Annotated in this window: 46 protein-coding genes, 1 pseudogene and 1 riboswitch; of the genes and pseudogenes, 35 read left to right on the forward strand and 12 right to left on the reverse strand. The window is 36.6% G+C overall.

The window, feature by feature from the left end:
- The coding region (locus I7822_RS23655; RefSeq protein ID WP_207981230.1) for an IS3 family transposase at positions 1–86 on the forward strand (86 nt) is incomplete at its 5' end.
- Between the two features lie 213 nt (positions 87–299).
- On the opposite strand, the gene I7822_RS23660 is transcribed toward I7822_RS23655, so the two are convergent.
- Both I7822_RS23660 and I7822_RS23665 read right to left on the reverse strand, forming a co-directional pair.
- Positions 300–1,274 (reverse strand): ketoacyl-ACP synthase III, encoded by a 975-nt coding sequence (locus I7822_RS23660; RefSeq protein WP_243459651.1) that lies wholly within the window; start codon positions 1,272–1,274, stop codon positions 300–302.
- Positions 1,275–1,582: 308 nt separating this feature from the next.
- Entirely contained in the window at positions 1,583–1,735 is a 153-nt protein-coding gene (locus tag I7822_RS23665) for a YycC family protein (protein ID WP_207981537.1), read from the reverse strand.
- A 51-nt stretch (positions 1,736–1,786) separates the two neighbouring features.
- Here I7822_RS23665 and I7822_RS23670 point away from each other — a divergent pair, with 51 nt between their 5' ends.
- Positions 1,787–2,518, forward strand: coding sequence for a glycerophosphodiester phosphodiesterase (locus I7822_RS23670; protein WP_207981538.1), 732 nt, complete (start codon positions 1,787–1,789; stop codon positions 2,516–2,518).
- A 320-nt stretch (positions 2,519–2,838) separates the two neighbouring features.
- Here I7822_RS23670 and I7822_RS23675 read toward each other — a convergent pair whose 3' ends face one another.
- Positions 2,839–3,075: a DUF2627 domain-containing protein gene (locus I7822_RS23675; RefSeq protein ID WP_207981539.1), complete on the reverse strand. Its 237-nt coding sequence runs from the start codon at positions 3,073–3,075 to the stop codon at positions 2,839–2,841.
- Between the two features lie 346 nt (positions 3,076–3,421).
- On the opposite strand from I7822_RS23675, the gene I7822_RS23680 reads away from it, so the two are divergent.
- The 17 genes from I7822_RS23680 to I7822_RS23760 all read left to right on the forward strand — a co-directional run bounded on the left by I7822_RS23680 (position 3,422) and on the right by I7822_RS23760 (position 24,500).
- Positions 3,422–5,494: a sigma-54 interaction domain-containing protein gene (locus I7822_RS23680; RefSeq protein ID WP_207981540.1), complete on the forward strand. Its 2,073-nt coding sequence runs from the start codon at positions 3,422–3,424 to the stop codon at positions 5,492–5,494.
- A 290-nt stretch (positions 5,495–5,784) separates the two neighbouring features.
- Positions 5,785–6,690 (forward strand): phosphate butyryltransferase, encoded by a 906-nt coding sequence (gene yqiS, locus I7822_RS23685; RefSeq protein WP_207981541.1) that lies wholly within the window; start codon positions 5,785–5,787, stop codon positions 6,688–6,690.
- Positions 6,691–6,704: 14 nt separating this feature from the next.
- Positions 6,705–7,802, forward strand: a complete 1,098-nt coding sequence (gene bcd / locus I7822_RS23690) for a branched-chain amino acid dehydrogenase (protein WP_207981542.1) — start codon at positions 6,705–6,707, stop codon at positions 7,800–7,802.
- A 277-nt stretch (positions 7,803–8,079) separates the two neighbouring features.
- Positions 8,080–9,192, forward strand: coding sequence for a butyrate kinase (gene buk, locus I7822_RS23695; RefSeq protein WP_207981543.1), 1,113 nt, complete (start codon positions 8,080–8,082; stop codon positions 9,190–9,192).
- A gap of 52 nt (positions 9,193–9,244) precedes the next feature.
- Positions 9,245–10,672, forward strand: a complete 1,428-nt coding sequence (gene lpdA / locus I7822_RS23700; RefSeq protein ID WP_207981544.1) for a dihydrolipoyl dehydrogenase — start codon at positions 9,245–9,247, stop codon at positions 10,670–10,672.
- Positions 10,673–10,814: 142 nt separating this feature from the next.
- On the forward strand, positions 10,815–11,807 hold the full coding sequence (locus tag I7822_RS23705; protein ID WP_207981545.1) for a thiamine pyrophosphate-dependent dehydrogenase E1 component subunit alpha: 993 nt from the start codon (positions 10,815–10,817) through the stop codon (positions 11,805–11,807).
- Between the two features lie 12 nt (positions 11,808–11,819).
- Positions 11,820–12,803, forward strand: coding sequence for an alpha-ketoacid dehydrogenase subunit beta (locus tag I7822_RS23710; RefSeq protein WP_207981546.1), 984 nt, complete (start codon positions 11,820–11,822; stop codon positions 12,801–12,803).
- Between the two features lie 158 nt (positions 12,804–12,961).
- Positions 12,962–14,251 (forward strand): dihydrolipoamide acetyltransferase family protein, encoded by a 1,290-nt coding sequence (locus I7822_RS23715; RefSeq protein ID WP_207981547.1) that lies wholly within the window; start codon positions 12,962–12,964, stop codon positions 14,249–14,251.
- 419 nt (positions 14,252–14,670) lie between these two features.
- Positions 14,671–16,563 (forward strand): methylmalonyl-CoA mutase family protein, encoded by a 1,893-nt coding sequence (locus tag I7822_RS23720; protein WP_207981548.1) that lies wholly within the window; start codon positions 14,671–14,673, stop codon positions 16,561–16,563.
- Positions 16,563–18,710, forward strand: coding sequence for a methylmalonyl-CoA mutase (scpA, locus tag I7822_RS23725; protein WP_207981549.1), 2,148 nt, complete (start codon positions 16,563–16,565; stop codon positions 18,708–18,710). Before I7822_RS23720 ends, scpA begins: the two co-directional genes overlap by 1 nt.
- Complete coding sequence (gene meaB / locus I7822_RS23730) at positions 18,707–19,717, forward strand: methylmalonyl Co-A mutase-associated GTPase MeaB (RefSeq protein ID WP_207981550.1); 1,011 nt, start codon at positions 18,707–18,709, stop codon at positions 19,715–19,717. Before scpA ends, meaB begins: the two co-directional genes overlap by 4 nt.
- Before the next feature lie 71 nt (positions 19,718–19,788).
- Positions 19,789–20,226 carry a BrxA/BrxB family bacilliredoxin gene (locus I7822_RS23735; protein ID WP_207981551.1) on the forward strand — a complete coding sequence of 146 codons (438 nt, stop codon included), beginning with the start codon at positions 19,789–19,791 and terminating at the stop codon, positions 20,224–20,226.
- A gap of 354 nt (positions 20,227–20,580) precedes the next feature.
- The gene (locus tag I7822_RS23740; RefSeq protein ID WP_207981552.1) at positions 20,581–21,378 is read left to right on the forward strand and encodes a transporter substrate-binding domain-containing protein; all 798 of its coding nucleotides are present in this window, start codon (positions 20,581–20,583) and stop codon (positions 21,376–21,378) included.
- Between the two features lie 112 nt (positions 21,379–21,490).
- Positions 21,491–22,150 (forward strand): amino acid ABC transporter permease, encoded by a 660-nt coding sequence (locus I7822_RS23745; protein WP_207981553.1) that lies wholly within the window; start codon positions 21,491–21,493, stop codon positions 22,148–22,150.
- Complete coding sequence (locus I7822_RS23750) at positions 22,143–22,865, forward strand: amino acid ABC transporter ATP-binding protein (RefSeq protein ID WP_207981554.1); 723 nt, start codon at positions 22,143–22,145, stop codon at positions 22,863–22,865. The genes I7822_RS23745 and I7822_RS23750 overlap by 8 nt, the downstream gene beginning before the upstream one ends.
- 120 nt (positions 22,866–22,985) lie before the next feature.
- Complete coding sequence (locus tag I7822_RS23755; RefSeq protein WP_207981555.1) at positions 22,986–23,939, forward strand: aromatic acid exporter family protein; 954 nt, start codon at positions 22,986–22,988, stop codon at positions 23,937–23,939.
- 51 nt (positions 23,940–23,990) lie between these two features.
- Complete coding sequence (locus tag I7822_RS23760) at positions 23,991–24,500, forward strand: L,D-transpeptidase (protein ID WP_207981556.1); 510 nt, start codon at positions 23,991–23,993, stop codon at positions 24,498–24,500.
- Positions 24,501–24,630: 130 nt separating this feature from the next.
- Here the strand turns inward: I7822_RS23760 and prli42 are convergent, their stop codons facing one another.
- Entirely contained in the window at positions 24,631–24,723 is a 93-nt protein-coding gene (gene prli42, locus I7822_RS23765; RefSeq protein WP_157094347.1) for a stressosome-associated protein Prli42, read from the reverse strand.
- A 170-nt stretch (positions 24,724–24,893) separates the two neighbouring features.
- Here prli42 and mce point away from each other — a divergent pair, with 170 nt between their 5' ends.
- From mce to I7822_RS23800, 7 genes are all read left to right on the forward strand, one after another.
- Positions 24,894–25,313, forward strand: coding sequence for a methylmalonyl-CoA epimerase (gene mce / locus I7822_RS23770; protein ID WP_207981557.1), 420 nt, complete (start codon positions 24,894–24,896; stop codon positions 25,311–25,313).
- Positions 25,309–26,856: an acyl-CoA carboxylase subunit beta gene (locus I7822_RS23775; protein WP_207981630.1), complete on the forward strand. Its 1,548-nt coding sequence runs from the start codon at positions 25,309–25,311 to the stop codon at positions 26,854–26,856. Before mce ends, I7822_RS23775 begins: the two co-directional genes overlap by 5 nt.
- Positions 26,857–26,875: 19 nt before the next feature.
- Positions 26,876–27,994, forward strand: a complete 1,119-nt coding sequence (locus I7822_RS23780; RefSeq protein ID WP_207981558.1) for a tripeptidase T — start codon at positions 26,876–26,878, stop codon at positions 27,992–27,994.
- A 226-nt stretch (positions 27,995–28,220) separates the two neighbouring features.
- Entirely contained in the window at positions 28,221–29,273 is a 1,053-nt protein-coding gene (locus I7822_RS23785) for a CAP domain-containing protein (RefSeq protein ID WP_243459652.1), read from the forward strand.
- Positions 29,274–29,601: 328 nt separating this feature from the next.
- Positions 29,602–30,765 carry an FtsW/RodA/SpoVE family cell cycle protein gene (locus I7822_RS23790; RefSeq protein WP_207981559.1) on the forward strand — a complete coding sequence of 388 codons (1,164 nt, stop codon included), beginning with the start codon at positions 29,602–29,604 and terminating at the stop codon, positions 30,763–30,765.
- A gap of 21 nt (positions 30,766–30,786) precedes the next feature.
- A complete protein-coding gene (locus tag I7822_RS23795; RefSeq protein WP_207981560.1) occupies positions 30,787–31,395 on the forward strand; it encodes a transglutaminase-like domain-containing protein in 609 nt (202 codons plus the stop codon).
- A gap of 23 nt (positions 31,396–31,418) precedes the next feature.
- On the forward strand, positions 31,419–31,901 hold the full coding sequence (locus I7822_RS23800) for a GyrI-like domain-containing protein (RefSeq protein WP_207981561.1): 483 nt from the start codon (positions 31,419–31,421) through the stop codon (positions 31,899–31,901).
- A gap of 97 nt (positions 31,902–31,998) precedes the next feature.
- Here the strand turns inward: I7822_RS23800 and I7822_RS23805 are convergent, their stop codons facing one another.
- The gene (locus tag I7822_RS23805; protein ID WP_207981562.1) at positions 31,999–33,678 is read right to left on the reverse strand and encodes an ECF transporter S component family protein; all 1,680 of its coding nucleotides are present in this window, start codon (positions 33,676–33,678) and stop codon (positions 31,999–32,001) included.
- Positions 33,679–33,892: 214 nt separating this feature from the next.
- A pseudogene (locus I7822_RS23810) lies at positions 33,893–35,173 on the reverse strand (NCS2 family permease); the annotation flags it as partial.
- A gap of 102 nt (positions 35,174–35,275) precedes the next feature.
- A riboswitch (purine riboswitch) is annotated at positions 35,276–35,376 on the reverse strand.
- 194 nt (positions 35,377–35,570) lie between these two features.
- Here I7822_RS23810 and I7822_RS23815 point away from each other — a divergent pair.
- The 3 genes from I7822_RS23815 to gnd all read left to right on the forward strand — a co-directional run bounded on the left by I7822_RS23815 (position 35,571) and on the right by gnd (position 39,318).
- Complete coding sequence (locus I7822_RS23815) at positions 35,571–36,035, forward strand: chemotaxis protein CheW (protein WP_207981563.1); 465 nt, start codon at positions 35,571–35,573, stop codon at positions 36,033–36,035.
- A gap of 460 nt (positions 36,036–36,495) precedes the next feature.
- Positions 36,496–37,731: a DNA polymerase IV gene (locus tag I7822_RS23820; RefSeq protein WP_207981564.1), complete on the forward strand. Its 1,236-nt coding sequence runs from the start codon at positions 36,496–36,498 to the stop codon at positions 37,729–37,731.
- 174 nt (positions 37,732–37,905) lie between these two features.
- Complete coding sequence (gnd, locus tag I7822_RS23825) at positions 37,906–39,318, forward strand: NADP-dependent phosphogluconate dehydrogenase (RefSeq protein ID WP_207981565.1); 1,413 nt, start codon at positions 37,906–37,908, stop codon at positions 39,316–39,318.
- 1,680 nt (positions 39,319–40,998) lie between these two features.
- Here gnd and zwf read toward each other — a convergent pair.
- Positions 40,999–42,474 (reverse strand): glucose-6-phosphate dehydrogenase, encoded by a 1,476-nt coding sequence (zwf, locus tag I7822_RS23830; RefSeq protein ID WP_207981633.1) that lies wholly within the window; start codon positions 42,472–42,474, stop codon positions 40,999–41,001.
- Positions 42,475–42,940: 466 nt separating this feature from the next.
- Between zwf and rnz the strand changes: the two genes are divergently transcribed.
- Positions 42,941–43,873 carry a ribonuclease Z gene (gene rnz, locus I7822_RS23835; RefSeq protein WP_207981566.1) on the forward strand — a complete coding sequence of 311 codons (933 nt, stop codon included), beginning with the start codon at positions 42,941–42,943 and terminating at the stop codon, positions 43,871–43,873.
- A gap of 85 nt (positions 43,874–43,958) precedes the next feature.
- On the opposite strand, the gene namA is transcribed toward rnz, so the two are convergent.
- The gene (gene namA, locus I7822_RS23840; protein ID WP_207981634.1) at positions 43,959–44,975 is read right to left on the reverse strand and encodes an NADPH dehydrogenase NamA; all 1,017 of its coding nucleotides are present in this window, start codon (positions 44,973–44,975) and stop codon (positions 43,959–43,961) included.
- Positions 44,976–45,130: 155 nt separating this feature from the next.
- On the opposite strand from namA, the gene I7822_RS23845 reads away from it, so the two are divergent.
- On the forward strand, positions 45,131–46,753 hold the full coding sequence (locus I7822_RS23845) for a M20/M25/M40 family metallo-hydrolase (RefSeq protein ID WP_207981567.1): 1,623 nt from the start codon (positions 45,131–45,133) through the stop codon (positions 46,751–46,753).
- Between the two features lie 115 nt (positions 46,754–46,868).
- Here I7822_RS23845 and I7822_RS23850 read toward each other — a convergent pair whose 3' ends face one another.
- Positions 46,869–47,144 carry a hypothetical protein gene (locus I7822_RS23850; protein WP_207981568.1) on the reverse strand — a complete coding sequence of 92 codons (276 nt, stop codon included), beginning with the start codon at positions 47,142–47,144 and terminating at the stop codon, positions 46,869–46,871.
- A 32-nt stretch (positions 47,145–47,176) separates the two neighbouring features.
- Positions 47,177–47,596 (reverse strand): 3-hydroxyacyl-ACP dehydratase FabZ family protein, encoded by a 420-nt coding sequence (locus tag I7822_RS23855; protein WP_207981569.1) that lies wholly within the window; start codon positions 47,594–47,596, stop codon positions 47,177–47,179.
- Positions 47,597–47,753: 157 nt separating this feature from the next.
- On the opposite strand from I7822_RS23855, the gene I7822_RS23860 reads away from it, so the two are divergent.
- The gene (locus I7822_RS23860; RefSeq protein WP_243459653.1) at positions 47,754–49,133 is read left to right on the forward strand and encodes a PAS domain S-box protein; all 1,380 of its coding nucleotides are present in this window, start codon (positions 47,754–47,756) and stop codon (positions 49,131–49,133) included.
- Between the two features lie 412 nt (positions 49,134–49,545).
- Here I7822_RS23860 and proC read toward each other — a convergent pair whose 3' ends face one another.
- Positions 49,546–50,406 (reverse strand): pyrroline-5-carboxylate reductase, encoded by an 861-nt coding sequence (proC, locus tag I7822_RS23865; protein WP_307847865.1) that lies wholly within the window; start codon positions 50,404–50,406, stop codon positions 49,546–49,548.
- Positions 50,407–50,830: 424 nt separating this feature from the next.
- Here proC and I7822_RS23870 point away from each other — a divergent pair, with 424 nt between their 5' ends.
- The 3 genes from I7822_RS23870 (at position 50,831) to I7822_RS23880 (ending at position 57,313) form a co-directional block, all read left to right on the forward strand.
- Complete coding sequence (locus tag I7822_RS23870; protein ID WP_207981570.1) at positions 50,831–51,808, forward strand: MBL fold metallo-hydrolase; 978 nt, start codon at positions 50,831–50,833, stop codon at positions 51,806–51,808.
- An 11-nt stretch (positions 51,809–51,819) separates the two neighbouring features.
- Positions 51,820–52,614, forward strand: a complete 795-nt coding sequence (locus I7822_RS23875) for an SDR family NAD(P)-dependent oxidoreductase (protein ID WP_207981571.1) — start codon at positions 51,820–51,822, stop codon at positions 52,612–52,614.
- Between the two features lie 472 nt (positions 52,615–53,086).
- Positions 53,087–57,313, forward strand: a complete 4,227-nt coding sequence (locus tag I7822_RS23880) for a tetratricopeptide repeat protein (RefSeq protein WP_207981572.1) — start codon at positions 53,087–53,089, stop codon at positions 57,311–57,313.
- Positions 57,314–57,431: 118 nt separating this feature from the next.
- On the opposite strand, the gene I7822_RS23885 is transcribed toward I7822_RS23880, so the two are convergent.
- Positions 57,432–57,626 carry a YqzH family protein gene (locus tag I7822_RS23885; RefSeq protein WP_207981573.1) on the reverse strand — a complete coding sequence of 65 codons (195 nt, stop codon included), beginning with the start codon at positions 57,624–57,626 and terminating at the stop codon, positions 57,432–57,434.
- Positions 57,627–57,671: the final 45 nt, after the last annotated feature.

Below are 57,671 nucleotides of genomic sequence, written 5' to 3' on the forward strand. Positions count from 1 at the left end.
TGGTTTACTATAACAATTACCGTTATCAATGGAATTTAAAAAAGATGACCCCTAACCAATATAGGAATCATCTTCTAGTTGCGTGACTCTTTTTTTCTTGTGTCCTTGACACGGGTGCCAGTTTACACTGAGCCCCTCTCTTAAAAACGTTCAAATGATTACGAGATGCAGTACCTAGTTTATGAAAAGAGAAAGAATTTCTTCAGGAAACAACATCAATAGAAGTTAATTTATCATACATCGCAATCGTGTCAATTCCACTATTTAAAAAAAGATAAGGAAGGGGAGTGAAAAACCTCCTATCCCCATCGAACAAGTTGACCTGATTGGGATAGACCTCCTCCAAATCCATAAAGTAATAGGTGATCTCCTTCTTTCACTCTTCCGTCTTTAATTCCATTATCTAGTGCTAAAGGGATTGATGCAGCAGATGTATTACCAAAATGGACTAGGCTTGTCAGTGTCTTCTCAATACAAAAATGGCTTTTCTCACAGATCGATTCGATCATTCTTAGGTTAGCGCTGTGCGGAATAAACCAATCTACATCCTGCAAAGAAAAATTAGCTTTTTCTACAACAGTTTTCATGCCGTTAGGAACAGTTGTAACAGCCCATTTGTATACTTCACGCCCATTTTGTACGAGCTGTTGTTTATTCTGTAGCTCCGTTCCAAACATTTTGTCGGATAAATAGGTTCCATATAAACTTCGTGCCTTTTCACCTTCTGAAACTACGTGTGACGAGAGAAAGCTTCCTTTATCGTCATACTCGACAAGAACAGCTCCAGCACCGTCTCCGAATAAAATACAAGTTGTACGGTCAGTAAAATCAGTTATTTTTGATAAAGTTTCAGCGCCTACCACGAGGATTTTTTTATGGAGTTCAGCTGTTATAAGTCCATTTGCTAAATGTAAGCCATACGTAAACCCTGCGCATGCAGCATTTATATCAATGGCTCCAGCTTGTTTTAGCCCCAATCTTCCTTGAATATAAGAGGCTACACTAGGGGTTTGGTAGTCAGGAGATAGTGTGCACACAATAATCATATCGACGTCGCTTATATCTTTTTGGTAGCGTTCCACCAAGTTTTCGATTGCCTTAATACTTACATCACTTGTATATTCAGTTTCTGCAGCAAATCTTCTTTCCTTTATTCCAGTTCGCCTCAAAATCCATTCATCATTTGTATCGACCATTTTTTCAAGATCACTGTTTGTTACGATTAAATCCGGTACATATGAACCAATGGCAGTAATACGAGCTTTTGAAATCATTTATTAGTCACCTCTTAGTTTTTATTCCATACTTAATGGGCAGTAGAACCCCATCTAAAGTTCACGAGTAGCGAATTAGATAGATAGTAGGGGGAGCTTCAGTAAATAACTTTATAACCTAATAATAACACCTAAAATTAATACCTGGTACCAATTTTATATAAAAATGATTAAAAATTATGTGAAACAAAGGAAAGGCATCGAAAGGAATAGAATATAAGATGAATAATTAAATTATTTGAAATACCGGTGACCACCAAGGAGAACTATGCGAAAACAGCCAAAAACTAAAAAAGAAAGACTAGTAATCAGTCTTTCTTGTCTGAATCTTCTTTGCTATTTAGTTCAGCAAGCTTAGCGATCAGTATATGTTGTGGCATGTGCATAATTTGCTCAATTGGAACATTTAGTGATTTAGCAAGTTTCTGTGCTGTATCAGCTGATATTTGTAATGGTCTCATAAAGTATTCCCTCCTACTAACTATTTTACACGAAATGAAGGTGCAAACAAGATGACATTAATTTTTGGCCATAGAGGTGCTGCAGGTCATTATCCTGAAAATACAATGCTATCATTCGAAGCTGCAAAGGCAGCAAATGCAGATGGGATTGAATTGGATGTTCAAATGACAAGAGATGGTGAATTAGTCGTGATCCATGATGAAACAGTTGATCGAACGACAAATGGCATGGGTTTTGTAAAAGACTTTAACTTCGAGGAGATTTCTCGATTAGATGCGAGCTATAAGTTTTCTCAATATAAAGGTAGCTCATTTATTCCAACGCTTAACGAAGTGCTAGAATGGGCTAAGCGACAAAGAGGGTTTATTGTAAATATTGAATTGAAAAATGGTATCATTGATTACCCAAAAATAGAAGAAAAAACAATTAAGCTTATTTACAAACATAGCCTTCAAAAACAAGTAATTATCTCATCTTTTAATCATTATAGTTTAGTAACCTGCAAGGAGATATCATCTGAAATCGAAACAGCCATCCTTTATATGGAAGGATTATATTTGCCTTGGAAGTATGCGGAGAGTATCGGTGCGAAAGGGTTGCACCCCCATTATCATGCAGCCAAAGGCGAGATAATTTCGCAATCTCAAGGTCATGGAATTAGCGTAAGACCATTTACGATTAATGATAAGCAAATGATGCAGCGATTGATAAATGAAAAATGTGCAGGGTTTTTTACTGATTTTCCAGAAACTGCTGTAGATCTAAAACGAAAAGGTAATTGAATCCTACACAATTATTCTGAGAAAAAGAGTGTGCCATTGCAATTGCTAACTCTTTTTCATCATAATTTAAGGCTCTCTTCTAAGAGATTGTTGCTTTAAAACAAAAACAAATTCAAGTTGATTGGAACGGATTGCGAGACTCCTGCGGGAGTAGCGGGACAGGTGAGACTCATGCGGGCGTTTACACCGAGGAGGCTCACCGCCCGCCCTGCGGAAAGCGTGCATCTCTCGCTGCAATCAACCACACCGAATTACTTGGTAAATAGCAACGAAGTTTGCGAAAACAGCCTAATTTAAAGATTTATAATAAAATCTCTTCCCTACCTCTTAGCGAATCTCTTCTGTACCTTATTTCGTTTTCGATCTCTATAAAAGATAAAGCCTGCCACAAAGCTAAGTCCACCTAAAAATAAGAAAAGTCCTAATAAAAACTGCAACCATAAATATGGAATAGGAGGTTGAAGGATTCCAAACGTCATGTCACGCATGAGCTTAATACCTAATGCGGCTAAAATTCCTGGAATGACCATAATGACAAGTGCAAGTATTCTAATCATAAACGATATAGTCCTTTCGTATTCTTTGAATTAATCCCATTCTAAACGGGCAGTAAAATCTAAGTCTCAGGTTCAAGTGAAGCAATGTAAAAAGGTGCAGATAACTGCCCGTAAAGATCTGATAAGTCTCGCTTTATTGTCTGTTGCTCACGGTTGTTTGTCAAGTGTTATCCTTTGCGCTATGATATAAGTGTGCAATTTTTTGCAAGCTTTATAAAAAGGATTTATTTAGTGGTTTTACTCTTATTTAAACGATGAAAAAGACCATGTCTTAAAACATAGTTTTTTGTTAGCCTGACCAAAGCGCTTCCGCTTTTCTTAATAGTGACATAAAGGGGATAGGTTTATGCAACGAGTTATGATAGTTGGGGCTGGTAAGGATGGAACAGCTCTATTGAAAAGAATTGTCGAAACGAACATTGTGGAAGTTGCGGCAATTATTGATAAAAATGAACATGCTCCAGGGATGGAACTAGCTAGAAGTCTTGGTATCGAAACAAGCAGGCATTGGAAGACTGTTATGCAAAAAAATATTAACATTGTTATTGAAGCAACAGGTAACGTTAAGGTTATGGAGCTTTTAAGGCAGGAAAAGCATCCAGATATGATTATTATTCCAGGTACAGTAGCACATCTTATTTCTGAACTAGTTGAAGAAAAAGAAGTGTTAATCGCAAGACTTAAAGAGGAGACCTATAAACAGCAAACTATCTTTAATTCTACAAATGATGGAATGATTGTGATTGATATAGATGAAAAAATTATCTTATTTAATAAAACTGCGGAGGAAATAACAGGTTTTCCTCGTAAAAAGGCACTGGGTCTCAAGGTGAATGAGGTAATTCCTTCGAGTAAGTTGGCAAGGACGCTTAAAACTCGCGAGGTCGAAACGAACCAAGAGCAAGTTCTTGATAATGGACTTAAAATCATTACGACTAGGATTCCTATGATCGATGAAGCGGGGAATCTACTAGGGGCACTAGCGCTTTTTAAAGATATTACAGAAATTGTTAATTTGGCAGAAGAGGTTACGAACTTAAAGGAGATCCAAGTGATGCTTGAAGCAATCATTCAATCATCAGAGGAAGCAATTTCAGTAGTAGATGAAGAAGGTCATGGAATTCTCATTAATCGGGCATATACTAAAATGACAGGGTTATCTGAGGAGCAAGTGCTAGGAAAGCCGGCAACAGCAGATATCTCTGAAGGTGAAAGCATGCATATGAAGGTACTACAAACAAGACGTGCAGTTCGCGGCGTCAGAATGAAGGTTGGTCCTGCAAAAAGAGACGTCATTGTAAATGTTGCGCCTGTCATCGTTAATGGGAAGCTAAAAGGTAGTGTTGGGGTTATTCAAGATATGTCTGAAATTCAAAAGCTGACTACCGAGTTAAGTCGAGCAAGACAAATTATTCGAACGCTAGAAGCGAAATATTCGTTTGAGGACATAATTGGTATAAGTGAAGAAATGAAAATGGCGATTGAACAGGCAAAACTTGGTGCGAAAACTCCTGCAACTGTGCTCTTGCGGGGTGAATCTGGAACCGGCAAGGAGCTATTTGCACATGCGATACATAATGCAAGTGATCGAAAATATAACAAATTTATTCGGGTGAATTGTGCAGCTATTGCTGAAAGTCTCCTTGAAAGTGAACTTTTCGGATATGAAGAAGGGGCTTTTTCAGGTGCGAAACGTGGAGGGAAAAGAGGTTTCTTTGAGGAAGCAAATAATGGCAGTATTTTTTTAGATGAAATAGGAGAATTATCAGCCAATATGCAAGCAAAGCTTCTTCGTGTATTACAGGAAAATGAAATCGTCAAGGTTGGTGGAACAAAACCTATACCAGTAAATGTAAGGGTTATTGCTGCAACGAATTTAAATATTGAAAAAGCAATGTCAGAAGGCGTTTTTCGGGAGGATTTATATTACCGCCTAAATCGTTATCCAATTTCTATACCACCACTAAGAGATCGAAAGGAAGATATCCCTGCTTTATGCCAAAGGTTAATTGGTAAATTAAATCAGGATTACGGTAGGAATATCGTTACTATTACAGGTCAAGCAATTGATATTCTAACCCAACATGATTGGCCTGGTAATGTACGAGAACTTGAAAATGTATTAGGAAGAACAATCATTTTCATGGAGCACCACGAAATTGAGATTGAAGGGAAACATATTCCGATGCTTCAGTTACCGACAAAGGAAAGTAAAGCACAAGAAAATAGCGCTTTTGTCCATAATAATGAAGAGACATTAGCTGATGCTGTTGAGCGTGTTGAAGCAGATGTTATCAAACACTCATTAGAAGTCCATGAGTATAATCGTACAAAAACAGCAAAAGCTTTAGGGATATCGTTAAGAAGCTTATATTATAAAATGGAAAAATATAACCTTGCAAATAATAGCATGCAATAAAGTTCATGGTTTGCAAAATAGTGCATGTTCGTTATATGATAAAGAAGAATAATTGTGCTTTTTCATTTGTTCTACGTATAACTTTCTAAATTTGGCATTTAATTTTCTTTAAGAAAAACATCATTTGCCAAAGCAGAGAATGTATTAATGATACGGAAATTTAAGCATTGCGGACATTATTGTAGTGAAGACTATAAGAAAATATCATAGATCATTATTATTTTGGCACACTTTTTGCTTTTAAGTTGATAAGAGCAGATGAATACATCTTGGAAGGATATGAAATTAAAATGAAGCTAGAAAATCTGCTGGACGAAGCGGCTAAAATAAATGGAAAGATTGTTGCGGTGGCTTCAGCAGAAGATGAAGAGGTAATTGAAGCTGTATCTGAAGCGATAAAACGTAATCTTGCTCATTTTTTATTGTTTGGGAAAAAAGAAGAAATTGAGGATTTATTAATTGCAAAAGGTATTGGTAAAGATCATGTTCAAATTATTCAAGCAAGAACAAAAGAACAAGCGACAGAACTAGCTGTAAGAGCCGTTCATCAGAATGAAGCTTCAGTGCTAATGAAGGGAAACGTTCCGACTGCTATTCTTTTAAAGGCTGTATTAAACAAGGAGTATGGTCTTAGAACAGGAAGGATTTTATCACATGTGGCTATTTTTGAAGTCCCTGGATTTTCAAAGTTCACAATTGTCACAGATGCTGCTATGAATCTTGAACCTGATTTACAGCAAAAGGAGCAAATTGTTGTGAATGCAGTTAAAATTGCAAGAGCAATTGGGATCGATAAGCCTAAAGTTGCTGCACTTGCTGCAGTTGAGATAATAAATCCTGCGATGCAGGCAACCATAGATGCAGCTTCATTAACATTAATGAATAAGAGAGGGCAAATAAAAGATTGTCTTATTGATGGACCTTTAGCTCTTGATAATGCAATTTCATTAGAAGCGGCAAAACATAAAGGGATTGTTAGTGACATCGCAGGACAAGCAGATATATTGCTTGTACCTACAATAGATGTAGGAAATGTTTTGTATAAATCTCTGATTTATTTTGCGAAGGCTAGTGTTGGGGCGGTTATTGCCGGAGCGAAAGCACCAATTGTATTAACAAGTCGATCGGACTCTTCTGAAAGTAAGCTCTATTCTTTAGCATTAGCGATTTGTTCATCTGATAAGTATAACATTTAGGAGGAAACGACTTCATGGAAATTTTCAAATATATGGAGCATTACGATTATGAGCAATTGGTATTTTGCCAGGATAAACAATCTGGATTAAAGGCAATTATCGCCATCCATGATACAACACTAGGACCTGCTCTAGGTGGTACACGCATGTGGACCTATGAATCAGAGGAAGAAGCAATTGAAGATGCTCTTCGTTTAGCTCGTGGGATGACTTATAAAAATGCTGCTGCTGGCTTAAACCTCGGTGGGGGTAAAACAGTTATTATTGGTGATCCACGTAAGGATAAAAATGAAGAGATGTTTCGGGCATTTGGTCGTTATATCCAAGGCTTAAATGGTCGATATATTACAGCTGAAGATGTAGGAACAACTGTTGCAGACATGGATTTAATTCATGAAGAAACAGATTATGTAACAGGCATCTCTCCTGCTTTTGGCTCTTCTGGTAACCCATCTCCTGTAACGGCTTATGGTGTTTATCGCGGGATGAAGGCTGCGGTGAAGGAAGCATTTGGAACAGATTCACTAGAGGGGAAGGTTGTTGCTGTACAAGGGGTTGGAAATGTAGCTTACAACCTGTGTAAACATTTGCATGAAGAAGGTGCGCACTTAGTTGTAACCGACATAAACAAAGAAGCAGTACGACGTGCTGTTGAGGATTTTAATGCAAAAGCAGTTGAACCAAATGATATTTATAGTGTGGATTGTGATATTTATGCACCATGTGCACTTGGTGCAACAATAAATGATGTTACGATCCCTCAATTAAAAGCTAAGGTAATTGCAGGAGCTGCAAATAATCAATTAAAAGATACTAAGCATGGTGATTTAATCCATGAAATGGGAATTGTCTATGCACCTGATTATGTCATTAATGCTGGTGGTGTCATTAACGTTGCGGATGAATTATATGGGTATAACAGTGAAAGTGCGCTGAAAAAGGTTGAAGGGATATATAACAATATCGCCCGAGTAATCGAAATAGCTAAACGTGACGGTATTCCAACCTATCAAGCTGCAGATCGTCTTGCGGAAGAACGAATTGAAAGAATGAGAAATTCTCGTAGCCAATTTTTGCAAAATGGACATCATATTTTAAGTCGTCGACCATAAATAATTGGCTCTGTAACTTGGTTGTTGATTTCCGCTTCAGGCGTTCACTTTCCGTGGGCGGTCCGGGATCCTCCTTTGGACTCGCACTCCCACAGAAGTCTCACATATTCGCTCCAATCAACAAAGTGTAAAAATTAACAGTGAGCTTTAACAGAGCCAAATAATTAAACGCGGAGTTAGATAAGTGGACCTTCTAACTCCAGTTTCAATTTATATAAAGCTAAAGGCTTCCATATTATTCAACAGAACAATTTTTGAGACGACGGAGGTTTAAACGTTGCAGGTGAATCAATATCGTATTCTTGTCCTTAACCCTGGATCCACATCAACGAAAATTGGAGTTTTTGATAGCGAAGTATCTATTTTTGAGAAAACACTTAGACATGATTTAGATAAACTTAATACGTATCCTAACATCATTGATCAATATGAATTCCGTAAGCAAGCCATTTTAGAAACGCTTGATGAAGAAGGGATCAACATTTCAAAACTGAATGCAGTTTGTGGTCGTGGAGGCCTTCTCCGACCAATTGAAGGCGGAACCTATATAGTAAATGACCAAATGCTAGAGGATTTAAAGAATGGTTTCGCTGGACAACACGCATCTAATTTAGGTGGAATCATTGCATATGAAATTGCAAATGGACTAAATATTCCTGCATATATCGTTGACCCAGTTGTCGTTGATGAAATGGAAGAGATTGCGAAGGTATCTGGTGTGCCTACAATCGAGAGAAGAAGTATCTTTCATGCGTTAAATCAAAAAGCGGTAGCCCGTCGTGTCGCGTCAGATTTCAATAAGCAATATGAAGAAATGAACTTGATCATTACCCATATGGGCGGCGGAATTACTGTTGGTGTTCATAAGCGCGGAAGAGTAGTAGATGTAAATAACGGATTGCATGGAGATGGTCCATTTAGTCCAGAACGTGCTGGAACAGTACCAGCAGGAGATCTTGTTTCAATGTGTTATTCAGGTGAGTTTTTCCGAGAGGAAATGATGAAGCAGATAGTAGGCAGAGGTGGCCTTGTTGGCTATTTAGGAACGAATGATGCAGTTAAGGTGGAAAAAATGGTTGAAGCTGGAGATGAAAAGGCCACTCTAATTTATTCAGCTATGGCTTATCAAATTGGAAAAGAGATTGGATCTGCAAGTGCTGTATTAAAAGGAAAAGTTGATGCTATTGTCCTAACAGGTGGATTAGCCTATGGTAAAAAATTCGTAAAAGAGATTTCCACTTATATCGATTGGATCGCAGACGTCCTTGTGTTTCCGGGTGAAAACGAGCTTCAAGCACTTGCTGAGGGTGCCTTACGTGTTTTAAAAAATGAGGAAGAAGCAAAACAATATCCTACTAAAAAAAGTGCTATGGCATTTTTGCGCCACTAATGAAAAATAAATGACGTTACTTCGAAGACTTTAGATTAAGGGAGGCGATAGTTTGGCTAAAGAATATGATCTAGTCATACTCGGTGGAGGAACTGGCGGTTATGTTGCAGCGATACGTGCTACACAACTAGGCCTTAAAACAGCAGTTGTTGAAAAAAGTAAGCTTGGTGGAACATGCTTGCATAAGGGATGTATCCCTAGTAAAGCACTCCTAAGAAGTGCAGAGGTTTATGCAACAGCAAAAAAGAGTGAAGAATTCGGTGTAGAAACATCTGAAGTGAAGCTGAACTTTTCAAAGGTTCAGGAACGAAAACAAGGAATTATTGAGCAACTACATAATGGTGTGCAACAACTCATGAAAAAAGGAAAAATCGATGTGTATGAGGGGATTGGACGTATTTTAGGTCCATCGATTTTTTCTCCAATGCCTGGAACAATTTCTGTTGAAATGAATAACGGGGAAGAAAACGAAATGCTCATTCCTAAAAATGTAATCATCGCTACTGGATCAAGACCACGGAGTCTTCCAGATCTTGAGATTGATGGAGAAATAGTATTAACTTCTGAAGAAGCCCTTGATTTAAATAGTCTACCAAATTCAATCATAATTGTTGGTGGAGGTGTGATCGGGATTGAGTGGGCTTCCATGTTAATAGACTTCGGTGTGAATGTAACAATATTAGAGTACTCTGATCGAATTTTACCAACAGAAGATAAAGAGATTTCAAAAGAGATGGAGCGCTTACTGGCAAAAAGGGGAATAACCATTGTCACCAGTGCAAAAGTTTTACCTGAAACGCTTGAGAAGGAAAAAGGAAATATAGCCACAATTAAAGCAGAGCATAAAGGTGAAGAAAAATCCTTTACAGCTAATAAGATTCTCATTTCTGTTGGTAGGCAAGCGAATGTAGAAGGTATTGGAATTGAAAATACCGATATTAAACTTGAAAAAGGGTATATTGCCACAAATCAATATTATCAAACAAAAGAATCACATATTTATGCGATTGGTGATGTCATTGGAGGTTTACAATTAGCACATGTTGCATCACATGAAGGGATTGTTGCTGTTGAACATATTGCAAATGATAAGCCTATCCCGCTTGATGAGTCATTGATATCGAAATGTATCTATAGTTCACCTGAAATAGCAAGTGTCGGGTACACCGAGGATGAAGCAAAGGAAAAAGGCCTTAAAACAAAGATAGGTAAGTTTCCATTTAAAGCAATAGGAAAAGCACTTGTCTTTGGTGAAACAGAAGGATTTGTCAAACTTGTGGTTGACGAAGAAACAGATGATCTTCTAGGTGTTCATATGATTGGACCTCATGTCACGGATATGATATCTGAAGCTGGTCTTGCCAGAGTATTGGATGCAACCCCTTGGGAAGTTTCCCATACGATCCATCCTCATCCAACATTATCAGAAGCAATAGGTGAAGCTGCACTTGCTGTTTATGGAAAGGCAATTCATTTTTAATTTTATGAAAAGATAAGAAAATCTTAGTGTTGTTTAAGCCTCAGTTGTTACCAACTCTGAATAAAGGGCTCCTTCGATTCATACTAGCTAGAGGCTGATCAATGCACTATACTTGCGTATTTCTTATTTAGGAGGTAATAAAATGACAGAAAACCGACACCAATCATTAGGTCTATCAGATAAAGATGTGTTAAATATGTATGAAACAATGCTTTTGGCAAGAAAAATCGATGAGCGGATGTGGCTATTAAATCGATCAGGGAAAATACCTTTTGTTATTTCTTGTCAAGGTCAAGAAGCAGCTCAGGTCGGTGCAGCATTTGCCTTAGATCGTCATGAGGATTATATTCTTCCATATTATCGTGACATGGGAGTTGTTTTAACGTTTGGCATGACAGCAAAGGATCTGATGTTATCTGGATTTGCTAAGGCAGAGGACCCAAATTCAGCTGGAAGACAAATGCCAGGTCACTTTGGTCAAAAGAAAAACCGAATTGTTACAGGTTCATCACCGGTTACTACGCAAGTACCCCATGCTGTTGGTATAGCATTAGCAGGTAAAATGCAGAAGAAGAATCTTGTTACATTTGTAACCTTTGGAGAAGGTTCTTCAAACCAAGGCGACTTTCATGAAGGAGCTAATTTTGCTGCTGTTCATAAATTACCAGTTATCTTAATGTGTGAAAACAACAAATATGCCATTTCTGTCCCATATGACAAACAGGTTGCTTGTGAAAAAATTTCTGATCGTGCAATTGGCTATGGAATGCCTGGTGTAACAGTGGATGGAAATGATCCACTTGAAGTTTATGCTGTTGTAAAAGAAGCTGCTGATCGTGGTCGTCGTGGCGAGGGTCCGACCTTAATAGAAACAATTTCATATCGACTAACACCACACTCAAGTGATGATGATGATAGTAGCTATCGGGAGCAGGATGAAGTAGCAGAAGCAAAGAAAGATGATCCAGTACTTAAATTTTCTGCATATTTAAAGGAAGTTGGCGTTCTTACTGAGGAAATTGAAAAAGAAATGATAGATGGCATTATGAACGTCATAAATGAGGCTACTGATTATGCTGAAGCGGCGCCGTATGCAAATCCAGAAGATGCATTAAAATACGTTTATGCAGAGTAAGGGGGAAGAAAGATGGCTGTTATTTCATATATAGATGCCATTACAATGGCAATGCATGAAGAGATGGAGCGCGACGAAAAAGTATTCGTGCTTGGAGAAGATGTTGGCAGAAAGGGCGGAGTGTTTAAAGCGACAGCAGGGTTGTATGAAAAATTTGGAGAAGAGCGTGTTATGGATACACCACTTGCAGAATCTGCAATCGCTGGAGTAGGAATTGGTGCAGCAATGTATGGAATGCGACCGATTGCTGAAATGCAATTTGCTGACTTTATTATGCCTGCTGTAAATCAAATTGTTTCAGAGGCAGCAAAAATTCGTTATCGTTCCAACAACGATTGGAGCTGTCCAATAACAATTCGTGCCCCCTTTGGCGGTGGTGTTCATGGAGCATTATATCATTCACAATCAGTAGAAGCTGTTTTTGCTAATCAGCCTGGCTTGAAAATTGTCATTCCTTCAACACCATATGATGCAAAAGGTTTATTAAAAGCTGCGATTCGTGATGATGACCCTGTATTATTTTTTGAGCATAAGCGGGCGTATCGCTTAATCAAAGGTGAGGTACCTGTAGATGATTATGTTCTGCCTATTGGTAAAGCAGATGTGAAACGAGACGGAGAAGACATTACAGTAATTACATACGGTCTATGTGTGCATTTTGCCCTTCAAGCTGCTGAACGATTAGCTAATGATGGCATTAGTACACATGTTTTAGATTTAAGAACAGTCTACCCTTTAGACAAAGAGGCGATTATTGAAGCAGCATCGAAAACGGGTAAAGTACTTCTTATAACAGAAGACAATAAAGAAGGAAGTATTATTAGTGAGGTTTCAGCTATTATTGCCGAAAATTGCTTGTTTGATTTAGATGCTCCAATCATGAGATTAGCGGGTCCTGATACCCCTGCAATGCCGTACGCACCTACAATGGAAAAATTCTTTATGATTAATCCAGATAAAGTGGAGGAAGCAATGCGTAAACTTGCTGAATTTTAACTACTGAACAAAAACCATATGAAGTTAGCAACTTAACTTACTATTACGTAAGTAGAACGAGATGGCATTAATAAGTCATCAGCATCTTTCAAAAGCTTACAAAATGTAGGTCCTATAGAGATGCAAGCAAGATAGCCTTTAACAAAGGAGGTTTCACAGTGGCAATTGAACAAATAAAAATGCCCCAGTTAGGTGAGAGCGTAACAGAAGGTACAATAAGTAACTGGCTCGTTTCTGTAGGAGATAAGGTAAACAAATATGACCCACTTGCAGAAGTGATGACAGATAAAGTTAATGCCGAGGTTCCATCTTCCTTTAGTGGTGTTATTAAAGAAATCATAGCCGAAGAAGGTACAACATTGGATGTTGGAGAAATTATATGTACCATTGAAATAGAGGGTGAAGAAGCAGTTTCAGAAACTCCAGTTGAGGTGAATAGCGAATCTATTGAACCAGTTGAAACGCAAGCGCAATCTGAAAAACAAGAGGTTCAATCAAATAAAAAGCGTTATTCTCCAGCTGTGCTCCGTTTAGCTCAGGAAAATGATATAGACTTAGAGCAAGTGAATGGTTCAGGAGCTGGTGGTCGGATTACTAGAAAGGACCTTTTACAACTGATTGAAAGTGGATCGATTCCGAAAACTGGAGCTGCAATTCAAGAAGATGCTCCTAAACCAACAGCTGTGCCAATTCTTCAACCAGGTATCGAACAAACCCACACTCATACTACTGCATCAACAGTGCCAGGCGACATAGAAATCCCTATTTCAGGAGTTCGCAAAGTAATTGCAGCAAATATGGTTCGAAGTAAGCATGAAGCGCCACATGCTTGGATGATGGTCGAAGTGGATGCAACAAATCTTGTTGAGTATCGCAATTCCATAAAGGATGATTTTAAGAAAAAAGAGGGCTACAACATAACGTTCTTTGCCTTTTTCGTAAAGGCAGTGGCACAAGCGCTAAAAGAATTCCCACAAATTAATTCGATGTGGGCTGGAGAAAAAATTATTCAGAAAAAGGATATTAATCTCTCTATCGCTGTTGCAACTGAAGATTCCTTATTTGTACCAGTTATTAAAGCTGCTGATGAAAAAACCATTAAAGGAATTGCTAGAGAAATTACAGAATTAGCAAACAAAGTGCGAACTGGCAAATTAACACCAGATGATATGCAAGGCGGCACATTTACTGTAAATAACACAGGTTCATTCGGGTCTGTACAATCAATGGGAATCATTAACCACCCACAAGCGGCAATTTTACAGGTAGAAACAATTGTAAAACGACCTGTTGTCATGAACAATGGAATGATAGCTGTTCGCGATATAGTAAATTTATGTATGTCACTTGATCACCGTGTGATCGATGGATTAATTTGTGGGCGTTTCTTAGCACGTGTAAAAGAAATATTAGAAAATGTATCCAAAGAAACAACTTCGATATATTAAAAATTTTGTTAAACAACATTATTGTTAAAAAAGGAGCGAGATTTAGCTTTCCTAATATGAAAAGAACAATATGATTTAACAGTGCCAAAATAATAAAACGTAAGAGAAAATGGACTAAAAAGGGTCAGAACATTCAACTCCATATATATAGCTTTTGACTGAAGTGAAGCTTTATATATGGTTTGAGGGTCTGACCCTTTGTTTTTACTTTTATCGCCAAACGAATCTTAAGCTAGAACTTCATTGCTGATGGTGAAAAATTATAATAAAATAAAATTGTAGAACTTTCTATGTTTTTTATAAATGTAAGCGCCTATCAAAAGCTGCTTATACTGAATCGTTTAGAAATGTTGTAGATCATGAAATTTCAACAAGAGGGTGGACTTTCAGATAGGAACACTTCATGGGGAGGAACAAACATGATACATACAAAGGGGAATTGGAACGATTGGAAAGCTGAGGCTAAAAAAGCATTAAGGGGTAAGGTGTTTGAAAGTCTAAGCTCAACTACATACGAAGGTATTAAGCTAAGGCCATTATATACAAAAGAGGATTATGACTCTAGGCAACAATCAAGCATACATGATCATCGCCAATCGAATGATTGGAATATTAGTCAAGTTCTTTTAGCTGAACATTGCCACGAGTTAAGTGAAAAGATAAAACAAGCTAAAAATAAAGGGCAGAGTTCATTTTATCTAGATAATGTTCGGTTTCTAAGGAAGTTTGAGGACCTAGACACTGCATTTTTGCACATCGACTGGGTAAAGGATTCCTTCCTTTTTGATGTAGGTGAGGACATTGGTTTTATACCATTGTTACTTCAATTCTGTAAAAAGAGAAATGAACTAAAGAACCTAAAAGGAACTTTAGGTTTTGATCCGTATGAAAGCATTTTAATTAATGGCGAGGAAGATATTCGAACTATTAAAACACAATTTGATTATCTTGCTGATACGATAAAATGGTGTCAAAAGCATGAATGTGAGGTACGCTGTTTCCTGATTAAAGGTGATCTTTATCATGAAGCAGGGGCCAATGCACTTCAAGAACTAATCTACACCTTCTCACATGCACTAGATGTGATAAATGAGCTGCTAAATCGTGATTTATCTATTGATATCATTGCTAAAAACATAACTTTTTCTTTTGCGATAGGGTCTAATTTCTTTATGGAGATTGCTAAATTTCGAGCAGCAAAGCAATTATGGGCATCGCTTATACATGCATTGGGAGGTAACGAAGAGTCACAGAAAATGTATCTTCATGCAAGAACCTCGCTATTTAATAAGACAACTTATGATGTTCATGTAAATCTTTTACGTGCAACAACTGAAGGTTTTGCGGCCGCTGTAGCAGGTGTCAATGAATTATCTATCTATCCTTTTGATTATGTTTTGCCGAGTAGAGGAGAATTAGGAGAAAGAATTGCAAGAAATACTCAATTTATACTAAAAGAAGAAAGCTTACTTTCTAGTGTCATCGATCCAGCAGGAGGATCTTATTATGTTGAAACGTTAACAAATGAGCTAGCAGAACGTGCCTGGAAAGATATAAAAGAGATCGATGAAAAAGGAGGCTTTCTCCACCTGTTAAAAGAGGGTGAGCCCCAAAAGGAACTTGAAGCAATACTTGAAAAAAGAGTTGCTGATGTTAATAAGAGTAAAACAACGATTATTGGAACGAATGCATTTGCTAACCTTTCTGATCAAGTTGTAGTGAAGCTACAAGCTATTAAACAAGCAAAAGAACTTCACCCTGAGTCCAAACAAGTTGTGGCATTTCAAGATGCGTTGTTATTTGTTAATAAGAATAAGGAAGTACCAATTGTAAAAACTCAAAATCTACTAGAACAGCTAAAGATTACTCCTATTAAAACCAGACGTCTTGTAGAGCATATTGAGCAGCTAAGAATTAATGCTGAATCATACATTAAAAAAAATCACCAACAACTAAAAGTTAACGTTATCGTTTTTGGGAGATTAAAAGATTATAAGCCTCGACTTGATTTCGTGGCAAGTTTACTAGCTTCAGGAGGAATAAAGGTAGAGGTTTTATCATACGATCAGTTTTTATCACCCCCTAATGATAATGTAATTATCTTATGTGGAAATGACGAGGGTTATAATTTAATTGATTCTTCTTTTATTAGTAAGATAAAGGAAGGAAAGAAATCAGTTCATTTATTTATCACTGGTAATGGTCATGAGAAGAAAATGGCGGAATATGGTTTAAATGGTGTTATTACAGCAAACATGAATGCGTATAAATTCCTAGTCACTATGCATCACTTAATGGGGGTTAGAAATTGATGAAACGTCGAACTATTACTGGAGCAAAGCTTATAAAACCAACCGCATCTCAGGATCCTTCACCATCATTTTTCAATACACATGAGCAAATACGAGTGAAAAATAAGTACTCTGCAGCTGACTTTGAGAAAATCGAGCATTTGGATACATTTCCAGGTACGTATCCTTATTTACGTGGTCCTTATGCGACAATGTATGTGAATAAACCATGGACAATTAGACAATATGCAGGATTTTCAACTGCAGAAGAAAGCAATGCCTTTTACAAAAGAAATTTAGAAATGGGACAAAAGGGCCTATCCGTTGCCTTTGATTTGGCAACACATCGCGGCTATGATTCTGATCATCCTCGCGTGGAAGGGGATGTTGGAAAGGCTGGAGTGGCTATTGACTCCATTCAAGATATGAAGCTATTATTTGATGGAATTCCTTTAAATGAAATGTCGGTTTCAATGACAATGAACGGTGCTGTCTTGCCAATTATGGCATTTTATATCGTAACTGCAGAAGAGCAAGGAGTAGCAAAGGAAAAGCTATCGGGCACGATTCAAAATGATATTTTAAAAGAATATATGGTTCGTAATACGTATATTTATCCACCAGAAACGTCAATGAGAATTATTGGTGATATTTTCGAGTATACGTCCAAATATATGCCAAAGTTTAATAGTATAAGTATCTCTGGCTACCACATGCAGGAAGCGGGAGCACCAGCTGATCTTGAGCTTGCTTATACATTGGCAGATGGTCTTGAGTATATACGAACTGGCTTAAAGGCTGGTCTTGATATCGATCAATTTGCACCTCGATTATCTTTTTTTTGGGCGATCGGGATGAATTATTTTATGGAAGTAGCCAAAATGAGGGCAGCACGTTATATGTGGTCATCCATCGTTAAGAGGTTTGATCCTAAAAACCCCAAATCACTTGCATTGCGAACACATTCTCAGACTTCAGGATGGAGTTTAACTGAGCAGGATCCTTTTAATAATGTTGTTCGAACATGTATCGAGGCACATGCAGCAGTAATGGGGCATACCCAATCTCTCCATACGAACGCATTAGATGAGGCGATCGCATTACCAACTGATTTTTCCGCGAGAATTGCTCGAAATACACAGTTGTATTTACAATATGAAACTGGAATCTGTCATGTGATTGATCCATGGGGAGGCTCTTACTATGTAGAATCATTAACAAATTCACTTATTGAACGCGCGACAAAGCATATGGCTGAGATTGAAGAGCTAGGTGGTATGACGAAAGCGATTGAAACAGGTCTTCCAAAAATGAAAATAGAGGAAGCGGCCGCGAGAAGGCAGGCGAAAATTGATTCAGGAAAAGAAACAATAATTGGAGTAAATAAATTTAAGCTTGATAAAGAGGACCCGCTTGATATTTTGTCGATCGATAATACAGAGGTAAGAAAAAAGCAAATTCAGAGAATAAAAGAAGTAAAAGCAAATCGAAATGATGAGCTTGTGAATAAAGCCTTGCAAAAAATAACGACTGCAACAGCTAATGGAGAAGGAAATCTCTTAGAGCTAGCTGTTGAAGCAGCACGCCTCCGAGCAACACTTGGTGAAATTTCATATGCAATTGAAAAGGTTAGTAAACGCCATCAAGCTATGATTCGTTCTATCAGTGGAGTTTATAGCTCGGAATTTTCAAACGAAGAAGAAATAACCAAGGTGAGAGAGAAAACAGATCAATTTTATGAGCTTGAAGGAAGACGTCCGAGAATTCTCATTGCAAAGATGGGTCAGGACGGACATGATCGAGGAGCCAAGGTAATCGCAACAGCATTTGCTGATTTGGGCTTTGATGTAGATATCGGTCCACTCTTTCAAACACCTGCTGAAACTGCCGTACAAGCGGTAGAGAACGATGTTCATGTTGTAGGAATGAGCTCTTTAGCAGCAGGCCATAAAACACTTCTTCCCCAACTTATAAATGAATTAAAAAAGTTAGGAAGAGAAGATATAATTGTCATCATTGGCGGTGTGATCCCATATCAGGACTACGTTGAGCTAAAAGAAAAAGGAGCAGCGGAAATATTCGGGCCAGGAACTGTTATACCTGTTGCAGCAACTAAGGTATTAAATAAAATCCTTGAGAGATTAGGCTATGAGGAAATTGAAGAATGACGAAATATATTCGAAAAAGCAATGAAATGGCTACAAAAGAGTATATTGATGGAATTGTCAAAGGCGACCGAGTTATTCTAGCTCAAGCAATAACTTTAGTAGAAAGTAATGCGAAAAGACACTTTGAAAAGGCTCAGCAAATTATCGAAGCACTATTAAAAAAGAGTTCTGGTTCAATAAGAATTGGGATTACAGGAGTTCCAGGTGCTGGTAAAAGTACTTTCATTGACTCATTTGGAACTTATTTATGCCATCTCGGTTTTCGTGTCGCTGTACTTGCTATTGATCCAAGCAGTAACGTATCAAAGGGAAGTATTATGGGCGACAAAACCAGAATGGAGAGATTATCCAGAAATCCACTTGCGTTTATCAGGCCTTCCCCTTCAGGAGGAAATCTCGGTGGAGTAAATCGAAAGACGAGAGAAACAATTGCTTTATGTGAAGCAGCTGGATATGATGTCATACTTGTCGAGACAATGGGAGTCGGGCAAGGTGAATTTGTAGTCCGTGACATGGTAGACTTTTTTATGTTGCTAGTTCTAACAGGTGCAGGGGATGAGCTACAAACGATGAAAAAGGGGATTATGGAATTACCAGATTTAGTTGTTGTCAATAAGGCGGATGGTGACAATCTTGCAAAAGCCAATAAAGCAAAGCATGAATATAATACGATTTTACACTTTCTAAAGCCGTATACATCTGGATGGGCAACAAGAGCTGTCACAGCATCTGCGATAAAGGAAACTGGGATTGAAGACATATGGCAGTTAATCCAACAGTTTGAGGCGTACACGAAAAAATGCAATCTCTTTTATAAAAGAAGAAGTGATCAACAACGAAATTGGCTTCATGATCTGCTTAAACAAGAGCTGTATCAGAATTTTTATCAACATCCAAAGGTGAGTCAACAGCTTACTCACTTTGAAAAAGCAGTGATGAACGGTGAAAAAAGTGTTGCAGCAAGTGCACTAGATTTATTAGATCTTTTCGTAAAAGATAAAAATTGAGCGATCTATTTGCTCATTTGATAGAAAGCTTGGTAAAATAAATATATTGAGCGTAAAAGGAGAGGTTTTCATTGAGTATGGATTTTAATTTATTTATGAATGATATCGTGCAACAAGCTCGCAAGGAAATTGTTGCAGCTGGATATACTGAACTTACTTCACCAGAAGAAGTAGATGAAACATTAAATAGCAAAGGCACGACTCTAGTAATGGTGAATAGTGTTTGTGGCTGTGCTGGTGGGATTGCAAGACCAGCAGCAGCACATGCTGTACATTATGACAATCGTCCAGATAATCTTGTGACAGTTTTTGCAGGACAGGATAAAGAAGCAACAGCACGAGCTCGCGAATTGTTTACTGGATATCCACCATCATCACCTTCATTTGCTTTACTTAAAGATGGTAAGTTAATGACAATGGTTGAACGTCACGAAATTGAAGGTCATGATCCAATGTCAGTCGTTGCAAAGCTTCAAGCTGCGTTTGATAAGTATTGTGAAGAAGTATAAAATCAGTAAATTAAAGCAGTATAAAAGAGGTAGGCACACATTGTGTCTATCTCTTTTTTACATTAACAGGCAGTAAATGATATAAATGCCCGTAAAAGTCCGATAAGTCTCGCTTAATCTCATACGTAGTGCTCTTCTTTCTACTTCGCTGATCATGGTGCTCGCGCTTTTGTTTAAATAATTAAAATATTCTAAAAAAGTAAATTAACACAATATTTTTATAATTACATTTTTATGAATAAATATTGCATAATTATAAACCTGTGTTAAAATACAGAATATCGAATAATTATTAGTGAAATTACACTTATTAAAAAAGTGATGTTGGTTTATAAATTATAGGAGGAAACTATTATGAAAAAATTATCTTTGTTTATAATAAGCCTTTTAGTAGTTGGCCTATTAGCAGCTTGTGGGACAAGTACAGATGAAGGAAATGAATCAACTACAGGATCTGAATCAGAAGACAAGAAAGTGTTGAAAATGGCAACTTCAGCTGATTACCCACCATTTGAATATATTGATACAGCTAAAGGTAGTGACATTATCGGTTTTGATATTGATCTTGCAAATGCATTAGCAGAAAAAACTGGTTATGAAATTGAAGTACAGGATATGGATTTTAATAGTTTAATCCCAGCTCTTCAAGCAAAACAAATTGATATCGTGTTATCAGGTATGACACCAACTCCAGAGCGTGAAGAGAATGTCGATTTTTCAGATATCTATTATACAGCAAACCATATGATCGTTTCTTTGAAGGATAAAGAAATAAAAAGTATTGAAGAACTTGAAGGAAAAACAATTGGTGTTCAATTAGGTTCGATCCAAGAAGAAAAAGCTACAGAAATATCAGAGCAGGTTGACCTTAAGATTGAAAATCGTAATAAAATTTCTGATTTAATTCAAGAATTAAAATCTGGTCGTATTGATGCAGCTATTATCGAAGATCTAGTAGCTAATGGCTATATTGAAAAAGACAAAGATTTAGCAGGCTTTACTCTTAATGCACCGGAAGATGAAGCAGGATCAGCAATTGCTTTCCAAAAGGATAGTAAATATACAAAAGAATTTAATGATGCATTAAATGAAATGAAAGAAAATGGAGAGCTTGAAGAATTAGTTTCAAAATGGTTCGGTGGCGAAGAATAAGTAATCCACTTTTCTTGCAAAAATGCAATGGGACTGACAGCTAATAATAGTGTCAGCCCTTTTTTATGAACAGGCACGTACTTAATTTAGATTGAAAGGATTTGGCAGTAGAATGGATATTAACTTTACTTCAATCATTCCATCCTTGCCCTTTATCTTGGAAGGGATCTGGGTAACATTACAAATTGTTGTGCTTTCTTTGTTACTTGGTTTTGCATGGGGAATCATTCTAGCTCTATTTAAAATTAGTCGAATAAAACCTTTAATGTGGTTTGCAGATGCATATACATCTATTTTTAGAGGAACACCGTTAGTGTTGCAATTGCTTATAATATATTTTGGACTTCCACAAATACTTGGCTTTCCAATTGATCCTTATCCTGCAGCAGTAGCAGCATTTACGTTAAACTCAGGTGCATATATTTCAGAAATCATTCGTGCGGGAATAAATGCGATTGATAAAGGACAACAAGAAGCATCTATGGCATTAGGTATCCCATATGCAAAGATGATGAAGGATATTATTATGCCTCAAGCATTTAAGAATATTTTGCCTGCTTTAATGAATGAATTTATTACATTAACAAAAGAATCTGCTATCGTAACTGTGATTGGCGTACAGGATATTATGAGACGAGCTTATCAAGTAGGAGCAGATTCTTATAACTACTTTGCTCCATTATTATTTGCCGGTTTAATTTACTATATATTAGTGATGTTTTTGACACTCCTTGGTAAGGGTATAGAAGGGAGAATGAGACGCAGTGATTAAAGTTGAAAATTTGCATAAATCATATGGTAAGTTAGAGGTATTAAAAGGAATTTCAACAACGATCGCTTCTGGTGAGGTGATAGCAATTATTGGACCATCTGGTTCTGGTAAGTCTACTTTCTTACGTTGTATAAATTTACTTGAAAAACCAACAGACGGAAAAGTGTTTATTAATGATCAAGAAATCACAAATCCAAAAACCGATATTTCAAAGATTCGTCAAAATGTAGGGATGGTGTTTCAGCATTTTCATTTATTCCCACATAAATCTGTTCTCGATAATTTAACATATGCACCAATGACCGTAAAAGGGCTAACGAAGCAAGAAGCAGAGGAACAAGCGAAAATATTATTAAACAAAGTAGGTCTCCTCGAAAAGGCATCTGAATACCCAAATCGTTTATCAGGTGGACAAAAACAGCGGGTCGCAATTGCAAGAGCTCTTGCAATGAATCCTGATGTCATTTTGTTTGATGAGCCTACTTCAGCTCTAGATCCAGAGATGGTAAAGGAAGTACTTGAAGTAATGAAGGATTTGGCGCAAACAGGTATGACAATGGCAATTGTTACACATGAAATGGGCTTTGCAAAAGAGGTAGCTGATCGTGTTCTTTTCCTTGATGGCGGAAAGCTAGTTGAGGATGCTCCACCGAGTGAGTTCTTTACTGCACCAAAAACAGAACGTGCACAAGCTTTCTTAGAACAAATGCTATAAAATACATGAAAAAAGGTGGTCTTTTGATCATCTTTTTTCTATTTTACTTATATTTAGTGTAAACTATTTTTCATATGATCACTTTGAATTCTTTGAAATTCAAAATCGAGGAGATTTCTTATGTTTAAGATTGGTTATCGAACTGTAAAAACAGCACTTGGAACAACAATAGCGGTTATGCTTGCACAATATCTTCAGCTAGATAATTATATTTCTGCCGGAATTATAACAATTTTATGTATAAAAGTGACAAAGAAAAAATCTCTCAAAAGCTCATGGGCGCGGTTACTTGCATGTACGATTGCGATTATTTTTTCATTCATCTTTTTTGAAGGTCTCACCTATCATCCAATTATAATTGGAATTTTGTTGTTAGTTTTTATCCTTACAACCGTTTTAGTGCGTGCTTCAGAAGGAATTGTCACAAGTGCTGTCATTATTTTTCATTTATATAATGCTGAAAACATCACTCTACAATTGATTGGTAATGAGTTTATGTTAATCATTATTGGTATTGGCGTTGCTCTAATCATGAATTTATATATGCCAAGTGTTGAATCAAAGCTAAAAAATTATCAACTTCAAGTTGAGGAAAATCTAGCCGTAATTTTTCGAGAAATTGAAATGTACCTTACTGAGAATGATCGAAAATGGGATGGTAAGGAATTAATCAAGACAGCTGAATTATTAAATGAAGCTAAAACAATTGCTTTTCGAGATGTTGAAAATCACTTTTTGCGCCATGAGAATACATATTATCATTATTTTAAAATGAGAGAAAAACAATTTGAAATTATTGAACGAGTGATTCCATTGGTTACTTCTGTTCAAAATTCTGTTGAACAAAGTAAAATGATTGCTGAGTTTATTCATGAACTTCGTATGAATATACATCCTGGAAATACTGCTCATAAATTTCTACTTCAATTACTCGAAATAAAACAATCTTTTGAAGAGATGGAATTACCTCAAACGCGGGAAGAGTTTGAGGTAAGAGCTGCTCTCCTGCATTTTGTCGGAGAAATGGAGAGGTATTTAATCATAAAAAGTCAGTTTAAAGGAATGAATACATAGTATTGTTCTTGCGTTGATCGTTCATATTAAAAGAAAAAGGACGTTGATAGGATGAAAACAATGCTTCTTTTTCTTTCAATTATTGCATCACCCATATGGCCGCTAGGACCAAATCCAATAGTTGGTGATCCATTTATTATTATTAACAAACAAACGAATGAATTAGCTTATATAAATCAAAATGAAATTCAAGAAATATATCCAGTTGCCACAGGTAAGTCAAAGGATCTTACCCCTGAAGGTGAGTTTACAGTTATTGTAAAGGCTGTTGAACCATATTATCGGAAGAAGGACATTACTGGTGGTGATCCGAAAAATCCATTAGGAACAAGATGGATCGGGTTTGACGCAGAGGAATCAGATGGACGGACATATGGAATTCATGGAACTAATAATGAAGATTCAATTGGACATTATGTAACACAAGGGTGTGTAAGAATGAAAAATAAAAGTGTTGAAAGCCTCTTTGAAGTTATTCCTATAGGTACAAGGATATTAATTTTGAATTCTCATGAGACATTTGAAGAGCTAGCAATAGAACATGGGGCAATGAAAAAATGAGTCTGATTCTTGAATCAGACTCATTTTTCTTTTTTGAAATGGGATGGTAATTCCTTACTAACCTATTCAATAAATACATAAGTTTATAATATTCATTCTTTGTTTTCTCTTTAGAAGACTTGACCTTAAATTAAAACCAAACCGATACACCGGCAAGCAATGTAGTAACAAGCATGACGCCAATCATTAAATAAACGACAACCTTTTGTGTTTTACGAGACATATTTCTTCACTCCTTATTCTATTATTTTAACGTGAAAGGATCATTTGGACAACACTTAACACTTGTTAAAATTTGAAAGGAATTCGAAGAAAAAGCAGGGATTTCTCACAGGAAGAGAGAAGTTTATTATATCGTGATAACGTTTACAATGTGGTTGGGAGGGATGTTTTATGATAAAAAAGGTTGATCATATTGGGGTAGCGGTACATTCGATCGAAGCTGTATTACCATTCTATACAGATGTTTTACAATTAACATTACTTGGCTATGAGGAAATACCATCACAACAAGTGAAAGTTACTTTCTTATCCGCAGGAGAAACGAAAATTGAATTATTGGAACCAATGTCAGAAGATAGTGCAATTGCTAAATTCCTATCTAAAAGAGGTGAAGGCATTCATCATGTTGCATTTGGAGTAACTGATATAACAACACGTTTAGTAGAACTTAGAGAAAAAGGAGTTCCACTTATCGATGAGATTCCTCGAGCAGGAGCGGCAAATGCAAAGATCGCTTTTTTACATCCAAAAGCAGCAAATAATGTATTAGTTGAGCTATGTGAAAAACGGGGTGATCATGATGACGATTGATATTTATGAAAAAATTAATGAGCTATATGAAAAGAGGCGTGAAATTGAGCTTGGTGGTGGGGATGAAAAAATTGCGAAGCAGCATGAAAAAGGAAAGCTCACTGCCAGAGAACGAATAAATCTTCTTGTAGATGAAGGGACATTTGTCGAGTTAAATCCTTTTATCGAGCATCGTTGTAATGATTTTGGATTAACTGATAAAAAGGGACCTGGAGATGGTGTTGTCACTGGCTTTGGGAAAGTAAATGGAAGACCAATTTATTTATTTTCTCAGGACTTTACTGTATTTGGCGGTGCACTTGGTGAAATGCATGCAAAAAAAATTGCTACAGTCATGGATTTAGCAGCAAAAAATGGGACGCCGTTTATTGGACTAAATGACTCAGGCGGTGCGAGAATTCAAGAAGGTGTGGTATCATTAGATGGTTACGGACAAATCTTTTATCGCAACACGATCTATTCTGGTGTAATACCCCAGCTGTCAGTCATTCTAGGACCTTGTGCAGGTGGTGCAGTTTACTCACCAGCGATTACCGATTTTGTTTTCATGGTGGAAAAATCCAGTCAAATGTTTATTACTGGACCTAAGGTGATTGAAACCGTAACAGGTGAAAAGATAAGCTCTGAGGATTTAGGTGGAGCAAATGTACATAATACAATTAGTGGTAACGCACACTTCTCGGGTTCAACTGAAGAAGATGTCTTGCTTCAAGTTCGAGCACTGTTAAGCTATTTGCCGCAAAATAATGATGAAAAACCGCCAATATTGCAATATGAAGAAAAGGATGAATACCGTCCAGACTTAACAGAAGTAATTCCTTTTGATGCAGTGCGACCATATGATGTGCGTGTTGTGATTGAGCAGGTTGTTGACAAGGATTCTTTTTTAGAGGTTCAAAAGGATTTCGCAAAAAATATCGTAATTGGCCTAGCGAGAATAAAAGGTGAGGTAGTTGGACTTGTCTGTAATCAACCTAAATATATGGCTGGGGGTCTTGATATTGATTCATCAGATAAAGCGGCAAGATTTATTCGCTTTTGCGACTCATTTCAAATCCCACTGATTACATTTGAGGATGTTACAGGTTTCTTCCCGGGAGTTAAGCAAGAACATGGGGGAATTATTCGCCATGGTGCAAAAATCTTATATGCCTATTCAGAAGCTACTGTTCCTAAGCTTACGGTTATTTTACGAAAGGCATATGGTGGAGCCTATGTGGCATTAAATAGTAAATCAATTGGTGCTGACCTTGTATATGCATGGCCAAATGCTGAAATTGCTGTAATGGGACCACAAGGAGCGGCAAATATTATTTTCTCTAAAGAAATCCAAACGAGTGAAAACCCTGAAAACATGAGAAAAGACAAAATAGAAGAATATCGTGAAAAATTTGCAAATCCTTATGTTGCTGCTAGTCAGGGTATGGTTGACGATGTTATTGACCCACGAGAAACAAGAATCAAGCTTATCCAGGCGCTTGACATGCTAAGAACAAAAAAAGAAACAAGACCAGTGAAAAAACATGGGAATATTCCCCTTTAATAATAGGAGGTAACAAGAAATGATTAATAAACAACGATTACTAGATGAGTTTTTAGAGCTTGTACAGGTAGATTCAGAAACAAAGCATGAAGCAGAGATTGCAAAGTTGTTAAAGGGTAAATTTACAGAACTTGGATTACATGTCATTGAAGATGACACAACTGGTGTGACTGGTCACGGTGCAGGTAACTTAGTTTGTACATTAGAGGCAACAAAAGAGAACGTTGATACAATCTATTTTACATCACATATGGATACTGTCGTACCTGGGAATGGGATTAAACCAAGTATAAAGGATGGATATGTGGTTACAGACGGAACAACAATTCTTGGTGCTGATGATAAAACGGGTTTAGCTGCGATGTTAGAAGCGATTAAGACTTTAAAGGAACAAAACATTCAGCATGGAAAAATTGAATTTGTGATAACTGCTGGTGAAGAATCAGGCTTAGTTGGAGCTAAAGCACTCGATCCCGCTTTAATGACAGCAAAATATGGCTATGCATTAGACAGTGATGGAAAAGTAGGAACGATAATTGTTGCTGCTCCTACACAGGCTAAAGTGAAAGCAACGATCTATGGTAAAACAGCTCATGCTGGTGTTGCACCTGAAAAAGGAGTTTCTGCGATTACAATTGCTGCAAAAGCGATTTCGAAAATGCCTTTAGGTAGAATCGACCACGAAACGACAGCAAATATTGGACGTTTTGAAGGAGGCACTCAAACTAATATTGTGTGTGATTTAGTACATATTCTTGCAGAAGCACGCTCATTAATTCCTGAAAAAATGGAAGAACAGGTGAAAAAAATGAAGAACGCCTTTGAAAAGGTTGCTACTGAGATGGGTGGTCGTGCTGAAGTGGAAGTAGAAGTCATGTATCCTGGTTTTAAATTTGGTGACGGGGACCATGTAGTTGAAGTAGCAAAGCGTGCAGCTGCACGAATTGGTCGCGAAAGTGAGCTCCAAACAAGTGGTGGTGGAAGTGATGCCAATGTGATTGCTGGTAATGGCATTCCAACTGTAAACTTAGCTGTTGGTTATGAAGAAATTCATACAACAAATGAAAAGATGCCGATAGAGGAATTAGAAAAAACTGCGGAACTTGTTTTAGCAGTGATTCAAGAAGTTGCACAATAATTTAACAAAAAGAACGCATGGAATTTCCGTGCGTTCTTTTGATTGGTATGAATCTTTTTTTATAAACAGTTCATAATAAAGTAAATAAATATGTTAAGAATTATTTATACAATCATAACTAAAAATGATTTTTTCCTCCATTTTTATTGATTATTACCACCTATACTTTTTTCAAAAACAAAGAAAATAAGAAGGTACGTAATTAAAGTAAAAGGAGGCGTTTGGATTGATAAACAAAAAATTCAGTATGATCGTTACAGGTGCTCTAGTAGCGGGACTTGTAGCTTGTAATAATAATGATGAAGCTTTAGATACAACAGATGTTAATCGAGTTGGAACAGTTGATGTTTCTGATAACGTTAATTATAACGGTCGGAGCTATGGGCCGATTGCACGTGAAATTGGTACAAGATATAACAATGGTGCAAATGAATTAAGAACAGCCAATCGTGATCGTCAGAATACGGTGACTGACAATGATTTTGACTTTGATTTTATTCCAGATCGTAATGGAAATGTTGATGGGATGGATCTTTCAAGTTCGAAAACAGAACTCTCTAGTAACAAATATCCGCACACAAGAGCAATAGCGGTTCAAGAAGCAAAATTCAAGACTATTCAAGCAAATAGCCCAGAAGAAGCACAGCAAAAAGCTCAACAATATATAAACCAATTCAGGCAACAAGCTGAGCAAAGAGCACAACAAGCACCACAAGCACAACAGCGTACACAACAAAACCAAGCTGAAGCACCTACACAGCAGCAACAAAGAGCTCAAGCACCACAAGAACCAAAACAACAAGCACCACAAGAACCAAAACAACAAGCACCAACACAGCAACAACAGCAAGCTAAAGCACCGGCTGAGAAACAGCCTGAAACACAACAACCAACACAAGGGTTGAGCCAAGCTGTTCAACAGGTTATTGAACTGACAAACGCTGAAAGACGTAAAAACGGTTTGTCTGACTTGAAAGGTGATACGAAATTAAGCGGAGTTGCTCAAAAGAAATCAGAGGATATGAGACAAAATCATTATTTTTCTCATACAAGTCCGACTTACGGTTCTCCTTTTGACATGATGAGAGACTTTGGTGTTACGTATAAAACAGCAGGAGAAAACATTGCTCAAGGTCAACAAACACCTCAACAGGTTGTCCAAGCGTGGATGAATAGTGAAGGACACCGTAAAAATATTTTAAGTAAGGATTTTACTCACATAGGTGTTGGCTATGATCAAAACGGTCATCATTGGACACAAATGTTTATTGGTAAATAAAAAAAAGAAGAAGCAGATGCGGTTACATCTGCTTCTTCTTTGATTTTTATCCTGTTATCACTAACTTCAATAGCTGAATATTACTTTTATTGAAACTTAATAAATTTAATGGGCGTCTAATATGTAAAGGAGACCATCAGAGGGAGTTCTTATAAATGGTTCTATAGCACCTTGAGGCATGGTTTTACTACAGTTTAAGATGTGACGAAATTCTATATTAGTAAAATATGTTATATTTTGTATGTTTTTCCTAGCAGAAATGTTATTCTATTATAGATATATAGTTTATAGTAATATCTCCTAAATACTTCGAAGTACGGTGATAAAGTTGTCCACAAAAAAATATAGCTATTTTGATGCTTCTTTACTTTTTTTCTTATTTTTATTAATGGTTTCTAGCTGTGTTAGTATTTTTAGTGCACAAAAATATGCACAATATGATGAAAATTTTATGTTAAAGCAAATCATTTGGTTTGTACTAGGTATTTTAGTAGCATCTGTTATCTTCTTATTTGATTTTGAACAAATAAGTAAAGTAACACCTTATTTTTACGGATTTGGTCTTATTTTATTAATAGGAATACTTGTTGCACCCGAGTCGATTGCACCTTATCGAAATGGGGCAAAATCGTGGTTTATTGTTCCAGGAATAGGATCTATCCAACCATCAGAATATATGAAAATATTTTTAATTTTGATGTTAGCTAACGTTACCCAAAAACATTATGAACGTTCTAACATAGATAGTATTGGACAAGATTTTTTCCTGTTAGTAAAAATCGGTGCTGTCTCACTAGCACCTATTATCTTAATCCTTCTACAAAATGATTTTGGGTCTTCATTAGTTATGCTTGTCATCACAATTGCGATTATCTTTTTATCAGGCATTAATTGGAGAATTATTTCAATCTTACTTTTACTTTTGGTTTCAGCAGTAGGTGCCCTTGTGATTATATTCATATATAATCCTGATTTCCTCTTAAATATTTTTGGTACCTATCAATTAAACCGAATTTATTCATGGTTAGATCCGTTTGAACATGCTGAGGGGATTGGTTATCAACTAAAGCAGTCACTATTAGCAATCGGATCAGGAATGATCGATGGAAAAGGATTTCATAAAAGTAATGTGTACACACCTGAAGCACATTCTGATTTTATCTTTACAATTGTAGCCGAAGAATTTGGATTTTTAGGTGCTGCTTTTGTGGTTGCATTATATTTTTTAATCATTTACCGAATGCTAGGTGTTGCTATGTATGCTAGAAGCAAAGTTTTTGAATTTTATATCTGTATTGGTATGGTTGCTCTATTTACATTTCACACTTTTCAAAATATAGGGATGGTCACTGGGTTACTACCAATTACCGGGATACCATTACTCTTAATGAGTTATGGAGGGAGTTCAGTTTTAGCTAGTATGATTGGAATTGGCTTAGTTTTAAATATATCTTTAAAGAAAAGAGATTATATGTTCTCAGAGGATGATTAAGTAAAGAAGGGGGGCTTAGCGATGCCGTTGATGTGTGAGTCTTTAATGTTAGATGATTATTTACAGGAATTACCTGAAGTCGACTATTCTCATCCTTTACTGAAAGAAAAGAGTAAGGAACTTTTTCACCCCGGATTTTCAGATATAGAAAAAGTAAAAGTAGCCTTTGAATTTGTTCGTGATGAAATAGCTCATTCATGGGATATTCAAAGTTCAATCGTTACATGTAAAGCATCTGAGGTACTATTTACTAGTGAGGGTATTTGTTACGCTAAATCAAATTTACTTGCTGCTCTGCTACGATCACAAGGAATCCCAACTGGTTTTTGTTATCAACGATTATTGCTTTTCACTAAACCAGATGATGGATATTGTATACATGCTCTAAATGCAGTACATCTTAGTTCCATTGATAAATGGGTCCGATTAGATGCTCGCGGTAATAAACAAGGAATAGAATCCTATTTTTCAATAGAAAAGGAACAGTTAGCTTTTTCGATCAATGAAAAGTTAGGGGAAATAGATTATCCAACCATTTATACGAAACCAAATAAGAAAACCATTGCTGTTCTAGAGAAACATACAAATACACTCAATATGTATAAATATAATTTACCAGATTTGTTATAAAAGCAAATGAATGAGGATGAAAAATGGCTATTATACAAAATGCATTTATACAGCGTAAAAGCTTTCAATTAATCGGTATTTCTGCCGTAACAAGTAATGAAGCAGAAATGAAAAATGAAGGCGTAATCGAAGGGCTTTGGGGAAAAATATATTCAAGCGAATTTATTCAAACAATTCCTAATAAAATCAATCAATCTATCTTTGCTTTATATACAAACTATGAATCTGATGAAACAGGAACCTATACATTTGTAATCGGTTCAGAGGTAGTACAAGATACTAAGGAAGCTTTAGGGATGGAAAAATTTGAAGTGCCTGAAGCAAAATATATCGTATTCACTACTCGAAAAGGGCCGGTTCAAGAGGTAGTTATTGAAGCATGGCAGGAAATATGGGAATGGTCTAAAACGAATGAAAGAGCATTTTTGTCAGATTTTGAAGTATATGATGAACGGACAATCGACCCAGAAAATAGTCAGGTTGATATTTATATTTCTGTTAAGTAGCAATAAAGTAAATTAAAAGTTTTTAGTTGTACGATATAAATAGAAAAAACACGCTGCCAGCTCAAAATTGAGTTGTTCAGCGTGTTTTTTTGATTCGTTATTCCAATCCATCAATCACCATAGTTTTAACAGGTAAGAAAGCTTCTCCGGTTTCCAAATAGTTCACGTTCACTTTATCTCCCACTTGCAAGTAAATTGCTAACGCGTTATTTTCAGAAGAAATGACATAGCTCTGACGGTTGTCTAAAAGGAACGAAATGATTGTGTAGTCTCCAGACTTTTCTTTGTATACTCTAACAACTGTTCCAGTTACTTGTTTTTCCTCTGCTTTGGAATTCCCATCTACAGTACTTCCACCTTTTTGCAATGCTGTTTTATATTGTTTTAAAGCTTGATTTGGGGTAGTTCCATAAACTGATATTTCTGGATTTGCAGCAGATACAATAAAGTAATTTTGTAGAAAACCGTTGGAATCTAATACAGGTGTTAACCAACTAGCTTCTCCGTAAAAGTTATAGAGTACAGGCATTTCCCCATGCCATTTCTTTTCAATGAATTTCTTTTCGATAATTTGCAAGGCTCCCTGTGAATCCATATAGGATTCTTCTAAGTTACCTGTATAATAGGTAGCCTGACCAGTTCTTGAATTGGTAAGAGAATATCCTAGCATTGAGTCTACACCAGCTTTTGGGCTAGTGAAATCGGTGAAATAATACATGTCTCCATTTTCATCAAAAATAGGACTAACATTTGCCTCAGTTCCTTCATCAGAAGGGAGTTTCACATCTGATTTACCGAATTTACTATTCCAAAATCCATGTACGTAATTTCCAAAATAACTATTTTGTAAGCTTACAGTTTCAGGGGATACTGAGCCATCAATAAATTCTGGGGCATCAGCTAATGTATAATCCTTTGTTTCACCACTTTTAGGATCAACGACTACTACACCTTTAACTGTAAAACCATTGCGGGCTGATACAAATTCGCCATATGAACGAATGTAATATGGCTTTCCGTTATCATCAATTTCTAATTGGACATCTCCATAAAAAATATGTTTAGGATAATTCATTCGGATATGTCGTTCAATATTTTTATTAAAATAGGAGGATGGAGTATAAACCATCTCTGTTTTCATAAATTTTGGGTTAGCTGAGGAATCAGTTGCACTTAAGGTGAAATAACCAGGTGTTTCATCACCATTCCACCATTTGAAAAAACCTGAAAATTCTACAGGCGCAATATAGACAAACTCCCCGTTCACTTTTTGGATTTGCAGATTCCCAAGCTCATAATAACTTGTATTCGGTACTTGACCGAACGCTTTTTTCATTTTGTTTCGTGCAAATTGTGGTGGAACACTTGCAGGTGTTTCCTTTTCGTCAAACGCTTTAATTTCAACCTTCTCTTCCATTTTTGCATGTTTGAACTTTTCATCTGCGTTAAAAATGCCAGCTGTTAGGAAGTAAACTCCGATGATAAGGCTACCTGCAAAAAGAATTCCTTTTATCATCCTTTCTTTCCCACTAGCGAATAAAGCCCCAGCTGCAGTTATGATAATGAAAAACAGCCATAAGGAAGAAAGATTCATGTCAAGGTTACTAAAGTAATAGAATGCAAATACTGCAGGTATTGCAATAATTAATGTTGCAATTACGGCTCCAGATATAGGCTTTTTATCCTCTTTGCTTGTATTGTTTTTTTTAGTAAAGGGGATAAGTACAAGTGCAGATGCTAACCCAACAATTAGTGCAAATAATAAGATGTTTCCCATAATGTCTCCCTTCAAAGTTGAACATGATATTGTCTATAATCTTAGTACGGATACGATGATGAAAAGTTTCATAAAATCAAGATAACAGTATAATTTGGTATTCATCATAGGATTCCTTCTCTCAAATGATGAAAAAACACATTAATACCAGACTCTGTAAAACGCAAAAAAGGTAAAAGAAAACAATGTCTTCTTTTACCTTTACCAACGATTTCTAAACGAAAATAAAATATAAAACAAATAAGAAACTAAGTACATACATAATCGGATGTACTTCTTTAAATCGCTTCTGAGCAATCATTGCACAGGGGTATAAAATAAATCCAAGTGCAATTCCAGTTGCTACACTGAATGTTAGTGGCATCATAATTATTGTAACAAATGAAGGAATTACGATTTCTAATCTGCTCCAATTTACTTTGCTTATTTCCATAGCCATCAACGCACCAACTATGATCAATGCAGGAGCCGTAACCTCAGGTGTGATAACTGACAGAATGGGTGAAAAGAAAAGTGCGATTGTAAAGCATACCGAGATAATAATAGAAGTGAACCCTGTTCTTCCACCAACAGCAATCCCAGCAGTGGATTCTACAAAGGACGCTGTTGTGGATGTACCAAAAATAGCTCCTGCTACTCCAGAAGTAGAATCAGCTAGTAAAGCACGTCCTGCATTTGGTATTTTGTTGTCTTTCATTAATCCAGCTTGACTAGCAACAGCTATAAGTGCACCAGCCGTATCAAAAAATGCAACAAATAAAAAGGTGAAAATAACTGCAAGTATTTCAGGAGTGAAGATTTCACCTAAGTGTGAGAACACAACGCCAAATGTTGGCTCAATGCTGGGTACTTTACCAATAATCGAATTAGGTACATCAATTAAACCAACAATCATTCCAATAATTGTCGTAATAACCATTCCAAAAAAAATCCCGCCATTTATACCTCGTACTAACATCATCAATGTAATAATAAAGCCAACAACAGCAAGTCCTGTTACTGGAGAAGCTAATTCTCCAATTGAAACAAATGTATCTAGATTTGAAACGATAATCCCAGCATTCTTCAAACCAATAAACGCAATGAAAAAGCCAATCCCAGCAGCAATTGCGTGCTTTAAATCCTGAGGAATGACATTAATAATCTTTTCACGAATTTTTAATAAACTTAAAATCATAAATATAATTCCGGCGACAAAAACTCCGGTTAAGGCAATTTGCCAATCAATTCCCATTCCAATACAAACTGAAAACGTGAAAAATGAATTAAGTCCCATACTTGGAGCAATACCAATTGGGTAGTTAGCAAGTAGACCTATTAAAAGAGAACCGACAATTGCTGAAAGCGCAGTTGCAGTAAAAAGGGCTCCTTTGTCCATTCCTGCCTGACTTAATATGATGGGATTGACTACTAAAATATAGGCCATAGATAGGAAGGTTGTAATCCCTGCAAGTGTTTCTTTTTTATATGAAGTTTCCCGTTCTTCAAATTGAAAAACTTTATCATGATGATTTTCCTCCTACTGCAATAAGTATAAATAAAAAAACTCTGGCTAAACAAAGCTGCCAAAGTTGTTATCTACAGTAAGGAATAGGGAAAAATGCTCTCTAATCCTTGTAGACAAGCCATTTAAGGTAGCTGGTAGAAACGTTCAAGCCATATTCTTGAACTTATACAAGGTTGCTATTATTTTAAAATAATAAATCGAATCTTACCAAGTTCGACAAAATTCGTCAATAGGTGAATGAATTGTTGATATATTCTTTTTATTTATAAGGATATTATCATGTAGTGGGAGATATATTCTTTTCATTGACTTTGTTTCATAGTATGATAGTCATAGAAAACCTTATATTAAGAGGGAAATGAATGTGATCCGAGAGGAGATTTATATGGACATTTCAAAAGTCGTCGTATTTCGAGCTGGTAATGAGGAATATGGGTTGCCGATCGAATACGTGATTTCAATTGAAAAGCTTGAAAATATAAATGTTATTCCTAATATGCCTTACTACATGAAAGGTGTTGTTAAAGTTAGAGGAGAGTTAATCCCTGTTCTAGACATGAATCGTATTTTGTATCAGGATGATACAATCGGGGATGATAATGCTAAACTAATCGTTGTGCAATCAGAAGAGCTCTCTGCAGCACTTATTGTAAAAGAAGCAAAAGAAATTTTAGATATTTATGAAAATCAATTAAAAACGATTGGTATTGGAGCGTTTCAGTCAACAAAGTACTTCACAGCTGTTGCAAGTCTTGGCGATCGTTTGATTATGTTAATTGATCCGAATCTTTTCATTTCAAGTCTTGAAAGTATTGCTATTGTAAAAGAGGAAATGGTAAGTCACCAATAGAGTGTATTGGTGATTTTTTAGTTGTCTAGGAAATTATAAAATTCTTGTGTGGCTAAGCGCTTAGCTTCCAGCTCCAGCGCCTAGCCCCTCTTGGGTCTATAGCCACTTAAGAATTGAAGGTAAAGAACACCTTCTATTCTTAAGCGTCTTATTTGCCCGAGGCTGTTCAAGGCGCTTGCGCTTTTGTTTTTTGGCTGTTTTCGCAAACTTTGTTGTTATTTACCAAGTAATGCGGAGTGGTTGATTGCAGTGAGAGATGCTCGCTTCCGCGGGGCGGGCGGTAAGCCTCCTCTGCGTAAATGCCTGCATGAGTCTCACCTGTCCCGCTGCTCTAAACAGGAGTCTCGTAATCCGTTCCAATCAACGTTATATAGTTTTCGTTTTAAAAGCAACAATCTATAAAAACATTTAATCCTACATGATAAAATAATACTATCTTTTTAGTGAGTGGTGGAGCTATATGGAACGTACTGCAAGCGGTCGAATAATTCTTCATGTTGATATGAATAGTTTTTACGCATCAGTTGAAATGTCATATGATCCTTCTCTCAAGGGGAAGCCGTTAGCTATTGCTGGTAATGTAGAGGAGAGGAAAGGGATCATTGTTACATGCAGCTATGAAGCACGTGCAAAAGGTGTGAAGACGACGATGCCACTATGGCAGGCTCGCAAGCTGTGTCCTGAGCTAATCGTCAAACAGCCTAATTTTGAACGTTATCGTAAAGCATCTCGTGCAATGTTCGACTTACTTAGGGATTTTACAGACCTTGTTGAGCCAGTATCAATAGATGAAGGGTACATGGATATTACACAAACTATACGTAAAAATCCATTAGAAATTCCGACATTAATTCAGGAGCGACTTTTAGAAGAATTATTGCTACCATGTAGTATTGGGGTAGCGCCAAATAAATTTTTAGCTAAAATGGCTTCAAATATGAAAAAACCACTTGGTATTACGGTTTTAAGAAAAAGAGAACTTTCTGAAAAACTCTGGCCACTAACAGTTGGTAACATGCATGGTGTCGGGGATAAAACGCTTGAAAAGCTTAAGTCAATTGGCATCGAATCAATTTATGATCTAGCTCATGGTGATCCTGTCCAGCTTAAACAATTGCTTGGAGTCAATGGTGAACGTTTAAAACAACGAGCGAACGGAGTTGACAATCGAGAAGTAGATCCTGATTCGATTTATGATTTCAAAAGCATTGGAAATTCAACAACCCTTTCAAAAAATACGACGAATGAAAATGAAATAAATGACGTATTACGAAAACTAGCACATTCTGTCATGGTTCGAATGAAGCGCAAAGAGGTTTTAGCTAGTAAGATTTTTATTACGATTAGGTACGGGAATTTAAAAACGATAACTAGAAGTAGAAAATTAGCGAACCCTATTGGTGATGGAGATGAAATTTTTTCAATGGCAAAACAGCTCTTTTTTACCCATTGGAATGAAGAACCGATTCGACTATTAGGCATCACTGCTCAAGATTTGGTTGAAAAGGAGGGTGCGTTAAAACAATTAGATCTGTTCTCATTTGAAAATGATGCAAAGGATGAACCGTTGCTTAAAGTTATTGATAAAATAAATCAAAAATATGGAAATCAATTCATTAAACGAGGTGTAAAAGGCGAGCGTGAAGACGATCAATCACCCGGTACGAGCTTTAATAAAGATTTTTTAAGAGAGTAAGCGATTACATGAGTTATGTCACTTGAAATGTAGTTAAAACTTATGGTATTTTCAATTGTAGTCATAATAAATAATTCGAATTATGTGTCAATTCCGCAGATTTCGTCGGAAGAAGGCAGCCGATTATATGTCAGCGCCTGTACATACTCTAAGGACTAGAAGGGACGTAAGCAAATGTCGAAACAACAGATTGGTGTTATTGGTTTGGCTGTAATGGGAAAAAACTTAGCGTTAAATATTGAAAGTCGTGGATTTTCAGTATCTGTTTTTAACCGTTCAGCAGAAAAAACAGAAGAATTTTTATCAGAAGCAAAAGGTAAAAATGTTGTTGGTACATACAGCATTGAAGAATTTGTTCAATCACTAGAAACTCCACGTAAAATTTTATTAATGGTTAAAGCTGGAGTTCCAACAGATGCAACAATTGAACAGCTTTTACCACATCTTGATAAAGGTGATATTTTAATTGACGGTGGTAACACATTGTATACAGATACACAACGTCGAAACAAAGACCTTGCTGAGAGTGGTATCCATTTCATTGGTACTGGTGTATCAGGTGGAGAAGAAGGAGCATTAAAAGGGCCTTCTATTATGCCTGGTGGTCAAAAGGAAGCATTTGACCTTGTACAACCTATCTTAGAAGCCATTTCTGCAAAGGTTGAAGGAGATCCATGCTGTACTTACATTGGTCCAGATGGAGCAGGTCACTATGTGAAAATGGTTCATAACGGAATTGAATATGGCGACATGCAATTGATTTCTGAAGCGTATTTCCTTATGAAAAATGTATTAGGCTTAACAGCTGATGAGCTACATGAAGTATTCGCTGAATGGAATAAAGGCGAACTAGATAGTTACCTAATTGAAATCACAGCTGATATCTTTACGAAAAAAGACGATGAAACTGGTAAACCATTAGTTGACGTCATTTTAGATACAGCAGGTCAAAAAGGAACAGGCAAATGGACAAGTAAAAGTGCTCTTGATTTAGGTGTACCACTTCCAATTATTACAGAATCAGTATTCGCACGTTTCATTTCTGCAATGAAGGAAGAACGTCAAAAAGCAAGCAAAATTCTTTCAGGTCCAGCTGCTAAACCATTCGAAGGTAACAAAGAAGAGCTTATCGAAGCAGTTCGTAAAGCTTTATACATGAGTAAAATCTGTTCTTATGCTCAAGGCTTTGCGCAAATGAGAGCAGCTTCTGAAGAATACAACTGGGATTTAAAATACGGTGATATCGCAATGATCTTCCGTGGTGGATGTATTATCCGTGCTGCATTCCTACAAAAAATCAAGGATGCATATGATAAAGAGCCACAATTAGCAAATCTATTACTTGATTCATATTTCAAAGAAATTGTTGAAAGCTACCAAGGAGCTCTACGTCAAATCCTAACTGTAGCAATCAATAACGGTGTTCCAGTACCATGCTTCTCATCAGCACTATCTTACTATGATAGCTACCGTACTGAAACATTACCAGCTAACCTTTTACAAGCTCAACGTGACTATTTCGGTGCTCACACATACCAACGTGTTGATAAAGAAGGTATTTTCCATACTGAATGGATGCAAAAATAATATTAGTTAAAAACGAAAATGGACGAGGACCTTTCAAAGGTTCTTGTCCATTTCTGTTTTATCGGGACGAAAAAAAGGTTATAAAAAAATCTCTATGGCTTAATTAAACATATATCACTTGATTTACTTTGGTTCCTCTTATAAGCCAGCTTGTTTTATCCTTAGTTGGAAATTAGTTACATCAGGATATAGTTAAAGTTTAATAACTTCACTTAAAAGTAATATATCGTCATATATTTGCTCTTTAATCTCTGTATTTCCGCATCTTTGATATTCATCAATTAGAAGACCTAACTCATTAATAAATATAAGCATTTCTTCACTTTTAATAATGACAATCACCTTCATATGGTTTTTGAACTATCTTTTCCAGTGTTTATATAGTATATATTACCTATTATGGATAGTTTTAAACTTTACTCCTTCCTAACGGACAGTAAAACCTCACTTCAAGATTCTAGACAAAAAACAAAGCAGTTTTCGCAAACTTTGTTGCTATTAACCAAGTAAAGCGGTGTGGTTGATTGCAGCGAGAGATGCTCGCTTTCCGCGGGGCGGGCGGTGAGCATCCTCGGCGTAAACGCCTGCATGAGTCTCACACTTCCGCTCCAATCAACCTGAATTAGTTTTTGTTTTAAAAGCAACAATCTCTTAGAAAATAGCCAAAAACAAAGAAGAAAGGTGGGCTTACAGCTCGTGAATAACCCGTGAAGGACAGAGTGACAAAGATAGCGTAGTCTTTTTAGCTCGATAAATCTCGCTTTATGTAATAAAAAGAGCCATTACCAAAGTAATAGCCCAAAATAAAATAAGGAGATTGCAAGGGTTGCGACTTGCACACTTTATCTTATGCAGTTAACAATGTTGCGCATGAGGCAAATAGACGAGCCAATTCGCACATTTTTCATGTTTAGGTGACATTACAAGAATGCACAAAAATAGTAGAAGCACTTTATATAAGAAATTGTCTTAATAACATTACTTGTGTGTAAAATGTTATGAACAGTTATGAGGTTATCTAGATGTGTTTTAATAGACCTATTTCTAGTCAGGGAAACTTACTAGGGGGTAAAAATAAGTATGCGACCTGAATTGAAGTCTTAAATCGGCAATTAGAACGCTATGTGAAGAGTTTGAGATACTTCCTAAAATAACTCCCTATACCACTGCTGATACTAATACGTCTAAAGATGTTTTTTGGATCGTAATTACTATGTTAATCGCTTCTGGAAACTTAACATATAAAAAATAATCATCGGCTCGTCTTATGTTTTAATGTACGGGCAAATGAAAAAAAGAAGAGCAAGAGCGTTTAATGTTGACTTAGTGTATAAGGAGTGTAAAGTTCACTAGGTGCTGAAACTGGATGTCAAAGCGCTTATCCACATTACAAGAAATTAATAATTCTCCTTAGCAATATGGTTCTGTTAAAGCTCATTGTTGATTTTGGCACTTTGTTGATTGGAGCGGCAGTCGGGTGACTCCTACGGGAGTGCGAGTCCAAGACCGCCCGCGGAAAGCGAACGCCTGCAGCGGAAATCAACAACAAAGTTTAACAGAGACACCAATAAAAAAACCGGTTGGCCCTAAAGGTGACCAACCGGCTAAAAGTATTAATAATAGTAGACAAAAGTGCTGATATTGATTTTTAGAATGTTCATATTAAGAAGTTGTTATTAATTAGTTAACTGGCCACCATTGGTTACCGTCCGCTTCAAGCATTGCGTCACTTTCTTTTGGACCCATTGATCCTGAAGGGTAAGCAGCAAGTACAGCTTTTCCTTTTTTCCACGCATCAGAAATTGGATCAACAAAGGACCATGATAATGAAACTTCATCCCAATGAGTGAAATTTGTTGCATCTCCACGCATGCAATCATAAAGTAGCTTTTCGTATGCTTCAGGTGTGTTAATGCCGTCTTGGAAATTGTTTGTAAGGTCCAATTTAACTGGTCTAGAATCACCAGCATCTCCATCTTTTTTCACATTCAATTGAAGTGTAATTCCTTCATCAGGTTGAATGTTAATAACGAGAAGATTGGGTGGAACATTTTCACCTTTATTATAATATAGGTTCATTGGAATATCTTTAAATTGAACAACGATTTGCGTTGATTTAGCAGCCATGCGCTTACCAGTTCGAATGTAGAATGGGACACCAGCCCATCTGAAGTTATCGATTAGCAACTTCCCAGCAACATATGTTTCTGTTTGGGATTCTTTATCTACATTATTTTCCTCACGGTAGCCAATTAATTGTTTATTATCTAATTGACCGCTCGCATATTGTCCTCGAACAAAATAGTCAGATACTTCGTCTTCACTAACTGTTCGAAGTGCACGTAGAACCTTTACTTTTTCACTTCTTACTTCATCTGTAGTAAGCTTAATCGGTGGCTCCATTGCAAGTAATGCGACCATTTGCAGCATATGATTTTGAAACATGTCTCGTAAAGCACCTGAATTTTCATAATAACGCCCACGATCCTCTACACCTAATACTTCACTTGATGTTACTTGAATGTTAGAAATGTAGCGATTGTTCCATAATGGTTCGAAAAGAGCGTTAGCGAAACGAATAACCTCAATATTTTGTACCATTTCTTTTCCTAAATAATGGTCAATACGATAAATTTGATCTTCGTTAAAAGCTTCTCGGATTTCTTGATTTAATGTTTGAGCTGACGGAAGATCATGTCCAAATGGTTTTTCAATAACAAGTCGACTCCAGCCTTTTGTAGCTGTTAAGCCTTCTTTTTTTAGATTTTTAGCAATTGTTCCGAAGAATTCTGGTGCCATTGCTAAATAGAATATACGATTTCCTTCTGTTTGATATGTACTATCAAGCTTAGTTAATAAATCATTAAGCTCTAAATAGGAAGAAGGATTTGTCACATCAAATGGATGATAATGAAAATGAGATGTGAAATCGTCAAGATCTTTTGATTCCTTTATCGAAGTTTGGATAGAATCTGAAACATTGTGGCGAAACTCATCGTTTGTCCAAGGTCTTCTTCCTACTCCAACAACAGCAAACTCTTTGCCGATTTTTTCATTTTGAACTAGATGGTAAATAGAGGGAAACAACTTTCGTTTTGCTAAATCACCAGTTGCTCCAAAAATAACGATAACTGATTTAGGATGTTCTTGTGTAATCACATTCGTACCTCACTTTGTCAAAATACATTTATTTATTCATCAGTGACAAAATTATCTATGAAAACCATACCCTTTTGCGACATCTTACGATTGCTTACGGATATGCGAATTTTATGAACACTGATTGGAAAATACTCTATACAAATACTTAATTTTAAAGGTAAATGTACGGTAAATCAAACATAATTGTCTCACAAGTACTAGTATAAACGATTTAACGAAAAATATCGTGTATTAGCACTCGATCTTATTAAAATGTTTTTATTATTCAGTCTATTTTAGACAATCATATATGTGTTGGTCAAGCGAATTGTTACAAAATCTTACGTTTTCTGACAAAACCATGCTATTTCCTATATTTTCTTATGTAAAAGGAATAGAAGATAGCATCCAACAGTGGTAGTTTAACTCAGACCTTTATTCATGTATTCTAAAAGAAAGTGATTTTTAGGAGGAAAAGTAAGTGAATGTCATGTTTCTTGGTACCGGGGCAGGGATACCAGCTAAAACTCGAAATGTTACGAGTATTGCCCTTCAATTGTTAGAAGAAAGAAAAGCTGTTTGGCTGTTTGATTGTGGTGAAGCAACTCAGCACCAAATTTTACATACATCAATAAAACCTAGAAGGATTGAAAAAATCTTTATTACGCATCTGCATGGCGATCATATTTATGGTTTACCAGGATTGATTAGCAGTCGTTCTTTTCAAGGAGGAGAAGATATCTTAACAATCTATGGACCAAAGGGAGTTGAGGAATTTGTCAGAACAGCACTATCTGTAAGTCAATCACATCTTACGTACCCATTAGAATTTGTCGAAATAGAAGACGGTACTGTTTTTGAAGATAATCAATTTAAGGTGGTCGTCAAAAAGCTAGAGCATGGAATTGCGTCATATGGATATCGTGTTATTGAAAAAGACTTACCGGGCGTATTGCTTGTAAATAAATTAAAAGAACGATCGATCAAACCTGGCCCTATTTATCAGAAAATCAAAGCAGGGCAACAGGTTGAACTTGAGGATGGAACGGTTGTTAATGGTAATGATTTTTTAGGTCCCAAGCTAAAAGGAAGAATTGTAACGATTCTTGGAGACACAAGATACACTGTGGATAGTATTGAGCTAGCGGTTGATGCAGATTTGCTTATTCATGAAGCAACTTTTTCTGAAGTAGATAAAAAGCTTGCATATGATTATTTTCATTCTACAACAAAACAAGCTGCAATGATTGCCAAACAGTCTAATGCGAAAAAGCTAATACTTACACATATAAGCTCTCGCTACCAATCCGAAGACGATTTTACTAAGCTAGTAAAAGAAGCTCAAGCATTGTTTCCGTTGACCTACTTGGCTGAAGATTTTATGCTGGTAGAAGTTCCTAAAAGTAGGGAATAGCAAATACTGAATGTTAGTAACTAACATTCAGTATTTAAAATGATAGATAAAACAGCAAAGCGTTTTATCTATCATTTTATAATGTTCACCAGCCACGATCATACTGTTTTGGAGCAACAATATTTTCACCAAGTTGAGTAGCGGCTGTTCTTGGCCAATAAGGGTCACGAAGGAGCTCTCTAGCGATGAAAATTAAATCCGCACGCTCGTTTTGAAGAATTTCTTCAGCTTGCAATCCATTTGTAATCAGCCCAACAGCACCTGTTGCAATGTTTGCTTGTTCTTTAAGTGTTTCTGCAAAGCGGACTTGATAACCAGGATATACATGAATTCTTGCTGGTACCACTGCGCCAGAACTTACGTCAACAAGGTCAACACCTTGGTTCTTCATGTTTTTAACAAAGGGCACATAATCCTCAACTGCTAAGCCTCCTGGATGATAATCAGAAGCTGAGATTCGAACAAATAATGGACCTTCCCATACTTCCTTCACTGCATCAATCACCTCACCCAATAAACGATAGCGATTTTCTGCTGAACCACCATACTCATCTTCGCGTTTATTAGAAAGTGGAGATAAAAATTCATTAATTAAATACCCGTGTGCACCGTGAATTTCGATAACATCAAAACCTGCTTCTTTGGCTCGTTTTGCACCATCCTGAAAGGCTTGCACTGTTTCGGCAATTTGTTCTTTTGTCATCGATATAGGTGTTTTTGACTTGTCATCAAAGGCAATAGCTGTTGGTGCGAAAATTTCTCCATTTACTGTTGCTTTACGACCAGCATGTGCTAACTGAATTCCTGTTGCAGAACCATATTGCTTCATTCCATCTACAAGCTTTTTAAGCTGTGGCAAATGGTCATCGCTCCATATGCCAAGATCTTGAGCTGAAATTCGACCTTGTGGTGTAACCGCTGTAGCTTCAACAACGATCAACCCAACTTGACCTACTGCACGGCTTATGTAGTGTGTCATGTGAAAATCCTCTACAAATCCTTGTTGCCCAGTAGAAGAATACATGCACATTGGGGACATAACAACCCGATTCTTTAGTGTTACATTTTTTATTTTATAAGGTTGAAAAAGCTTTGTAGTCATCATTTTCTCCTCCGAATTGTGTTAGTATGTTCGTGGAAATTATAACAATATATTTTTGCTTTCGTCATGTATCCTGCTTGATTAGAAGAACACTTTAATATTCTCGGAATCTTTTATAAAATAAAAGAAACTTATTTTTAGGTGGGTGATCTGCTTTGCAGGTAAAATGGCAAACGAAGGAGCAATTGGTAAAGCTACTAACTGAGTTAGTCGAGCATGCCAGTATTACAGGGGCGCAAGGTGAGATCGCTTTGGGTGAACATATTTATTATCTACTTAAGGAAAGAAATTATTTTCAAGCACATCCTGAATTCCTAGAGCTTCATCCTGTTCATGATGGCAGATCATTTGTAACCGCCTTGGTAAAACAAGGTGAAACAGAAGAAACGATTGTTTTGTTAAGCCATTATGATGTAGTAGACGTCAAGGACTATGGAGATTTAGCACATTTAGCCTTTTGTCCCGCACAGTTGACAAATGAGCTGAAAGTAAGAGGTTCCAAATTATCTAAAATTGTAAGAGATGATCTCGACAGTGGTGAGTGGTTATTTGGTAGAGGAACAATGGATATGAAGGCAGGGCTGACTGTTCAGTTAGCGATGCTAGAAAGGGCGATGAACGCTGAGTTTAAGGGGAATATTTTATTAGTAACGGTACCTGATGAAGAGGTTAATTCAGCTGGCATGTTACGTGCAGTAACTGTATTAAACGAGTTAAAGCAACGCTTTGGATTGACCTACAAAACATGTATAAACTCTGAACCTATGTTTGCGAAATATCCGAACGATCAAAGCCATTATATTTACACAGGCTCGATCGGGAAAGTACTCGCAGGCTTTTACTGTAGTGGGATTGAAACACATGTAGGGGAGCCTTTTTCAGGACTTAACGCAAATTTATTACTCTCGGAAATAAATCGTTTAATGGAATTAAACGACTCTTTTTGTGAACAGGTCGGTGATGAAATAACACCCCCACCAACTAGTTTAATGATGCGAGATTTAAAGACGAAGTATTCTGTACAAATTCCTTACACATCTGTGTCAATGTATAATTTACTCATGATGAACCGTTCGTTTAGTGAGCTCCACGAAAAGCTTGTTAAAATGGCAAATGAAGCAGCTATAAATGTAAAGACTTTTTATCAAGAACGTGTTCAACGATATAACCAGTTTCTCTCTTTTTCTCCACTTGATTTCAAGGTAAATGTATTTACGTATCAGGAACTATTACAAAAAGCGATAAGTAAATATGGTGATAATGAGATAGAAAGAAGGATCAATGATTTGTCAGCAAATCGTGGTGATAAAGGGGATCGTGATTTTTCAACGAAGATTATTGCAGATTTAGCAGGGTTATGTAGAGAATACGCACCAATGATTATTGTCTTTTACAGTCCACCTTATTATCCAGCGGTGTCCTCTAAAGAAGATCTGCTTATTCAGAAAACAGTTGGAGAAGTGATTACTCATGCGAAATCGAAATATCAAATCGAATTAAAGCAACAACATTACTTTCCTGGCTTATGTGATTTAAGTTTTGTCCAGCTAACTGACAAAGAACAATCAGTTACTCAATTAACTGCCAATATGCCACTCTACGGAAATGATTTTCAGTTACCATTACAAGAAATTCAAAACTTAAATATTCCAGTTTTAAATATAGGACCTGTAGGGAGAGATCCTCACAAGTGGACAGAACGATTGCATATTCCATACACATTTGATATTTTCCCAGAATTATTGAGTTTATCAATTAAAACGATCTTTGCTGAATAAATATAGAAGACTATTTATCGCCATTCTTTAAGGGAAATATCCCCCTCTGAAAGTTGTCTCGTTTCCTAGCTTAAGCAATCGTTTTTAGACTATTGCTTAAGCCTTATTTATATTATTACCCAGCTTTTTTTAGCTGTCTAAGAAGATAGGGGGCTTTTTGTAAAATGAAAAAACTGAAGCCTTCACCTTTGTAGATTTCATTTATGGCAATGAATTCTTGCTTAATAAGTGAGATCATTTCTTTTTCAATCTTAGGGTAGAGAGCAATTCCTTCGATATTTGCCTTTTTAATAAGGTACCAAAGCATTTGTTTTTCTGGATTTGATAATTTCGTTATATGATCATAAATCTTCTTTTCACGATTAGGTAGTTCTGAAATATTTATTTTCACCAAGTTCACCTACATAGGTACAGAATAATGATTTAAGAAGAACGAGCTTGATAGATTAAAATTTCATCGACCTTTACGATTATTTGCCCATTTACCTCAGCATGTCCTTTGCCGAGAATAAAACCTTTCTTCATTCGTTTTATCTCATAATATAGATAGACTTGATCACCTACTGATGCTTCGTGAATAAATTCTGCACCTTTAATTGCTGTTAAAAATCCTAAATTGCACTCTTCACCTAGTGCGGCAAAGGCACCAAGCTGTGCAAGTGCTTCTACAAGTATGACATTTGGCATAACTTTATGATCGCTAGTTATGTACCATTCATTGGCTGAAATATTTTTTATCCCCTTTACACTCTTTCCTTCAACAATCTTTAGAATGTTGTCTATCATTAAAAAAGGATATTGATGAGGAGGGGTAGATTGAATAATCGAATTAAGTGTATGCAAGCATTTTCTCCTTTCATGTTTTTTTATTTATTTTACCACGATATACCAGATTATGTAAAAATGATCTTTTTGTATTAGGAAATATTGTTTACTATCTCTATATTATTGAATAAATGATATTATGATACTAGAAAAAATATTTGTGAGGTTTAACAACATGCATATTCAAGAGATAAGCCCATATGAAATATTAGACCGGATTACCGATGCTTTTTTCGCATTAGATAAAGAGTGGAAGTTTACTTATGTTAACAAAGAGGCAACTAGATTATTACTTCGTAAAAAAGAACAATTTATTGGCTACTGTTTGTGGGAAGAGTTTCCAGAAACTCTTGATCTCCATCTTTATCATCAATTTCATAAAGCGGTTAATGAACAAGTAGCTGTTAATTTCGAACAATACTCTCCTCCTCTAAAAGCATGGTTTGAAGTAAGGGCATATCCTTCACCGAATGGTCTTTCGGTTTACTTTCAAGATATCACGGAGAAGAAGCAATTTTCCTCACAAAGAGAGCAACACTATAAGTCCCTTTTTGAAAATAATCCTGATGCTGTTTATTCTTTAGATTTGGATGGCAATTACCTTAGTGTTAACCGTGCAACGGAACAGTTATTAGGATACAGTGCAGAGGAATTTTTACAAATGTCATACATTCCTTTAATAGCATCTGAAGAAATCGAGAAAACAACGGAGTGTTTTTTTAAAGCAACAAGTGGTAGTATACAGCATTATGAAACAAAAGCACTGCATAAAAACGGTCAAGCTATTGCTGTAAAAGTTACAAATATGCCGATTATTGTTCATAATGAAATTGTAGGTGTATACGGAATTGCTAAAGATATTTCAAAAGAAAAAAGAACGGAAAAAATGTTGTTGGAATCTGAAAAGTTGTCTGCTGTTGGACAACTTGCAGCCTCAATTGCACATGAAATAAGAAATCCGCTTACATCGATAAAGGGATTTTTACAGTTATATAAAAATTCAATGAAACAGATAAACAGTGAGTATTTAAATATCATGTCTGATGAATTATCAAGAATAGAAATGATTACAGGAGAATTGCTTGTTTTAGCTAAACCACAAGCCCATGAATTTCATAATGAACGTGTAGAGAAAATTCTTGATGATGTTGTAACGTTATTAAGCTCGCAAGCACTAATGAACAATGTGGAAGTAAAAGTTCATCTAGAAGATTTGCCACAGATCAAATGCATTGCAAGTCAATTGAAACAAGTAGTTATCAACTTGATTAAAAACGCAATTGAAGCAATGCCAGATGGTGGTGAAATTACTATCATTGCTAAGAAACATACTTCGACAACCATTTTTATTCAAATTGCGGATCAAGGAAGTGGAATATCTGAAGAGCTCCTTGCTAAAATAGGGACACCCTTTTATACAACAAAAGAAAAGGGGACTGGACTTGGAATGATGACGACATTAAAAATCATTCATACTCATGGTGGAACGATGAATATTTCAAGTACGATTGGTAAAGGTACGATTATTGATATACACCTTCCTATTAGCATTTGAAAAAAGGTACACGTTTAGAAAATTAACATGTAAACCAGAAGAAATACATTCGACAGAAAAAGGAGTGCAAGTTTCAATTGAAAACTGCACTCCTATCGTTTAGGAAATTATTAAATTCTTGTACAGTGGATACCACTTTGACATCCAGCTCCAGCGCTAAAGCAGAAGTGAACTTCACACTTCCTATACGCTAAGTCAACATCGACGCTCGTGCTCTTCGTGTTTCCTTGCCACACATTAAAAAGCGGAGGCGACTGTTCAGCTCTAACAAGAATTAGACAAGCAGATGAATGTTGTGGTTATCTTCTCAGGCAGCTGATTGGCTTATGACTCGAAGAGCGAGGAGCCGCAGCTAGATACGAAGTGCTCTTTTTTCTACGCCGCTAAACGGGCTCCCTGAGCTTTTGTTCTTCTATTTATCTGTAGTAACTAGTGCTTCAGAGAACATTGTTTTTAATTCATGTGATCGTTCTGTTGCTCGTTTTACACATGAGATAAGGGCTTCTTCAAAGCCTTTTTGTTGAAGAATGGTAATACCAGCTTCTGTTGTTCCGTTAGGGCTAGTTACTTCTTTTCTTAATTGGGATGGATGTTTATCAGAGCTTGCAATCATTTCTGATGCGCCAAGTAATGTTTGAACAATAAGCTCTCTTGCCACATCAGGCTCTAAGCCAACCTCAACTGCAGCTTTTTCCATCGCCTCAACAAGGAAATAAACATATGCTGGTCCGCTACCAGAAAGTCCTGTAACAGCATCAAGATGATTTTCTTCTACAAGCTTGCAAATTCCAATCGCTTCAAATAAAGACTGACATTTCTTAATTTGAGCCATCGTGACGTCTTCACTAGCTGCAATGGCTGTAGCTGATTTAGCAATAGTAGCAGATGTGTTAGGCATCGCGCGAATAATCGCTGCTTGTTTGCCAAGTAGCGATGTCATTGTTTCAATCGAGATACCAGCTAGTACGGATATTATCAGCTGATCATCAATATGGTCTTGAATACCATCAATGCCAGCCTTTATATCTTTTGGCTTCATTGCTAATACAATGGTTGTTGCGTCTTGAACTATTTTCTCTTTATTATGTGTTGTTTCAATTCCATACTTTTTTGTTAGTTCCTGTAATCGCTCTGTGTTTGAACGGTTTGCTACGATTATTTGTTCTGGTTGAAATAATCCACCTTTTATTAGTCCTGCAATCATTGCTTCTGCCATTGAACCTGCGCCAATAAATCCAATTTTCTCCAAAGAAACTCCTCCTCTTTTAAGCACATTATAAAAAGCCACTCTGCGCCTATAAAAAAGGACGGAATGGCTCTGCGGTACCACGTTAGTTGGAATGACATTTTTAAGCTTTGTCTCTTTATCGCAGAAATGCGGTTAGGTTGTTCGATAATGTGTTTACACTTTTGTGAATTCACCTAAATTTTTATTCATTATGTAGTTGTAGACAGGTACTTGTCAAGCTTTTTCATGAAGAATGTTCTCTGAATTATTTGAATATAATGACAAAAGTTAGACGGCGATATACAATAATAATAGATTATGATATTTCTCAACAATAGGGTGAAAATAGCTTTATTCGAAAATAATAAAGTGGGACTTATCTACGGGTTATTGTCCCCTACCTATCTTCTTATGAATTTTTAGGAGGGGTTTACTGCCGGTTAAGAATGGGATAAATGGGGCGAAGGAAATGAAACAAATCACACAAGGAAACCAAGTATTTAAGTTGGAAATACCAACACCTTTTCCTGTTGGTGATGTGAATGTGTATGTCATTAAGGGAGATTGTTTAACACTAGTTGATGCGGGTCCAAAAACAGAAGAAGCTTGGCTAGCATTTCAACATCAATTGAAAGAAATTGGCTATACCCCTCAGGACATCGAACAAATTGTGGTTACCCATCACCATCCAGATCATGTGGGAATGTTAGATTATTTTAGTGATGAAGTGCCAGTAATTGGTCATTTCTTTAACACACCTTGGTTAAAAAAAGATCAACAATTTATTGTTAGGCATGCGACATTTTTTGAGAAGTTGTTTATTGAATTTGGTGTAGATAAAAAATTCATCCCTTACATAAATCAACTGAAAAACACTTTAGATTTTTCGTGTGAAAGGGACCTTAAATACTTTATAAGAGAAGGAGAGGAAATAAACGGTCTTTTTGGATGGAGAATACTAGAAACACCTGGTCATGCTCAAAGTCATATCGCATTATATGAGGAGAGTACAGGCATATTAATTGGTGGGGATTTACTACTAAAGCATATTTCTCCAAACCCTTTATTAGAGCCTCCAATGACAAAGGATGTTTGTGAACGCCCTAGACCACAGCTACAGTTAAACCAATCGATTTCAAGATTGTTAGATCTACCAATTTCACTTGTATATGCAGGACATGGAGAAAACATTGATGAGGTACATAAGTTGATTGCCTATCGGTTAAAACAGCAATCTGAGCGCGCAGAACTAGTTCGGAGCTTTCTAGCAGTTAAACCATTGACTGCCTTTCAAGCTTGTCAAACTCTGTTCCCAACTATTTATCATAAACAGCTAATCTTAACGATATCAGAAACAGTTGGACAGCTTGACTATTTAGTGGAAATGGAGCAAATTATAGTTGATACTTCATTAGATACTCATAGATATATTGCGAATGAATGTTAGAGGTGACGAATATGAATACACGAATACAAGGATGCTACGTCGCAATAACTGGTGCATCCAGTGGGATAGGTGAAAAGGTTGCGATTGAGTGTGCAAAGCAAGGAGCTCATATTATCCTGCTTGCAAGAAGAAAAGACTTGCTAGCTCAATTAGCTGAACGTATTAAAAATGATTATGGAGTCTCCTGCCATTATTACATACTTGATGTCCAGGACCTTTCTTCTGTTCAGCAAGTATTTACTAAGATTGAACAGGAAGTAGGGCATATTGATATACTTGTCAATAATGCAGGGTTTGGGATCTTTAATGATGTGATTGATGCCTCACTGGAGGAAATGAAAAATATGTTTGAAGTGAACGTTTACGGTTTAGTTGCTAGCACAAAAATGGTGCTGCCAGCAATGATTTCAAGGAAGAAAGGGCATATCATCAATATCGCTTCACAAGCTGGTAAGCTTGCAACCCCTAAATCTAGTCTCTATTCAGCAACTAAGTATGCTGTGTTAGGTTTTACCAACAGCTTGCGGATGGAGGTTAAGGAAAGCAATATTTACGTTACATCCGTAAACCCTGGTCCAATAAAAACAAACTTTTTCACAATTGCCGACAAGCAAGGTGATTATGTGAAAAATGTGGAGCGGTGGATGCTTGATCCCAATAAGGTAGCTCGAATTATCGTAAACTCTATGCTTACGCCAACACGAGAAATCAATTTACCCGGTTGGATGAATGCAGGAAGTACTCTCTACCAAGTGATGCCAAGGTTGTTTGAGCGTATTGCCGGGAAGGTTTTATTTAAGAAATAGTTATATATTAGGCTCGGTGCGGTGGGCATTGGGCCTTTTATACTTTCAAATAGGCTCTTTTCTAAGAGATTGTTGCTTTTAAAACGAAAACTGTTTAAGGTTGATTGGAACGGATTGCGAGACTCCTGCGGGAGCAGCGGGATAGGTGAGACCCCGCAGGCGTTTACGCCGAGGAGGCTCACCGCCCGCCCCGCGGAAAGCGAGCAACTGGAGAGGAAATCAACTACACCGCACTACTTGGTAAATAGCAACAAAGTTTGCGAAAACAGCCTTCAAATGACCGTAGGAAAAACTTAGGCCCTCCCCGCCATAAGAAACTGGGTACCAAGCAATTGACTTTTCACAGATAAGTAAGTTTTCGATACGATTATGTTTAATTGTTCTATCTCGAAAAAAAAGATTACAAACCGTGTGAAAAAAAGTATATTTATAGTAATTAAACACTGTTTTTTATTTTTATTTGCGAGGGAACATGATGAATACAACAACCTTCAATCAATTAATACAATCGACACAATATGAAGAAGCTATTTCAATTTTTTTAGAAGAATATAATCCAATAAAAAAAACAGCAACATTATCTTCATTTCGCAGGTGGATGAATACATTTGCTAACGAGGTTGTCTTAAAGGAGTATCTTAAAGTTATTGATACTGCAATTATGGGGAAATTAGCGACTGTTCTAGTTAAGGCTAATATCAAGCGTTTTAAGACACCCATGATGACCATTTGGTATTGTGAAGAGCTAGTTAGTGAACATAAATTAATAGAAGCTGAACAACGTTTAAAAGAGCTTTTAAAGCTTGAGCTGACAAATGAAGAAGAAGAAAAGCTGTTTTTTGTGTTAGCGGATACCTTGATGAATATGCAACGGTTTTCAGAAGCAAAAACGTATATGGATAAGTGTGTGGAAAAAACGAAAGAACCAATGAATACTCGGTGGGGATACTACTATTTGCAGAAAGGTGATTGGGAACGTGCGATCGAATTTCTCGAACAGGGGAAGCGGGATAAAAGAGATGGTGTGTTTGCCTATTCACTATTAATTCAGCATTATGCCATTTATGGTCAGTATGAAAAAGCACATTCCTTACTTGAAGAAGGATTAACACTGCATCCAAATTACCCGAAGCTTTTAGTTGAAAAGGTACGTCTTTTTTACCAATTGAAGCAATGGCCGCAAATGAGAATAGCGATTGCAGCGATTAATCAGTTGACACCTTACAATGATTATAAAGGTTTATTTGAGGACTATATGGCTGAAAGTTATTATTATGAGCAAGACTTATCTGAGCTGACTCGTTTTTTAGCCGAGCATCCTCATCTTTCGAAGCAATCTTTATTTAAAGAATTTAGTGGAACTATGAATCTCCCTGTGAAAATGCTTACGTATAAACCAGTGGTTCAAAAATACAATTTTTGTGTACCTGCTAGTTTAGAGATGCTATTGAGTCAATTTAATCACTCTATTCATCAAGATGTCATTGCAGATTCCATTTTTTCTGTGTCTGGAACGAAACTTTCTAAAGCAATTGAGTACCTTGAGGAACAAGGCTATGCTTGTCAATTTTTCTACGGAGATGTTGATTGCTTCAATTCCTTATTAGACATGCAGGTTGGCGTTATACTTAATGTGGATTATCCAATGTCATCACATGTTCAGGTGCTTGTTGGCTATGATGATAACTTACGTGTTTTACACGTACAAGATCCTAATTTTAGAGAATATCATCAAATACACTATGCTGACCTTGAGAAGGAATATGGAAATAATCAAGTACTAGCTTTAGCGATTGTTCCAATTGCCGAGCGCAAAAAATTCATATCATTAGATAGACAGCAGCACGAGGTTGTAAGTAAAATGTTAAGTCTTGCTGAATTAGAAGATAATGCTCTTACATCTACAGATGAACAGTTTGTTTATAAAAATCTTGATCAATTACTTGTGGCTGCTTATACGTTAAGATATATACCGAAGCTTGTTAGTCAAGAAATACTAGAGAAGGCTATAGCTACTGTTAGCCAGCAATTAGGAAACAATGAATATAGCAGGCTAATTATTGCCCACGCCTATTGTCAATCAAAACAGCTTGCCCAGGCTCTACTGTATATTGAGAAAGAATTTAGTAAACGTAATAAATCGACCCATTGGTTTTTAAAAGGTAGGATTTATTATGAGCAAAATGAATATTTGTTAGCAATCGAAGCATTTAAGGAAGCATTACAATATGAACCTGAGGATCATATGATTTGGTCATATTTAGCGCTCTCCTTTTCTTATTTAGGTGATAACGAGACGGCTCTCTATCACTCAAAGGTTTCGTTAGATATAAATGAAGAGGATACGTTTGCCCTCGTTAACTATGGTGTCATTTTGCATGACTCTAATGAGTTTGAAGAAGCTCGTGCCATTTTTCATCAACTGTTAAAAACAAATAAGCAGGATGCGTATTTTTGGTATGAACGAGCACGTTGTGATCATGAGCTGGGACGAAGCCATTTTGCGATGAAAGGTTTTCAGGTTGCTATCTTTTTAGAACGAGACGTACTGTTTCCCTATCGAGAATTGGCCAATTTGTATGAGCAAACTGATGAGGATGAAAAACGTGCTGAAAAGGTGCTACTTGATGGCCTCATCTATACAAAAAATGCAACCGTATTGCTTAATGAACTAGGCGATTTATATGAACGAGCCAAGCGTTATGATGAGGCTCGCACCTATCTTTTGCGTGCAACCGATAGTAATTCAAGTGATGTATTTCCCTGGCTCTCGTTAGGTAGCGTATTAAAAGCTGAAGGGAAATATGATGAGCTTTTTGAGTTTATGAAGGAGCGAGAACGAGATTTTGAGAAGAATAGTGAATTTTTAGTTAATGGAGGTCAACTTCTTTGGGACACTGCAACTTTTGTTGAGGATAAGACTGCTTATTTTGAGCTTGCCCTAGATTTTATGGAAAAGGGTATCTTGCATGCTTCCTATCATCTTGATGATTGTATTGAGATGTATGTGGAAGCAATCGCTGATACGGCTTTTTACCGGCGAGGAATTGCGTTTCTTGAAGAGCAATGTACGAGTAGTACGACTGAAAATTCGTTTTATTATTTGTGCTCTATTGGCTGCTTGTATGAGGAAAATGGTCTTTTTCAGAAGGCTAAGCAATTTTTTGAACAAGCCTTAACGATTAAAAAAGATCCTGTTCCGTATTTTCGATTAGGAGAAATTGCGTTAAAGTTTGAAGACTACAATGAGGCAGAAACCTACTATCAAAACGTCCTTACACTTGATCCATCACATGAACAGGCGTTATTAGATCTTGCATCCATTGCCTCTTTCCAGGAGGATAAGGCTAGTGAAAGGAACTATTTACTAAAAGCCTTTTATTCAAATCCTTATGGGGTAAAGGTAGAAGATTTAGTTGGTGTTATTGATCATAAAGCAGACCTTGAAAAGCTTCTTGACTTTCTAAATGGGTTAATGAGGAAACACGATAAAGTGTTTATTCTTGATTCCATTGCGTATGTGTATGGGAAGCTTGGTGATCTTGAAAAAGAGGCAGAATACTTAAATGAAGCGTTATTAACTAGTCCACATCAGCCACAGCTCTTGTATCATCAAGCAAAACTTTGGATGAAACAAGGAAATAATAAGCAAGCTAAGGCTGCTTTATTATTGCTCATTGAAGAGCATGTAGATGACCGTGATCTTTACAAATTATTGGTTGAGGTTGCAGGCAATACGCGCTCTGTTTTAAAGCTAGAAAGTGATTATAATAAGTTAAAGCTTGAAAAGGCTGAAAGAAGTCTTGTTCTTATGTTTACCGCTGCTGCTTATGAAAAAGTGATTTCTCAAGAAGAGAATTCCTCTGAACAGCTAAGTGAACGGAAGGGATTCTTTAAAAGATTAACAAATTTTACGAAGCTTACAGCACATGCCGGGGTTATCATTGGTTTATATGAGACAGCAATTAAATTAGATCGTAAAAATGTTAGGGCTGTGATGTGGCTTGCCGACTTTTACGTTCAAGCTGACCTTTCAAGTGATGCGATAAAGGTGCTAGAGCAGGCGCTTGTTCATAACGAAAATGTTGATATAGCCTATCGTCTTGCGGCTTTATATGTTGAAGAAATGGCAAATGTGAAACCCTCTAAGCAATATCGTTATTTGACTAAGGCGAAAGAATTGCTTGAATTCTGTTTAGCTGAACACCAGGACCCAGAATATATGAATTTACTAGCTTACGTTTTATTAGAAAGAGAGGATCTACTAGAAGCGGAAGTGATGTATCATCGTTGTTTATCGATTGAGCCTACAATTGATAAGGGCTATTATAATCTTGCTAGATTATACCTCCAAATGGAGAAGTTTCCAGACGCTGAGAAAGCGAATAAAGCAGCAATTGAATTAGAACCAAATAATGAAGACAATTACAATCAGCTTAGCTTAATTTTTCATCGTCAAGGACAGGCAGATCAAGCCCTAGCCTCAATTAATAAGGCAATTGAATTAAATCCAGATGATTTGTTCTATCTTTATAACCGTGCTTGTATTCTCGTTGCTCTTGGCAGGATGAAAGAGGCTGCAAAGCAGTTGGAGCTTGTTTTTGCATTAGATAAAGACGGGTATTTTATAGAATTAGCGGAAGCTGATCAGGAAATACTTCCTTTAAAAGGGGCAGGTTACTTTCCTAAGGGTGTGTAAATAACAAAAGGTAAGCACTGAAACTTCGGGTGCTTACCTTTTTGTTTTAAACATTCTACCGTGTACTTCCTGTACTTGGATAATCACTAATGACATCCATATCTAACGCTTTTGTTCTTTATTCCTGATTTGTTAAATACGAGTATACAACATCTTCCACAACCTCGTACCACTCTGTGTCCTTATCTTTTTCGTCTGCAATCTTTTCAATTAGTTGTAAAGAATCATCTTTCGAAAGCGGATCTACATCAAGATCTCGGCCATATTGTAAAAAACTATTCTTGAGCATTTTTAATAAAAATTTGTTCTCCATTTTACACCTCGCTATTGCTAGTATACATTTTTCCTTGCCTTTTTT

Origin of the sequence: Metabacillus bambusae (assembly GCF_017497975.1) — a bacterium.
GTDB classification, from domain to species: domain Bacteria; phylum Bacillota; class Bacilli; order Bacillales; family Bacillaceae; genus Metabacillus; species Metabacillus bambusae.

Coding starts and splice junctions, on each gene's coding strand:
- I7822_RS23660 (WP_243459651.1), bottom strand. CDS start 1,274: ATGATTTCAAAAGCTCGTATTACTGCCATTGGTTCATATGTACCGGAT.
- I7822_RS23665 (WP_207981537.1), bottom strand. CDS start 1,735: ATGAGACCATTACAAATATCAGCTGATACAGCACAGAAACTTGCTAAA.
- I7822_RS23670 (WP_207981538.1), top strand. CDS start 1,787: ATGACATTAATTTTTGGCCATAGAGGTGCTGCAGGTCATTATCCTGAA.
- I7822_RS23675 (WP_207981539.1), bottom strand. CDS start 3,075: ATGATTAGAATACTTGCACTTGTCATTATGGTCATTCCAGGAATTTTA.
- I7822_RS23680 (WP_207981540.1), top strand. CDS start 3,422: ATGCAACGAGTTATGATAGTTGGGGCTGGTAAGGATGGAACAGCTCTA.
- yqiS (WP_207981541.1), top strand. CDS start 5,785: ATGAAGCTAGAAAATCTGCTGGACGAAGCGGCTAAAATAAATGGAAAG.
- bcd (WP_207981542.1), top strand. CDS start 6,705: ATGGAAATTTTCAAATATATGGAGCATTACGATTATGAGCAATTGGTA.
- I7822_RS23705 (WP_207981545.1), top strand. CDS start 10,815: ATGACAGAAAACCGACACCAATCATTAGGTCTATCAGATAAAGATGTG.
- I7822_RS23710 (WP_207981546.1), top strand. CDS start 11,820: ATGGCTGTTATTTCATATATAGATGCCATTACAATGGCAATGCATGAA.
- I7822_RS23720 (WP_207981548.1), top strand. CDS start 14,671: ATGATACATACAAAGGGGAATTGGAACGATTGGAAAGCTGAGGCTAAA.
- scpA (WP_207981549.1), top strand. CDS start 16,563: ATGAAACGTCGAACTATTACTGGAGCAAAGCTTATAAAACCAACCGCA.
- meaB (WP_207981550.1), top strand. CDS start 18,707: ATGACGAAATATATTCGAAAAAGCAATGAAATGGCTACAAAAGAGTAT.
- I7822_RS23740 (WP_207981552.1), top strand. CDS start 20,581: ATGAAAAAATTATCTTTGTTTATAATAAGCCTTTTAGTAGTTGGCCTA.
- I7822_RS23745 (WP_207981553.1), top strand. CDS start 21,491: ATGGATATTAACTTTACTTCAATCATTCCATCCTTGCCCTTTATCTTG.
- I7822_RS23755 (WP_207981555.1), top strand. CDS start 22,986: ATGTTTAAGATTGGTTATCGAACTGTAAAAACAGCACTTGGAACAACA.
- I7822_RS23760 (WP_207981556.1), top strand. CDS start 23,991: ATGAAAACAATGCTTCTTTTTCTTTCAATTATTGCATCACCCATATGG.
- prli42 (WP_157094347.1), bottom strand. CDS start 24,723: ATGTCTCGTAAAACACAAAAGGTTGTCGTTTATTTAATGATTGGCGTC.
- mce (WP_207981557.1), top strand. CDS start 24,894: ATGATAAAAAAGGTTGATCATATTGGGGTAGCGGTACATTCGATCGAA.
- I7822_RS23780 (WP_207981558.1), top strand. CDS start 26,876: ATGATTAATAAACAACGATTACTAGATGAGTTTTTAGAGCTTGTACAG.
- I7822_RS23795 (WP_207981560.1), top strand. CDS start 30,787: ATGCCGTTGATGTGTGAGTCTTTAATGTTAGATGATTATTTACAGGAA.
- I7822_RS23800 (WP_207981561.1), top strand. CDS start 31,419: ATGGCTATTATACAAAATGCATTTATACAGCGTAAAAGCTTTCAATTA.
- I7822_RS23805 (WP_207981562.1), bottom strand. CDS start 33,678: ATGGGAAACATCTTATTATTTGCACTAATTGTTGGGTTAGCATCTGCA.
- I7822_RS23815 (WP_207981563.1), top strand. CDS start 35,571: ATGGACATTTCAAAAGTCGTCGTATTTCGAGCTGGTAATGAGGAATAT.
- I7822_RS23820 (WP_207981564.1), top strand. CDS start 36,496: ATGGAACGTACTGCAAGCGGTCGAATAATTCTTCATGTTGATATGAAT.
- gnd (WP_207981565.1), top strand. CDS start 37,906: ATGTCGAAACAACAGATTGGTGTTATTGGTTTGGCTGTAATGGGAAAA.
- namA (WP_207981634.1), bottom strand. CDS start 44,975: ATGACTACAAAGCTTTTTCAACCTTATAAAATAAAAAATGTAACACTA.
- I7822_RS23860 (WP_243459653.1), top strand. CDS start 47,754: ATGCATATTCAAGAGATAAGCCCATATGAAATATTAGACCGGATTACC.
- I7822_RS23870 (WP_207981570.1), top strand. CDS start 50,831: ATGAAACAAATCACACAAGGAAACCAAGTATTTAAGTTGGAAATACCA.
- I7822_RS23875 (WP_207981571.1), top strand. CDS start 51,820: ATGAATACACGAATACAAGGATGCTACGTCGCAATAACTGGTGCATCC.
- I7822_RS23880 (WP_207981572.1), top strand. CDS start 53,087: ATGATGAATACAACAACCTTCAATCAATTAATACAATCGACACAATAT.
- I7822_RS23885 (WP_207981573.1), bottom strand. CDS start 57,626: ATGGAGAACAAATTTTTATTAAAAATGCTCAAGAATAGTTTTTTACAA.